The 47,071-nt window shown below is 45.7% G+C and carries 42 protein-coding genes and 3 tRNA genes; 25 read left to right on the forward strand and 20 right to left on the reverse strand.

The genetic code is table 11. The features are described from left to right. From JW968_06580 to JW968_06590, 3 genes are all read right to left on the reverse strand, one after another. The coding region (locus JW968_06580) for a hypothetical protein (protein MBN1386607.1) at window positions 1-5,125 on the reverse strand (5,125 nt) is incomplete at its 3' end. A 4-nt stretch (window positions 5,126-5,129) separates the two neighbouring features. Continuing rightward, window positions 5,130-5,306 (reverse strand): hypothetical protein, encoded by a 177-nt coding sequence (locus JW968_06585; GenBank protein ID MBN1386608.1) that lies wholly within the window; start codon window positions 5,304-5,306, stop codon window positions 5,130-5,132. Window positions 5,307-5,461: 155 nt separating this feature from the next. Next, window positions 5,462-5,776 carry a ribonuclease P gene (locus JW968_06590; protein ID MBN1386609.1) on the reverse strand — a complete coding sequence of 105 codons (315 nt, stop codon included), beginning with the start codon at window positions 5,774-5,776 and terminating at the stop codon, window positions 5,462-5,464. 83 nt (window positions 5,777-5,859) lie between these two features. Here JW968_06590 and JW968_06595 point away from each other — a divergent pair, with 83 nt between their 5' ends. From JW968_06595 to JW968_06610, 4 genes are read left to right on the forward strand one after another with little or no spacing between them, the layout of a single operon-like run. After that, window positions 5,860-7,170: a hypothetical protein gene (locus JW968_06595; GenBank protein ID MBN1386610.1), complete on the forward strand. Its 1,311-nt coding sequence runs from the start codon at window positions 5,860-5,862 to the stop codon at window positions 7,168-7,170. Next, window positions 7,167-7,697 (forward strand): hypothetical protein, encoded by a 531-nt coding sequence (locus tag JW968_06600; GenBank protein ID MBN1386611.1) that lies wholly within the window; start codon window positions 7,167-7,169, stop codon window positions 7,695-7,697. Before JW968_06595 ends, JW968_06600 begins: the two co-directional genes overlap by 4 nt. Continuing rightward, window positions 7,694-9,238, forward strand: a complete 1,545-nt coding sequence (locus tag JW968_06605) for a hypothetical protein (GenBank protein MBN1386612.1) — start codon at window positions 7,694-7,696, stop codon at window positions 9,236-9,238. The genes JW968_06600 and JW968_06605 overlap by 4 nt, the downstream gene beginning before the upstream one ends. Next, complete coding sequence (locus JW968_06610) at window positions 9,144-9,743, forward strand: hypothetical protein (protein ID MBN1386613.1); 600 nt, start codon at window positions 9,144-9,146, stop codon at window positions 9,741-9,743. The genes JW968_06605 and JW968_06610 overlap by 95 nt, the downstream gene beginning before the upstream one ends. Here JW968_06610 and JW968_06615 read toward each other — a convergent pair. The 4 genes from JW968_06615 to JW968_06630 are packed head-to-tail and all read right to left on the reverse strand — an operon-like array spanning window position 9,713 to window position 11,863. Next, complete coding sequence (locus JW968_06615; GenBank protein MBN1386614.1) at window positions 9,713-10,258, reverse strand: CDP-archaeol synthase; 546 nt, start codon at window positions 10,256-10,258, stop codon at window positions 9,713-9,715. The genes JW968_06610 and JW968_06615 overlap by 31 nt on opposite strands. Window position 10,259: 1 nt before the next feature. Next, window positions 10,260-10,775 (reverse strand): CDP-diacylglycerol--serine O-phosphatidyltransferase, encoded by a 516-nt coding sequence (gene pssA / locus JW968_06620; protein MBN1386615.1) that lies wholly within the window; start codon window positions 10,773-10,775, stop codon window positions 10,260-10,262. A 6-nt stretch (window positions 10,776-10,781) separates the two neighbouring features. Then, on the reverse strand, window positions 10,782-11,435 hold the full coding sequence (locus JW968_06625; protein ID MBN1386616.1) for a phosphatidylserine decarboxylase family protein: 654 nt from the start codon (window positions 11,433-11,435) through the stop codon (window positions 10,782-10,784). Further along, entirely contained in the window at window positions 11,432-11,863 is a 432-nt protein-coding gene (locus tag JW968_06630) for a divergent PAP2 family protein (GenBank protein ID MBN1386617.1), read from the reverse strand. The genes JW968_06625 and JW968_06630 overlap by 4 nt, the downstream gene beginning before the upstream one ends. A gap of 131 nt (window positions 11,864-11,994) precedes the next feature. Here JW968_06630 and JW968_06635 point away from each other — a divergent pair. Beyond that, window positions 11,995-12,082 (forward strand) — tRNA-Asn (locus JW968_06635). A gap of 37 nt (window positions 12,083-12,119) precedes the next feature. Next, window positions 12,120-12,240 (forward strand) — tRNA-Ile (locus JW968_06640). Between the two features lie 289 nt (window positions 12,241-12,529). Here the strand turns inward: JW968_06640 and JW968_06645 are convergent. Then, on the reverse strand, window positions 12,530-13,057 hold the full coding sequence (locus JW968_06645) for a hypothetical protein (protein MBN1386618.1): 528 nt from the start codon (window positions 13,055-13,057) through the stop codon (window positions 12,530-12,532). 305 nt (window positions 13,058-13,362) lie between these two features. Here JW968_06645 and JW968_06650 point away from each other — a divergent pair, with 305 nt between their 5' ends. The 13 genes from JW968_06650 (at window position 13,363) to JW968_06710 (ending at window position 25,520) form a co-directional block, all read left to right on the forward strand. After that, window positions 13,363-14,256 (forward strand): hypothetical protein, encoded by an 894-nt coding sequence (locus tag JW968_06650; GenBank protein ID MBN1386619.1) that lies wholly within the window; start codon window positions 13,363-13,365, stop codon window positions 14,254-14,256. Between the two features lie 75 nt (window positions 14,257-14,331). Next, window positions 14,332-14,703 (forward strand): hypothetical protein, encoded by a 372-nt coding sequence (locus JW968_06655; protein MBN1386620.1) that lies wholly within the window; start codon window positions 14,332-14,334, stop codon window positions 14,701-14,703. Beyond that, window positions 14,704-16,569 carry a V-type ATP synthase subunit I gene (locus JW968_06660; protein MBN1386621.1) on the forward strand — a complete coding sequence of 622 codons (1,866 nt, stop codon included), beginning with the start codon at window positions 14,704-14,706 and terminating at the stop codon, window positions 16,567-16,569. Window positions 16,570-16,610: 41 nt separating this feature from the next. Then, complete coding sequence (locus JW968_06665) at window positions 16,611-16,841, forward strand: V-type ATP synthase subunit K (protein MBN1386622.1); 231 nt, start codon at window positions 16,611-16,613, stop codon at window positions 16,839-16,841. Window positions 16,842-16,868: 27 nt separating this feature from the next. Beyond that, window positions 16,869-17,414, forward strand: coding sequence for a hypothetical protein (locus JW968_06670; protein ID MBN1386623.1), 546 nt, complete (start codon window positions 16,869-16,871; stop codon window positions 17,412-17,414). Window position 17,415: 1 nt separating this feature from the next. Beyond that, window positions 17,416-18,480 carry an ATP synthase A1 subunit C gene (gene ahaC / locus JW968_06675; protein MBN1386624.1) on the forward strand — a complete coding sequence of 355 codons (1,065 nt, stop codon included), beginning with the start codon at window positions 17,416-17,418 and terminating at the stop codon, window positions 18,478-18,480. An 85-nt stretch (window positions 18,481-18,565) separates the two neighbouring features. After that, window positions 18,566-18,871 (forward strand): V-type ATP synthase subunit F, encoded by a 306-nt coding sequence (locus tag JW968_06680; GenBank protein ID MBN1386625.1) that lies wholly within the window; start codon window positions 18,566-18,568, stop codon window positions 18,869-18,871. Further along, on the forward strand, window positions 18,859-20,631 hold the full coding sequence (locus JW968_06685) for a V-type ATP synthase subunit A (protein MBN1386626.1): 1,773 nt from the start codon (window positions 18,859-18,861) through the stop codon (window positions 20,629-20,631). Before JW968_06680 ends, JW968_06685 begins: the two co-directional genes overlap by 13 nt. Before the next feature lie 8 nt (window positions 20,632-20,639). Then, window positions 20,640-22,070: a V-type ATP synthase subunit B gene (locus JW968_06690; GenBank protein MBN1386627.1), complete on the forward strand. Its 1,431-nt coding sequence runs from the start codon at window positions 20,640-20,642 to the stop codon at window positions 22,068-22,070. Window positions 22,071-22,076: 6 nt separating this feature from the next. After that, window positions 22,077-22,727, forward strand: a complete 651-nt coding sequence (locus JW968_06695; protein MBN1386628.1) for a carbonic anhydrase — start codon at window positions 22,077-22,079, stop codon at window positions 22,725-22,727. Between the two features lie 4 nt (window positions 22,728-22,731). Beyond that, entirely contained in the window at window positions 22,732-23,343 is a 612-nt protein-coding gene (locus JW968_06700) for a V-type ATP synthase subunit D (GenBank protein ID MBN1386629.1), read from the forward strand. A 45-nt stretch (window positions 23,344-23,388) separates the two neighbouring features. Next, window positions 23,389-23,931, forward strand: a complete 543-nt coding sequence (locus JW968_06705; GenBank protein MBN1386630.1) for a methyltransferase domain-containing protein — start codon at window positions 23,389-23,391, stop codon at window positions 23,929-23,931. A gap of 53 nt (window positions 23,932-23,984) precedes the next feature. Further along, window positions 23,985-25,520, forward strand: coding sequence for a hypothetical protein (locus JW968_06710; GenBank protein ID MBN1386631.1), 1,536 nt, complete (start codon window positions 23,985-23,987; stop codon window positions 25,518-25,520). Here JW968_06710 and JW968_06715 read toward each other — a convergent pair. From JW968_06715 to JW968_06725, 3 genes are all read right to left on the reverse strand, one after another. After that, window positions 25,507-27,123 carry a hypothetical protein gene (locus JW968_06715; protein ID MBN1386632.1) on the reverse strand — a complete coding sequence of 539 codons (1,617 nt, stop codon included), beginning with the start codon at window positions 27,121-27,123 and terminating at the stop codon, window positions 25,507-25,509. The genes JW968_06710 and JW968_06715 overlap by 14 nt on opposite strands. Window positions 27,124-27,224: 101 nt before the next feature. After that, window positions 27,225-28,505 (reverse strand): TldD/PmbA family protein, encoded by a 1,281-nt coding sequence (locus JW968_06720; GenBank protein ID MBN1386633.1) that lies wholly within the window; start codon window positions 28,503-28,505, stop codon window positions 27,225-27,227. A gap of 78 nt (window positions 28,506-28,583) precedes the next feature. Next, a complete protein-coding gene (locus JW968_06725; protein ID MBN1386634.1) occupies window positions 28,584-29,960 on the reverse strand; it encodes a TldD/PmbA family protein in 1,377 nt (458 codons plus the stop codon). A 58-nt stretch (window positions 29,961-30,018) separates the two neighbouring features. On the opposite strand from JW968_06725, the gene JW968_06730 reads away from it, so the two are divergent. Further along, complete coding sequence (locus JW968_06730) at window positions 30,019-30,171, forward strand: hypothetical protein (protein MBN1386635.1); 153 nt, start codon at window positions 30,019-30,021, stop codon at window positions 30,169-30,171. A 28-nt stretch (window positions 30,172-30,199) separates the two neighbouring features. Here JW968_06730 and JW968_06735 read toward each other — a convergent pair whose 3' ends face one another. From JW968_06735 to JW968_06750, 4 genes are all read right to left on the reverse strand, one after another. Continuing rightward, window positions 30,200-32,209, reverse strand: coding sequence for a HAMP domain-containing histidine kinase (locus JW968_06735; GenBank protein ID MBN1386636.1), 2,010 nt, complete (start codon window positions 32,207-32,209; stop codon window positions 30,200-30,202). A gap of 38 nt (window positions 32,210-32,247) precedes the next feature. Further along, window positions 32,248-34,089: a response regulator gene (locus JW968_06740; GenBank protein ID MBN1386637.1), complete on the reverse strand. Its 1,842-nt coding sequence runs from the start codon at window positions 34,087-34,089 to the stop codon at window positions 32,248-32,250. Window positions 34,090-34,326: 237 nt separating this feature from the next. Continuing rightward, on the reverse strand, window positions 34,327-35,628 hold the full coding sequence (locus JW968_06745; GenBank protein ID MBN1386638.1) for an MFS transporter: 1,302 nt from the start codon (window positions 35,626-35,628) through the stop codon (window positions 34,327-34,329). Window positions 35,629-35,790: 162 nt separating this feature from the next. Beyond that, on the reverse strand, window positions 35,791-36,528 hold the full coding sequence (locus JW968_06750; GenBank protein MBN1386639.1) for an rRNA pseudouridine synthase: 738 nt from the start codon (window positions 36,526-36,528) through the stop codon (window positions 35,791-35,793). 55 nt (window positions 36,529-36,583) lie between these two features. Between JW968_06750 and JW968_06755 the strand changes: the two genes are divergently transcribed. After that, the gene (locus tag JW968_06755) at window positions 36,584-37,297 is read left to right on the forward strand and encodes a hypothetical protein (GenBank protein ID MBN1386640.1); all 714 of its coding nucleotides are present in this window, start codon (window positions 36,584-36,586) and stop codon (window positions 37,295-37,297) included. Window positions 37,298-37,360: 63 nt separating this feature from the next. Next, entirely contained in the window at window positions 37,361-38,272 is a 912-nt protein-coding gene (locus JW968_06760; protein MBN1386641.1) for a histidinol-phosphatase, read from the forward strand. A 20-nt stretch (window positions 38,273-38,292) separates the two neighbouring features. On the opposite strand, the gene JW968_06765 is transcribed toward JW968_06760, so the two are convergent. Next, window positions 38,293-40,221 (reverse strand): ATP-dependent DNA ligase, encoded by a 1,929-nt coding sequence (locus JW968_06765; GenBank protein MBN1386642.1) that lies wholly within the window; start codon window positions 40,219-40,221, stop codon window positions 38,293-38,295. Window positions 40,222-40,400: 179 nt separating this feature from the next. On the opposite strand from JW968_06765, the gene JW968_06770 reads away from it, so the two are divergent. Next, window positions 40,401-41,144, forward strand: a complete 744-nt coding sequence (locus JW968_06770; GenBank protein ID MBN1386643.1) for a nitroreductase family protein — start codon at window positions 40,401-40,403, stop codon at window positions 41,142-41,144. 46 nt (window positions 41,145-41,190) lie between these two features. Here the strand turns inward: JW968_06770 and JW968_06775 are convergent, their stop codons facing one another. Beyond that, a complete protein-coding gene (locus tag JW968_06775) occupies window positions 41,191-42,393 on the reverse strand; it encodes an aminotransferase class I/II-fold pyridoxal phosphate-dependent enzyme (protein MBN1386644.1) in 1,203 nt (400 codons plus the stop codon). Between the two features lie 329 nt (window positions 42,394-42,722). Beyond that, window positions 42,723-43,793, reverse strand: a complete 1,071-nt coding sequence (ftsZ, locus tag JW968_06780) for a cell division protein FtsZ (protein MBN1386645.1) — start codon at window positions 43,791-43,793, stop codon at window positions 42,723-42,725. Between the two features lie 506 nt (window positions 43,794-44,299). Here ftsZ and dph5 point away from each other — a divergent pair. Together dph5 and JW968_06790 are read left to right on the forward strand one after the other, a co-directional pair. After that, on the forward strand, window positions 44,300-45,058 hold the full coding sequence (gene dph5, locus JW968_06785) for a diphthine synthase (GenBank protein MBN1386646.1): 759 nt from the start codon (window positions 44,300-44,302) through the stop codon (window positions 45,056-45,058). A gap of 347 nt (window positions 45,059-45,405) precedes the next feature. Further along, window positions 45,406-45,479, forward strand: a tRNA-Gln gene (locus tag JW968_06790). Between the two features lie 146 nt (window positions 45,480-45,625). Here the strand turns inward: JW968_06790 and JW968_06795 are convergent. Then, window positions 45,626-46,840 (reverse strand): cation:proton antiporter, encoded by a 1,215-nt coding sequence (locus JW968_06795; GenBank protein ID MBN1386647.1) that lies wholly within the window; start codon window positions 46,838-46,840, stop codon window positions 45,626-45,628. A gap of 15 nt (window positions 46,841-46,855) precedes the next feature. Continuing rightward, window positions 46,856-47,071: hypothetical protein (locus tag JW968_06800; GenBank protein ID MBN1386648.1), on the reverse strand; the 216-nt coding region annotated here is incomplete at its 5' end.

Raw genomic sequence — 47,071 nt, forward strand, 5'->3', positions numbered from 1 at the left:
CAGATTCATATGTGCTGTCCCAACTGACATTGGCAGCAATCGTCGCATTCTCATCAACACAGACAACAAAAGTCACAGTATCAGACTTATTATAAGTGTCATCTGAGGGCTCTACCACACCAAACACAGGAGCATCAGTATCAATAATAGTATTAGCGAGTGTCTTATTGACATTGCTCACATCTGTATCATTGATATTTCCATCATGATCAACAGTATGGATTGTGATCTCATAATACGCATCAGGCATCAACCCGGTCAAGTTATAATAATTGACTGGAGCAGACAAGTTAGCCACCCAACTACCATTAATAAAGATTACAGTACCATTAAAGTCAGCATCAGCAGGATTACTCCAATTCCAATAGATGCTCGAATTAGTCTGACTTGGAGACATCAGATTACTGACAGAACTTGGTGGAACAATATCAGGATTCTCCAAAGTCTTATTGGTATCATTCACACCAGTTGTATTCACATTACCCACATGATCAATGGTATATATAGTAATGGTATGATTGGTATCAGGAGTCAAACCAGTTTTATTATAATAGTTTACAGGAACAGAAAGATTTATCTCCCAAACATTGTCGATATATATCATAGTACTATTAAAATCCAAATCAATTGGATTAACCCAATTCCAGAAAATACTCGTATTCGTCTGACTTGGAGACCCAAGATTCAAAACAGATCCTGGCGGAATCTCATCAGCAAGCTCCTGGACTGTAAAATTTGTAAAAGTGATATTCCAATTCCCATATTCATCAGTAGCATTGAAACTGATATTATAAACACCAATCCAAGTAGTATTAGTAAAGATATACTCATAGCACCACTCAGTACCATTGTACTCGAGGATTGCCTGTTCATGTGTGCTGTCCCAGGTGATGTTCGCTGTGACAGTGGAGTTCTCACTTACGCACACGATCACATGAACACTGTCAGACTGATTGAATACATCATCATTCGGTTCAACAAGGCTGAATAGTGGAGGAAACATATCCCCGACAGTGAAGACAGCGGTCTCTGAATCATTCACATTGCTTGCATTGTCTGTGGCTATGATTCTTATTGTGTATATATCTATGCTTGTTGTGTTGGTGAATACTCCTCCCCATAGTCCAGATGTTGCATTGTAGGAAAGATTGATCATTTCATAGGTTGGACCCCAACTCACATTGGCAACCACTATGCCCATATTATCATAATAGGCATCAGTCACATTTGCTGATATGTACACAGAATCATTTATATCATAATTTGCTCCATCAGGGTTTACATCAGGCACGCTTGGTGCTGTCACATCATTTACTGTGAAATTTGCATGAGTCACATTCCAGTTTCCGTTGCCGTCAGTCGCATTGTAGGTAATGTTATACTGTCCGAGTGCGTATGTCTGGCTGAATATTGCAGCATAATACCAATCTGTTCCATTATGGCTCAGGCTTATCTTCTGCTGGCTCCCATTTGGATAATCTAATGTTGCTGAGACTGTGGCGCTTTCATCTATTGATACCAGGAAGAGCACATCATCGCTCTGATTGTACTCTCCGCTTGGTCTTGTCTCTGATTCATTGAATACAGGTGCATCATGGTCTGGCGAAGTGCCGGTCCTGACTGTATCGATCACCCAGGTTGTGTTTATGTTGCCTGAATGGTCAGCAGTGAGTATTGAAATAGTATAATCAGTATTGTTTATCAGCCCGCTGAAATTCACTGAATTGACAGGTGTATTTAGGTTTGCCTGCCATATCCAATTAAGGTATATTATTGTATGGTTGAAGTCGACATCCGGTGGGTTTGTCCATGTCCAATATATCCAGCTGGTTCCGATAGAGGGAGCATTGAGATTTGTGACAGTTCCTGGTGGATAAGGGTCATAGAGGCTGTTGACATAGAACCAGCTTCCCTCGCTGTCGTTCATGTTTCCATTCATGTCTTGTGAATATATTTTATACGTGTAATTGCCAGGGATATATGAGGGAGTTGTATTGAACACATAATACCATATATTGCTGTTGTTGCTCATTGTATAATTCTTGACAGTCCCATTGGCAAATATTACTTCAACCAATGTGAAATTTATCCGATGATCATCAGTTATGTTTGCTGTCAGGTTTGTGTATTGCGTCTGGTTGATGAGATATGGCACTGACCAAACTGAAACCACACTTGGTGGGGTATAGTCAGCTATTGTCCCTGTCCTTGCTGTATTGATCACCCAGGTTGTGTTGACATTCCCATCATGGTCAACTGTGAGTATTGCTATGGTGTAGTCTGTGTTGTTGAGCAGTCCTGTTATGTTGACTGAATGTACTGGTGTGTATAAGTTTGCTTGCCACATCCAGTTAACATATATCATGGTATGGTTGAAGTCAGCGTCAGAAGGATTGGTCCAGTTCCATCGTATCCAGCTTGTGCCTATGCTTGTTGCATGGAGATTGGTGATAGTTCCGGGTGGGCTGTTATTTGAGATGTCATTCACATAAAACCAGCCCCATTCGCTGTCATTGACATTCCCCACCCGATCATATGCATATATCCTGTAGGTATAATTTCCAGGCAGATGATCCTCAGTTGTATTGAACACATAATACCATATGTTTGAGTTGTTGCTCAGGGTATAATTCTTTACAGTCCCATTGGCAAAGCTTACTTCAACAAGAGTGAAATTGATCCCTGATTCGTCTGTTATGTTTGCTGTCAGGTTTGTGTATTGCGTCTGGTTGATGATATATGGATTTGACCAGACAGAAAGCACAGATGGGGCCTCATGGTCGCCCATTGTATTGTTGACTGTGAAATAAGCATCTGATGCATCACAGCTGGAATCATAGGGATCATATGCACAGACCCTGATGAGCGATTGCATATTGTCATTCGCTGTTGTGGTGTCCCACAATAAGCTTCGAGTTGAGTTGCTGAGCCCGCCCTGTATGAGATAGAAGTTTGATCCGCCGTCAGGTGATTGGTAGACATTGAATGTCAGGCTGTCTTCATTTATGTCTGATGCATTCCAGTGTATTGTCTGCAATCCACCCCAGTCTTCGCCTCCGTTCGGCACAGTGACTGTGACATTCGGGGGTGCATTTACATGGAAATATGACCTGGTTATCTCTGCACTTCCAGGAGAGGAATAGATGACAAGTGTCCATTGCCCGAATATTGCTGTTAAATTGAGCAGATAATCGTCTTGCGCCTGACCGCCTGCATCTACATTTATTGTCGGGCTTGTCCTCTGGACTGTGGCATTCGGGTCTATCCATTGGAAGAATACCTTTCCTGTGCCCTGCAGGCCATACGCTTCTGCATAGACCCTCTCGTTCCTTTTATAGTACTGGTCAACGTTTGTCCTTCCTGAATCATTGAATACGAGCATGTAGTATGCTGTTGTGTTGTCCATCACGAGGTCGGAATGGTCTGGATCAAGTGAGGATGTCGCCTGTATATAAGTAAGTTCAGATGTGCCGTCTGTTGCATCAGATGGCACTGAGAGCTTAACATAGATGTTCTTGGATTCCCCATATGGACCGATTGGTCCTGTGTCTATCATGGAGTCAGAATTTGTGTCTGTGAGCTCTGTTATCTTATCCTCTTCATAGAATGTCGCTGTCCAGCCGAGTGTCCCTGTCCAGTTCAGGTTTAAGATATCAGACTCATTGTAAGAGTTTGTCACATTGTGCCTGTAGTAGATATATGAGCCCACGCCTGCTTTTCCGCTCTCATTCTTCTGTATCTGGATCCTTTCATCTATTGTGGCCTTGTCTTGGACATTTGCATGTATCGACAGGTTGCTGGAGAAGTTTGCATAGATTGTGAATGTGTTGGATGTGGATAGATCAGCACCTGAAGGCACTTCAACAACTAACAGGAAGTCCTTGCTCTCTCCTGAGCTTAGGTTGCCGAAATCTGCGATCCCGTCGCTGTCTGTATCATCTATCTCTGTTCCGTTAGGATATCTCAGGGCATAGTTCCAGTCTGATGTCTGCTTGACTGCAACTTCAACCACATCTGGGTCATTCAGGTTCATGACTGTATGGGTATAGGTTATGCTTGCTCCGCTCGAGATCAAATAATCATGCTGGTTAAGGAGTATGAGTGTGCCTATTGTTGTTATGTCTTCTACTGTGTCATAGAGAGATGGGGTGATGCTGGATGTTGCTTTGATTGTTGTGTCATCGCTTATGCCATTGTCCTCATCGGCTGGGATTGTGAAATTTACATATATTGTCTTGGTCTCTCCTGCATTCATTATCAGATCCGCTTTGCCGTCAAGGTCTGAATCAGTGAGTTCATTCCATGAATCATCATATATTGTCACATTCCATCCTGCTCTTGTTCCTATCGCTTCTATGTCGATTGTATCGATATCATTCCCGAAGTTTGTCACATTATGGATATAAGTTATTGTTGTATTGGCCTTTGCTCCCTTGTTCTGGCTTGCTTCTATGTCTACTCCAGCATACCGGCTTGATATGTTTCCGGCATTGTCTTCCACTGCTGACGGAAGGTTTGTTCCTTTTCTTCCTGATGATATGTGGAATCTCAATGGGGTTCCGCTTGTGGCGCCTAAATCCTCCCACTTGTAGCTCACCTCAACCTGAAGCCCGTCTGCACTGCATGGATCAAATGTCGCATCATTGACTTCATTTGTCACTCCGCCTGGCATTGAATATCCATCTCCCATTATCATATCCGGTGTGCCTCCTGTTGGCGCATAATCATGCAGGCTATCGACGCATTTCTTGTTCTGTCCGTCGAATTCTATCCTTGCAACTTTGTCTGTTGAGTTCATGTATCCATCATTGTCAAGGTCCATATAGACCAGGAACTGGGCTACATTGTTGCTTCCGGCATTTCTCTTGAAATAGTAGAATACATGAGTTGAGTTCCATGTGTATGCCCATTTTATCATATCCTTGTCTGCTGACTGTATTGTTGGGTAGTCAAGATCACCCATTGCTTCTATGAGGTCTATGACATAATTTTCAGGATACCCGAGTATCCCGGACCAGTCTGACAAGTCTCCATCAATCACAATGGTTTTCTGTGCAGGAGGTTGTGAGCAGACAACAGTGGCCAGAGCTGTTGCTAAGATGATCATGGTCAGTATGATGCTCATTCCTCTAGCTCTTCTTCTCTTCATTTTCCTTCAACAGGTCTCCGACTAATTCCTTATCATCTGCAGAACCCTTCTCCAGGTACTCCTGAACAAGCTCTTTGAGAGAAATTCCTCTAATTGCAGCTATGATCCTGAGCTTTTTATGAAGCTCATCCGGCAATTTGATGTTGATATTTGTCATTCAATTTCCTTTTAAATAATCAATAATTAAGATTAAATTAGTTAATAATAATTTATAAATATTGTCAAACAATAATTTATTTCAGTATTGAAATTATATCAGAATCCAAAAATCGATAAAAAATTTGGGATGAGCCAAGAATTAAGAAAAATCACTCATTTATACACAAATCTTGAGAATTTCTTGCACCGCAGGCAATAATATATCAGCTTTCCCTTTTTTGTCCTGACTCTGCAGTTTGCTCCTGGCATCATGAATCCATAGCAGTGCTTGCAGAATTTCCGTTTATGTACAGAGGGAATCTTGACCTTGTATCTCATTGATATCCTGCGTGCAAGCCCCACATACCTGTCTGAAAGCTTTGGATCATATGAGAAGATCTTGGCAGCCTCTCTAAACAGCGCATTTATCCTTTCTGATGCGATTTTCTTCAGTTTTTCTGTATGTCCCTTGGCCCTGAGCTTCTTCATATCTATGACACCTTATTTATGCTTATAAATAATTATCGTTCAACAGGTAAATATTTAAAAAGAGGTTTGGATGTTGCACAATTATGGGGATATTTGATTTCATAAGGGCTCTTTTTTCGAGGAAGAAAAAGGCTGATGTCACAATAGCTGGACTGCCATCCTGGTTCAATGAGCGCTCATCTGGGATTATTGATGCATCGATTGATTTGCAGAAAGACATTATCTCTGATATTAAGGATAAGAGGCAGGAACTGAAGGAACTGACCAAGGAGATTGAATCAGCTGATATTGACCAGCTGAACATCCCGCAGAATGCCAAGGCGATGCTTTCCGATAACAAGAAGAATTATCTTATTGGTCTCAGGAATTTCCAGACAAAGCTTGATTTCCTTGATGATCTTGATTTCTCTGCCGGCAATTTCATGAGCCTGAAAGATTCTGCAGAGAAGCTTGCTGCTCTCCTGGAGCAGTTCGGCGAGGCGACAGGAAAGCCTCATTATGTCCTGACCCAGTTTTTTGGGGATATCATGAAGAGGACTGCCACGCTCATTGCAGGGATAAGCTCTGCTCAGGATAAGTGGATCAGGGAATTCACAGATAACGAGAAAGTCATTCTTGCGCTGAGGATTTCATCCCAGATAAGGACCCTGCAGAAGAACAGGAAGCTTCTGGCAAAGGCACAGGCAGATATCGGGGACAAGAGGCAGCAGATTGCCCAGATGGCAGTCAGCAGGGAGAAGGTTAAGGGAGATATCGAGAGGTTTTTCTCAAATCCTAATTATGTGTCATTGAAGAGATCTAAGGACAGGATTCAGGAAATAGATTCGCAAATCAAGCAGCTTGATCAGAGGCTTTTCGAGAAGATGGATCCATTGGAGAAGGCTCTGAAGAAATATTCCAGGATGCATCCTGATCCTCAGAAGGTCAGGCTTGCAGAATGCTACCTGGAGAACAGGCTCGAAGCCCTCGGCAATGATTTCAGGCTCCATATACTTTCTATTGCAGAGGATATAAGGGAGATGTGCAGCCAGGATAAGCTTGACATTGATGATAAGAAGAAAGAGAGGATTCTCCTGGCGATCAGCCAGCTTGATTCCGGGTTCCTGACAGGGATCCTGAAATCCTTCAATTCGCTGTCAAAGGAGAAGCTTGATCTCCAGGAGAGCATCAGCAGGAATCAGGCAATGAAGGACCTAAAGGAGTTGGAATACAGGCTTGAGCATGTGGAACAGCGTTCAGGGCTTTTTGAGCAGGATATCGGGAAGCTGGAGAAATCCGTGGAGAGCCTTGATCAGGATAACCTGGTCGGTTTGATAAGGGAGAATGTGAGGAAGCTCCTGAAGACTGACCTCGTGATCGGATCAGACAGCAGCAGTTCATCAGGGCAGGGATGAAGATGGCGCAGGAGAAAGATGCAGGCAAGGCATTTGCTGATTTTGTGAGATCATTTGATGCGCAGGTCCCGGAGCATGTTGTCATAGACGATGAGTTCTACAGGAAGGATGAAAGGCTCATGCAGATATCAGATTCGGTCTCTGGGAGGATTAACAGGAATCCGAGCTCTGTTTCTCTTTATTATGGAAGGTATGATAAGCGCCGAGGGCTGTTCACTCCTGGTTTCCCCTTGCTTGAGATGCTTGCAGGGAACCAGGGAGGGATGAGCCGGAAACAGAGGATCATGGTGAATGAGAAAGGTGAGTGGCTGTTCTTATGCAAGAGGAACATCCTTGAATCATCTATATTGAATGCTGATCATGTGAGGGATCTCCTGTCAGACAAGGGCGTCTGCGGCAAGGATTTCTTTGTTGTCAACCGCCATGACGAGTTGCTGGGCATGGGGGTTATCACGCTCAACAGGGGCAGTATTGTGGTGAAGAACAGGATTGACAGGGGCAATTTCCTGAGGAGGGAGAGGAGATGAATCTGCTTTTCAGCGACATCAGGTCAGCTTCTCCTGGTTCATATGCTGCTGTCTGCAGGGTCATCTCTGTCAGGAAGGCGAAGATAGGCCAGTTTCTGACCCTTAATGACGGGACCGCTGACCAGGTTTTCCTTATTTTCCAGAATTCCGGACTTCCTTTGGCTGATCTTGCGCCTGATGAGGTTGTCTCTATAGATTTCAGGATTGAGAGGCAGGCAAGCCGTGATAATTTCCCGATCCTTAAGTCAGTCAAGAGGTTTGAGGGCATTGACAGGCAGAATGCTCTTGATATCATATTGTCAAATTCCTCTGCGATGTTCACTCCCCTCAGCCCGGATTTCTTGGTCAGTTCGCCTGTCCTTGACAGGCTAAGGGATAAGTTCTCTTCTGCAGCTTCTCTCATCCTGAAGTCCGTCAGCGAGAACAGGAAGATCATCATACGTCATCATGGTGATAATGACGGCTATTGTGCTGCTTTTGCTCTCGAGAAAGTGATTATCCCGATGATAAAAAAGGCCCATCCCTCTCATGCTTTCAGGTATTATAAGCGGAGTGCTTGCAGGACACCTTTTCTTGACTATTCTGATGCGACAAGGGAGCTGTCTTATGCCACCGACGACATGGCATTCGGGGCAAAGGAGCCGCTGCTGATTGTTGTCGATAATGGTAGCTCTTCTGAGGATGTGCTTTCTCTCAGGAAGCTGAGGATATCTGGTTTCAGGCTGATTGTTGTCGACCATCATTTCCCTGCAGACCTCCAGAGGAAGAACAGGGTCATCATAGATGACCTTGTTGATGTCCACATCAATCCGCATCTGGCAGGAGGCAGCAACGACCTGACTGCTGGCATGCTCTGTGCAGAGTTGTCAAGGTTCATCGATCCGGAAGCCAGGGAGCAGGAGGTCCTGGCAGCGATGTCAGGCATAACTGACAAGTCTTCAGGCCAGGAACAGCAGTCTTATCTTGATCTTTGCAGACGGATCGGATATGATTATGATTTTCTTGCTGATCTCTCGATGTGCGTTGATTTTGAGGCCTTTTTCTCCAGATCTTTTGATGCAAGGGGGTTCATAGATGTCCTGCTTGGCCTTGATAGGGAGAAGAAGGGGGAGATCATCAGGATGCTGATCCCTGAGATACTCAGTGCCCATGTGATGAGAGTGAAGGTCCTGTCAGAGAACATGGAGAAAAAGATTTGGGGTGGGAATGCGCTCTGCACTATCGATCTTGACAGGACACTCCCGAACAATTCTTATCCTGCTTCAGGAAAATCAGTGGGCCTTTTGTTTGATTCCCTGAAGGGGTCTCATGATATTCTTGTAGTGCTTGGCCTGAGGTCTGATGGCATCACTTTCAGGATGACAAGGATGGAAAGGTTCAACCTGAACATCTTCATCGAGGAGCTCACTGAGAGGTTCCCTTACAGCAATATCGAAGGTGGCGGGCATGAGAATGCAGGCTCCATCAGGTTCATCCCTGCTGATAGGGATAGGATTGCCGATTTTGTTCTGGAGAGGATGGAGGCTTTGCTCAATGCTTGACCCGGATTTTGCCTTGATATCATTTGTTGTATTCCTGGGCGCTTGGGCAGGCGCCCTGATACCTTTCGCGAGCCCTGATGAGCTGAGGATTGGGAGGGATTATTTTATCTTCGCGAGAAATATTCTTTTTGCTGCAGTGATCCCTTTTGGGGTTTATCATTTCCTTTTGCATTTTTTCATGCCCGGTGCTCTCTGGATCGCCCTGCCTTTGTTAGGTCTTGTCATTTTTTCTGTTTCTCATTTCATCCGGTTCAATGGTTATTTCTCCTCTTTCCTGTTAGGCGCTGTCGTCTATCTTTCATATGGCTCATGGACCTTTATCATGGCAGCTTCAGTGGTCACGCTTGCATTAATGCTTCAGTCTACCTGCTCGATGCTGGATATTGTGAAGAAAGACAGGATAGATGCCTCACCTCTGAGGGTTGTCATCCACGTATCTTTGGAAGGGCTCCCTTTTTTTGTGTGCCTTCTATTCTACCATTGCTCATTCCTCAGTTTTATATAGAACCCCATCTTGGTTGACAGGACGCTGAGTATTGGTGAAGACAGCAGTATTATGGTTGCCACACCTGCAGATGGGACATAGGATATCGCAAAAAGCAGTCCGCTGATTGAGAAATCTATCTGGTCAAATGGCATCCATGGCTTGCCTGGCTGGACATCTATCCTTCTCTTGATGAAGCTCTTCAGCGCATCTCCGAACAAGGCGCCGCATCCGAGGAGGTAGCCGAGGCTCAGAGCAGTTGTGAGGTCATAATTTATCAGGCTGAATGCCCTGAATGCATCATATTTGGTGTAGAGCAGGTACTGTATCAGGCAGATCAGGACACTTGCAGCTATGCCAAAGACCAGCCCTCTTATGGTCTTGTGGTCGCCGAGCATTCTTTTGCTTTCTATTTTTAAATAAAAATCAAGCGGATAATCCCATTTCGGGAACAGCTTTGCTGCAAATACCGGTGTCATGTTCGCAAAATATGCCGGAAGGAAGAAATAAAGTGATTTCAGTATCAGCATTATCATTTTACAACCTCATTTTCTTGATCTTTATCGGCAGGAGCATTGTTATAGAAAATATCATGAAAATATATAACATCAGATATACAGGAAACTGTGGTATCAATGTCAGCAAGGCTATTACAACTGCTCCTAGAGGTATTGGTGTACCGATGAAATAATCCTTTATCCCCATCACATTGAATCTTGCCAGTCTTATCAGGCCTGATAGCACATATAGCATGTAGATGACGCATGCAGCGAGGCTGCTGTTCATCATGTATCCTATCATGGCTGGTGCAATGCCGAATGAGATGAGGTCTGCGAGTGAATCAAGCTCTTTGCCTGATGGATTGCTTATCTTCAGCATTCGTGCAGCTGTTCCGTCTAGATAGTCGAAGCATGCTGCGATGAGTATGCATATTGCTGCATATGCCAGCATGCTGTTGATTGCAAAATATATTGATATTAGCCCTGATGATGCATTGGCTATAGTTAGGATGTTAGGGAGGTTCACCATCTCTTTCAGTTTGATGATTTTCATTTCTGATCATCCTATTGTTGCAATGATGTCAAGGCCTGCTTTTACTTTTTGCCCTTTCCTTACTTTGATATTCAGTTTTTTGCCGTTTATCATGTCTGGGAACACAAGCACTGCCTGGCTTCCAAGATTTATCCTGCCGAATATCTCACCCTGCATTGCATTCTTCCCGGGCTGTGCATTGCAGACTATATTCCGTGCCAGGAATCCGGCTATCTGCACGACTTTTATCTTGGATCTCCCTGTTTTTATGATGATTTCGTTCTTCTCATTCTCTAGTGAGTTCTTCAGGTTGTTGACTACCAGGAATTTCCCTGTCTTGTATTTGATAGATTCCACTCTCCCGCTGATGGGGTATCTGTTGATATGCACATCAAGGGGACTCATGAATATGCTGACCATGTATCCTTTTCCTCTGCCGATTATGTCTGATACCATGAGTTCTATCTTGCCTAGGTATTTCTTCTTGAGCCTGAGCCTCTCCTGCCCGTCAAGCCTGAGGATGCTTATCACTTTCCCGTCTGCAGGGGCGAGAAGATGCTCTCCTCTGTTGATTCTTCTTTTTGGGTTCCTGTTGAAGAAAGCGAGGAAAATCCTCCAGAGCATGAAGACTGAAGCGGTGATCAGCGCCATTGCTACAAGTATAAGGATTGCTGTTTTCATAATGCCAACCCGATCATTATTGTTGAGACAGCTCCCACGATGAATCCGGCGAATGCCTCGACTCCCCTGTGTCCTATTGTCTCCCTGAACTGCTTGAATCCCTTGTTGAGGATGTTCAGGAATGTGGAGTGCTTCCCTATCTCATATTTTGCCACTATGCTTTCATGCACAATGTATATCACCATCACCATTGTGGCAATGAAAAGTGGCGAAAAGCCCTGGTCAAGATATACTGACAGCACCAATGCTGTGCCTATCGCAACATGCTGGCTTGGCATCCCGCCTGATCTGATGAGGCTCAGGATGCTGAGTCTTTTTGTTTTCATGAAATCTGTGAAGATCTTTATGAGGCCTGCAAAAATATATGCAGTTATGCATGAAAGGAATATCTTGCTTGATAGAAGCGCATTGATGCCATATTCTGCCATGTTTGTAAGCTCCCATATATTATATAAATTTGTTTCCTTTGGCATTGAAATACAACAAATTTTATAAATTACTTACTTTAATACCCAGATAGGATTTATAAAGGCTGAAATCAGGATATTTGCTGTTTCAGGCCCGATTAGCTCAGCGGTTAGAGCGCGTGGCTGTTATCCGTAAGGAAAGATACCACGAGGTCGCAGGTTCAAATCCCGCATCGGGCGTTGGCTTTAAAGATAAGCTTTAAAGCCGATCAATCATGGGCCCGTAGCTTAGTCTGGCTGGAGCGTACGACTGATATCGCAATTGGCAGATATCGTAAGGTCCCGAGTTCAAATGCCTGGCTGCGAGAGTAGTCATGCTGGATGTCTCGGCGGGCCCATTCATTCTTCTACCACTCTTGACTCTGGTCGACAACACAAAACACAAGAATTCAATGATTACAGAGCTTCTAATAGCAATATTCAAAATAGTAAATCAGCTCAATCCAGTGTACTTAATGAGCTTCTACAGCAAAAACATGCGCATGATTCTGCAATCAGGTTCAATTTTGTTGAGGAGTTCTTGATGTCGACTAAGCTTATATATCTCTCAATAAAATGAAAAGAATCTTAAAAATTATTAAAAGTCTCTCTTGTTAAAACTTGGGTGTTGATTGATAACTCTGATAATCAATAGCAACCCCAACCCTCATACCAGTTACACTCACACCAGCCTTCATAACCATAAGGATTATCAGAATATTGTGAAGCCGTACTGTCACAGATCATTTCCTCCATTTCACAGCCAAAACGAGTTTCACAACTCCAAGAAAAACTCGATGTCCAAAATCCAGGCATCCAATATTGGTGCTTCCTCTCATTCGGTTCGGGGTCACCTTCCATCCAATAATGATGGCTTTCACACTCGCACAGGCCCTCTTCTGTAGCACCCTCGTCTTCATCGGGATCCCATCCATCCCAATGCCAGCAAGCTTCAGGATCATTCCTTCCCTCTTCAGTATCACAATAATCTGTTTCAGCTAAAAACTGCTCCTCTACTTCAGTTAATTTACCGATGAGATCATCCCTAACTACTGATTCAGAAGTTGATAAAAAATAACTTTGTGCAGGCCCCTTTCCTATCATAAGTACAACCAATGAGACAATCGCCACAATAGATACAATTGCTAAATAAGCGAAATTTCCTTTATCTTCCATTTTACACCTCTTTAAGGTTTTTAAAAATTGATTTATAATAGACATTATTTATTTGTATATATATATATAATTTTGTATGAAAAACAAGAAATCAATCAATTCAAGTCTGGAAGTTCACTTAGTTTACAAGTATATAACCTTAACGCAAAACACAATGTCCTTGAAAAGTCAAAGTCTCGGCGGGCCCATTTCATACTCAAATCTTAGTAAAAGTATGACATTATCATATGAAAATAAATCCTTCTCAAGACTATATTTTTAAATATCTATATATTTATAAATAGACCATTTACTTCTATTTGTTTATGGATATAAGGAACGTGCAGAAGACAGGCAATATGTTCTATATTTACCTACCGACTGCCTGGTGCAAGCAGCATGATATCTCGTCAGAATCAAAGCTCACATTGAATGTCAATAATGATGGCACTATCCTTTTGTCTCCGACAATGGGGAAGAAGAAGGAGCGCCATATTGAGCTCAAGGTTGATGAGGACAATCAGTCTGTCATCCATAAGCTGCTGGTCGCCTGCTATATAAACCCGGCAGATTCTTTCCAGATAACTTTGAGCAAGGAGCTTGATTACAAGACCCTCCTTGACCAGAAGCGTCTGGTCGCGGTCGAGATGGTGGAGCTCGACGGCAGGAAGATTATCTGCGAATCGAGCATAAGCATTGACGAGCCCTCTTCTCTTCTCAAGACCATGGTCAACAAGGTAAGGAATCTCATCAATGTCATTCTGAAGAACTACAACGAGGCCCTGATCGAACGGTATGAGGAGGAGATCGACAGGAGCAGGCTTCTCATCGACAAGTCAGTCATAAACATCTTCACCTTCAACAAGACCTCTAAGCTGAAACCTGTCGACATCCATTTCATCTCCAACATGTCAAGGTCGCTGGAGAGGTTTGTGGATCATCTGATTGTCGTCGATAAGTCAGAGAAGAAGCTCTTCATGGAGCTCAAGGAGATCATCGAGACCCTGAAGGTGCTGCTTGACAATTTTGAGAAGCTTAACTACACTGAAGCGATAGGCTTCCTGAAAAAAGTCGATAAGACCTCAGTGGCCCAGGTCAAGAGCATCCAGGATTATCATAAGAGGAGGATCAGGGGCCATCTTGTGAATGTGGCTGAGATCCTGATGGACTGGGCCATCACCAAGGAGATTGAATCCCAGGAAGATAATATTAATCACTGATGAGTGCAAAATAATCATTTCAGCCGATATACGATGAAGTCCCAAAAATTTAAAAAGGATTTGCCTACCCTGTAGATGGTAATTTGGGGGTATAGCACACAAGGAGCGTGTTTCGCAATGGACCATATACTTAATGACATTCGGAAATCAGAGGATAATGCAAAGAAGATTATTGAAGATGCATTGAAAGAGAAGGAGAAGATCATCTCTAAGGCAAGGGCAGATGCGATTGATATCATCAAGGAGAATGACAGGCGCATGTCCAGGGAGAGGGATGATGAGATAAAGGAATACAGGAAATCAATCCTTGCCAAGCAGAAAGAGGTCACAGAGAAAGGCAGGAAGAAGACCCGTGATATTGAGAAGTCTTCCGGGAAGAATGTCGATAGGACGAAGAAGCTCCTGCTCCAGGAATTTCATGGTTTTATAGAACAAGAGATGATGTAGATGTTCAAGGCTTTACGCATGTCAAAGGTGACGATAATCGGTCACAAGGACCACCTCCCTTCTGTGCTGAATGTGCTTCACCGGATGAAGGTCTTCCATATTGTCGAGCAGAGGAAGGAAGGCATCGATATCGGCAAGCCTTTGGAGTATGGTGAGAGGCTTTCTGAGATACTTATCAAGCTGAGGTCTGTGGCCTCTTATCTGGGCATCGATCTCAGTGAGAACGGGATTGAGGATCTCAAGGATGAGAAGCTGGATTATTACAAGCTTGGCAATCTCAGCAAGAAGCTGTATCTCATTGTCACAGACAAGGTCAATGAGAAGAAGGCCGCAGAAGACAAGATAAAGTCCCAGAGGATAAGGCTCCATCAGCTCAAGATCCTGAACTGCCTCGGCCTTGATCCTATCGATGTCAGGGAGAGCTTAAATTATGATTATTTCATCGGCTACCCCCAGGAGTTCAAGAAGTTCGAGGAGCTCTTGACAGAGAGGTTCAAGGATATCTATATGAAGAAAGGTATCCTCAATAGGGGATCCTATTTTGGGATATTTGCGCCTAAGCATCTCTCTCAGGACATCCAGAATTTCCTGAATGAGTTCTCTTTTGTTTATCAGGAGTTCAGGGAGATATCGGATATCCGGGATGAGACCCATAAAGCTCTGAAGGACATCAACAGCGATCTTTCAGAGATTGAGAAGCAGAGGGATTCAATTGAGTTTGAGCTCCATGATCTAGGCAGGAAGTGGAAGAAGTTCATCTTGTTCAATGAGACTCTTGTCTCACAGGAGGCAGAGAAGGCAGAGGCCCCTCTCAGGTTGGGGACCACAGATGAGACTTTTATTGCCACAGGATGGATTCCGGCATGGAAACTCACCAAGACAGTCAGGGCTCTTGAGGATTGCGCAGATAATCGGCTTTTCATAGAGACCCACAAGGTGGACAAGCATGATGATGTGCCTATAGAGCTGCAGAATCCCAAGGTGGTGAAGCCATTCGAGTTCTTCATGGACCTGTACACCCTGCCGCAGTATTATGAGCTTGATCCGTCTTTCCTTTTCTTCCTTACATTCCCTTTCTTCTTCGGCTTCATGCTAGGTGATATCGGCTACGGGATCACGACTCTTGTGCTCTTCATCGCCCTGAGGGCCATGATGAAGGATGGCAGGCGCCTGATAGACGCCCTGATCTTCTCATCCCTGTCCACGATCTTCTTCGGTGCGCTGTTCGGCGAGTTCTTCGGTGCAGAGGTTGTCATGGGCTATGAGCTTCCTCATGTGCTCAGCAGGATGCATCAGATAAATGAGCTCCTGTATGTCTCTGTCATGCTTGGATTCCTGCATCTGAACCTTGGCCTCTTGATCGGTTTCATAAATGAGTGCAAGCATCATGGATTGAAGACAGCGGTTCTTGAGAAAGGGAGCTGGTGGATTCTTCAGCTTTCAGTCATCGTCCTTGCACTGTCATACTTGAAGCTTATCCCCCTGATGCCCTTGGTGGGTTATGTCATGCTTGCTCTCTCTGCCGTGATGCTTTATGCTGGCGAAGGTGCTAGGGGCTTGATTGAGATGCCGGCCATATTTTCCAACATGTTCTCCTATGCCAGGCTTATGGCTATCGGCGTTGCTTCAGCTTCATTGGCTATTGTTGTCAATGATTTCTCTTTCAGGATGTTCCATGGCGGCATCATCTCCATCATCGGTGGTATATTGATACTTTTGCTTGGGCATTCCATCAATATTGGGTTGGGCATACTTGGCCCTTTCCTTCATTCGCTCAGGCTGCATTATGTTGAGTTTTTTTCGAAGTTTTATCACGGCGGAGGCCTCAGGTTCATGCCTTTCGGTGGCAAGAAGGAGGAGGCTTGAGCCTCAAGCAGGATAGAAAAACAGAATACGGAGGTAAAAAAATGGTAGTTGATATGGGAACTGGTGTTATTGCATTGAGCGCAGCAGTGGCGATCGGTTTGAGTGCTTTTGCAGCAGCTTATGCAGAGAAGACAATCGGCGCCGCAGCAGTGGGTGCAATGGCTGAGAAGGAATCTCTTTTCGGTAAGGGCCTTATCCTGACAGTCATTCCAGAGACGATCGTCATCTTCGGTCTGGTGGTTGCCATACTGATAATTGGGATGGCAGGTTAATAACCATTCCTTGGTTCGGTGGATACTATGGGATTGGAGAAGGTGAAGAAGGATATCTTGGAGAAGGCCAAGAAGAGGGCGCAGGATATCCTTAAGGATGCAGAGAAGGAGGCGGAAGCCATCAGGCAGAAGGCCAGGTCTGACGTCATGGATTCCAGGAGGAGGTCGAAGCAGGAGGTGCTCAAGGTCTGTGAAATCATGGAGAAGAAGGAGCTCTCTTCTGCGGAGTTTGACTCCAAGAAGGATTACCTTGACAAGAAGAAGGAGATGATCGACCTGGTCTTTGCAGAGGCCATGGCAGAGCTGGCTGCATTGAAGGGGAAGGAACGCAAAGATATCCTGCAGAAGCTGATAGACAGGGCGAAGAAGAAGGTGGATATCGGAAGGATATACGCGAACAAGGACGACCTGAAGCTGATCAGCGGTTTTGACACAGAGGAGAGGAAGATCGACGGCGGCATCATTGTCGAGGACAGGGAAGGCAATGTCACGATAGACCTCACTTTTGAAACACTGCTCGCTGATGTTCAGGAGAGGAACATCCAGAAGATGGCTCAGAGCCTGTTCAGCTAAGATGGCAAAGATAAAGCTCAGCACTTATCCGTACACTTATGTGAGGGTTGTCGCTATGCGCAGCAAGCTCCTTTCTAAGGATGATTATCATAAGCTGGTGAGGATGAAGCTGGGTGAGATTGCCAGGTACCTGCAGGAATCCGAATACAAGCGGGAGATTGATGAGCTTGGTATAAAATTCTCCGGTGCTTTTCTGCTTGAGCTTGCGATACATAGGAATCTTATCAGGAATTTCCAGAAGCTGAGGCGGATCTCGAATGTGTCCAGCAACGAGCTTCTGCTCTTGATAGACAACTATCTGGTCAGGAGCGACATCTGGAATATCAAGACTGTCCTCAGGGCAAAGTTCACAGGCATCTCTGAAGCAGAGCTCCTGAATATCATCCTGCCGATAGGAAAGTTATCAGAGGAACACCTGATATCCCTTTTCAGGAAGGACTCTGTTGAGGAGATAATTAAGTCTGTTGATTTCATCAAGTTCAAGGCCATTAAGCCTGCACTGGATTATTTCAGGGAGAAGAAGAGCTTCTTGGAGATAGAGAATTTTTTGGATAAGTATTATTACTCCCAGATCATCGCTTTTGCTCAGAAGATCCCTAAGGAGGGGGAGCTTTTCAGGGAATTCCTCATGAATGAGATATTTATCCAGAACACCATCACTGTACTGAGGATGAAGAGGTCTAATATAAAGCCTGAAGATATAAGGAATTTCATCATCATGACTGGAGAGAGGTCATTTGACCGTCCGATAGAGAAGTTGTTGAGGTCTGAGAATTTTGAGGAGATGATATCTGGCCTTGAGAAGTCCAAGTTCGGCAATTATATCAAGGAAGGGTTGAGGATGTATAAGGAGAAGATGACGCTTGTCTATCTTGAGGCTGATTTCATGAAGTATCTGCTCAAGAGATCCGCTCTCTTACTGCACCAGAACCCGCTCAGTGCATCGGTGATCTTGGGCTACATGATGGCTAAGGAAATAGAGGTCAAGAATATTGGCACAATCATCAAGGGGAAGGAGCTCGGATTGAGCGATGAGTTTGTGGAGAATTCATTGGTGATTGCATAAGCAGCAGGGATGTATATGGCGATATATAGAACAGGGATGTGCATGGTATACGGCGGGATATATATTATGATCCTAGGGTGATTATGTGGAGCTGAATGTTGTCGGAGGTTCGGATTTTGTATTGGGTTTCCAGCTCTCTGGTATCCAGAAGACCTTTGAGGTCGATGATAGGCAGAAGTGCCTGGATACCATCAACAGTGTGATGGCTGACCCGAATGCAGGCATACTGATACTTGACGACAAGATATTCCAGTCATTGGCTCCGCATGAGAAAGAGAGGGTTGAGAGGTCTGTCAAGCCGGTTGTGTTGACTCTGTCCACGTCGACAGGCCAGGATGCGATGAGGAAGATGATATTGAAATCAATAGGTGTTGATCTATGGAAAGAATGAAAAAATCTAAATCAGAAGAAGGCAAAGATATGGGGATTCTTTATAGGATTGCTGGTCCTGTTGTTGTGGCCAAAGGCCTCAATGCGAGGATGTATGATGTGGTCCGTGTCGGTGACGAGGCCCTTATGGGTGAAGTCATCCAGATTGACAAGGAGCACACCACTATCCAGGTCTATGAGGATACCTCAGGGATCAAGCCAGGTGAGCCTGTCAGGAACACAGGCAGGCCCCTTTCCATTGAGCTCGGTCCCGGTCTTCTCACCATGATATACGATGGTATTCAGCGTCCTCTTAAGTTTCTGAGGGACAAGATGGGGGATTACATCCTGAGAGGCGTGGACGCTCCTGGCCTTGATGAGGCCAAGAAGTGGAAGTTCAAGGCTCTTGTGAAGAAAGGAGACAAGGTAGAGCAGGGTGATGTCATAGGTGAAGTGCAGGAGACAGAGACTATTGTCCATAGCATCATGGTGCCATACGGCAAGAGCGGCAAGATTGACTCCATCAAGTCCGGGGATTTCAATGTTAACGAGGCTGTTGGGACACTTGACGACGGCACTGAGCTTTTCCTTAAGCAGTACTGGCCTGTGAGGGTTCCGAGGTACAGTAGGCAGAAGCTTTCCCCAGGCATGCCCCTGATTACTGGCCAGAGGATCTTTGATGGTCTTTTTCCTCTTGCAAAAGGCGGCGCAGCTGCCATCCCCGGCCCTTTTGGTGCAGGGAAGACAGTATCCCAGCAGCAGCTTGCAAAGTGGTGCGACGCTGATATCATTGTATATGTAGGATGCGGCGAGAGAGGCAATGAGATGACTGAGGTATTGACAGAATTCCCCGAGCTCATCGATCCTAAGACAGGCAAGCCCCTTATGAACAGGACTGTCCTTATCGCTAACACATCAAATATGCCTGTCGCTGCAAGAGAGGCTTCCATCTATACAGGCATCACGATTGCAGAGTATTATAGGGACATGGGGTATGATGTGGCTTTGATGGCTGATTCCACCTCGAGATGGGCTGAAGCCATGAGGGAGATCTCATCGAGGCTTGAGGAGATGCCTGGTGAGGAGGGTTATCCGGCTTATCTGTCGACAAAGCTCTCTGAGTTCTATGAGAGGGCTGGAGTCGTTTCCCCGTTAGGCAAAGGCCTGGACAATGGCTCTGTGACTGTCATCGGCGCTGTCAGTCCTCCTGGAGGGGATTTTTCAGAGCCTGTCACGCAGAACACGCTCAGGGTCACCAAGACTTTCTGGGCTCTTGATGCCAAGCTCGCACAGAGGCGTCATTTCCCGTCCATAAACTGGCTCAATTCGTATTCGCTGTATATGGATACACTGGCGCCGTGGTTCGCTGAGAACGTTGCCTCTGACTGGAAGCATAATGTGGATAAGATAAGGGCCATACTTCAGGAAGAGGAAAAGCTCATGGAGATTGTCCAGCTTGTCGGTTCTGATGCTCTGCCTGCCAGGCAGCAGCTGACCCTTGAGGTCGCGAGGCTGATAAGGGAATTCCTGCTCCAGCAGAACGCTTACCACGAGGTCGATACTTATTCAGAGCTCAAGAAGACATACACCCTGATGAGGATCATCCTGCATTATTCAAAGATGGCTAATGTAGCCCTTGATAATGGCGCGAGGGTCCAGCAGCTTCTGGAGATAAAGTCAAAGGACATGATAGCGAATGCTAAGTTCGACAAGGATTATAAGAAGGTCCTTGACGATGTCCAGAAGGAGATGGACAAGGAATTCGACAAGATTTACAGGTGATTATGATGATGAAGGAATATAAGACGATTTCGAGGATTGCGGGGCCGCTGGTCTTTGTGAAGAAGACTGACCCTGTCGGTTACAATGATCTTGTGAGGATTGCTCTGCCGGGCGGTGTCATGAAGAGCGGTCAGGTGCTGGATACCAGCGAGGATACTGTTGTTGTCCAGGTGTTCGAAGGAACTTCAGGTATCGACAGGAGCTCATCGATAAAGTTCCTCGGCGAGAACATAAAGCTGAATGTCTCTGATGACATGCTGGGAAGGATCCTTTCCGGATCCGGCAAGCCCATAGATGGAGGGCCGGCAATAATCCCGGAGAAGAAGCTGGATATCATCGGGGCTGCCATCAACCCTGAAGCCAGGAAGAGTCCGGCTGATTTCTTCCAGACAGGCATCTCCACCATTGATGCCATGAACACGCTGGTCAGGGGCCAGAAGCTCCCAATTTTCTCAGGCTCTGGTCTGCCTCACAACAAGATTGCCTTGCAGATTGCGAGGCAGGCGAAGGTCATCGGCCAGGGTGAGGAGTTTGTCGTCATCTTCGCCGCAATGGGCATCACGAATGAAGAGGCTCAGTTTTTCATCAAGGATTTTGAGGAGACCGGGGCTCTTGAGAGGTCTGTTGTCTTCCTGAATCTCGCGAATGATCCTGCTGTCGAGAGGATTATCACCCCGAGGATGGCCTTGACTGCTGCAGAGTATTTTGCTTTTGAGAAGGACAAGCATGTCCTTGTCGTATTGACAGATCTCACAAATTATTGTGAATCACTGAGGGAGATTGGCGCTGCCAGGGAAGAGATCCCAGGAAGGAGGGGTTATCCTGGATATATGTATACTGATCTCGCCATGCTTTACGAGAGGGCGGGTATGATCAAGGGCAAGAAAGGCTCCATCACTCAGATCCCTATCCTGACCATGATTGGTGATGACATAACTCATCCCATCCCTGACCTTACAGGATATATAACCGAAGGCCAGATTGTGCTTAACAGGGAGCTCCACAGGAAAGGCATCTATCCGCCGATTGATGTTCTCCCGTCATTGTCAAGGCTGATGAACAGCGGCATAGGCAAGAGCAAGACAAGGGAGGATCATAAGCAGGTGTCTGACCAGCTGTATGCCAACTACGCAGAGGGGAGGGATCTGAGAGGCCTTGTAGCGATTGTCGGCGAGGAAGCCTTGTCTGCGAGGGATAAGCGGCTGCTTAATTTTGCGAAGATCTTTGAAGAGAGGTTCGTGACACAGGGCAACAGGGAAGACAGGCAGATCACTGAAACCCTTTCGCTTGGCTGGGAGCTTCTTGGCACTATCCCTGAGAACGAGCTCACAAGGATAAGCCCTGAGATGAAGAAGAAGTTCTATAAGCCTATCGCTGCTGATGTCGAAGAGGTCAAGGAGAAGCAGGGGAAGGACGCGGGGGATAAGGGGGAGGAGTGATGATCCATGAAGGACGCTAAGAGTTTATTGAATGATTTGATTGAAGGCAACATTGGTTTTTCAGCCAGGGAAGGTGATAAGCTTTCTGACCTGCAGTCTGGCCAGTCTCCTTTCATGACTTTGGTGATGTGCAGCGATTCGCGTGTCAGCTCAGCTTTCTGTGGCATGGACACCACCAATAATTTTTTCATAATAAGGAATATTGGGAATCAGGTCAGCACTTCTCCTGGCTCTGTTGATTATGGTGTGCTTCATCTCCATACGCCGATCCTTATGATCCTTGGCCACTCAGGCTGTGGTGCTGTCAAGGCATCCCTTTCAGATTACTCTGAGGAGACAGCTGAGATAAAAGCAGAGCTTGACACTTTGCAGGGCCCTGTGAAGGATACAAAGGATGTATCTGACAGCGGGAAGAGGAATTGCCTCTGCATCCAGAAGAATGTCGACAATCAGATAGCCTTCTGCCTAGATAGATACAGGAAGCTTGTCGATGAGGGGAAGCTTGTCATTATAGGTGCATTCTATGATTTCCATAATAAGATGTCTGATGAGCTGGGCAGGTTTTATGTGATGAATGTCAATGGGAAGACTGATGCAGACAGTATAAATGCCTTGGATATTTTTGAGATTGGGCACTTCAAGAGGTTTGAGGTCTGATTATATGGATGTCAAGCCGACAAGATCAGAGCTGATGAAGGTCAAGAACCAGATTAAGCTGGCAAAATCAGGCTATAATCTGCTCAAGAAGAAGAGGGATGGCCTCATCCTGGATTTCTTTGAGATCCTGAAGAAGGCTAAGGACATCAGGAAGTCCCTTGTCGACAGCTATGTGACTGCCCTCGACATGATTAACCGGGCCAGGGTTCTTGAATCTGACCTCAAGATCCGCTCCATCGCTCTTGCTATCAGGGACAAGCCGTCCATAGAGCTGGAGACCAAGAATATAATGGGTGTCGTTGTACCGAAGATAAAATCAGATTCGCTCCAGAAATCTTTCTTCGAGAGAGGTTATGGTGTCTACACCTCGTCTAGTGTTGATGAGGCCACAGCCGCTTATGAGATCGTTGTTGAGAAGATCATCACTGCTGCTGAGGTGGAGACTGCAATGAAAAAGCTCCTTCAGGAGATCGAGAAGACCAAGAGGAGAGTCAATGCCCTGGAATTCAATGTCATACCAAAGCTTGTGGCCCAGAAGGCCTTCATCACACTGCGCCTTGAGGAGATGGAAAGGGAGAACACTTTCAGGATGAAGCGCATCAAGGCCAAATCTTGACAATAGTTTTTATATATTTCTTGATAAACCCCCCCCGGAATAAGGGTGCTTGATCTGGGTTGTGGGGATAATAAGGTATCCGGGGCCATAGGTCTTGATAGGAACGACTGTCTGAAGGATGTCGATGTATTGGTTGAGTTTAAGAATAGGGATTATATTCCTTTAAGAGATGATTCTTTTGATGAAATCCATTTGAGGCACTTTGTTGAACATGTGCCTGACATTGCATGGCTCATGAGTGAAATCCACCATGTCAGGAAGAATGGTGCTAAAGTTTATCTCTCTTTTCCACATTATAGTTCCAGGGGGTCTTATAGTGATGTGACACATATTCATCATCTTTCTTCCCGTGCATTTGAGCACTTTGATCCAGAAACAGGATTTGGTCAGTCATACGGGTATTATACACATTTTGGGAGGTATTTTCCTTTCAGGACAGAGATTATAAGCTTAAGTTCTAACAGGTATGCTGCTTTGGTTGCAGAACCGCTGTTGAAGGTTCTTGGTAGGAACAATTTTGAGAGGATTACTTCAAGATTTGTTCCTATCAACCAGGTCGACCTTGAGCTTAGGATCCTCAAGCAATAAGCACTGGACATTCTCACAAAACCTATATAAATCCTTCATCCCGATTCATTCTCATGGCATCGAATCAGTCAAACCCTGTCATTGATCTCGCACTGGAGACCATCAGGATGGGCAAGCAGGCTCTCGTCTTCGTAAACACCCGACCGAGTGCTGAGAAGACTGCGGAAGATATATCCAAGAAGCTTAAGGATGATGAAAAGGCTATCCTGCTGGCCGAAAAGGCATTGAAGGCGCTGCAGAAGCCTACAAGGCAATGTGAACGCCTCTCAAACATAATGAGGAAGGCCATCGCATTCCATCATGCAGGCCTCCATCCGAAACAGAGAGAGCTGATTGAAGACAGTTTCAAGGCAGGTGATGTCAGGATCATCTGCTGTACCCCGACACTTGCGCAGGGCGTTGATCTTCCTGCATTCCGCTCGATAATAAGAGACCTTAAGCGTTATGGAGGCCCTTGGGGTTTGAGTTATATCCCTGTCCTTGAGTATGAGCAGATGGCCGGCCGTGCCGGACGTCCTAAATTTGATGAGTATGGTGAAGCTATCATCATTGCTGGTTCTGAGGGTGAAAAAGAGGAGATCTATGATAGGTATATCTGTGGTGAGCCTGAAGACATCTACTCAAAGCTCGCTGTCGAGCCAGTGCTTCGCACTTATCTGTTGAGCCTGATATCATCTAATTTTGTCAATAGCAAGAAGCAGATCATGGATTTTTTTGAGAAGACTTACTGGGCCTATCAGTACAGGGATATGGATCGTATGGATGTCATCATCAGCAAGATGCTTGATCTTCTGGAGGATTGGGAGTTCATCATATCAGAGGGCGATGATTTTGTGAGCGCTGACAAGGTCGATGACAGGGGATATCGCGCAACTCTGGTCGGCAATAGGGTTGCGGAGCTTTATCTGGATCCGCTGACAGCCCATATGCTGATTGAATCACTGAGGACAGCTGCTTCAAAGCGTTTTTCTGATTTCTCTTTCCTTCATATGATATCAAGCACCTTGGAGATACGCCCGCCCCTGAGGGTTAAGTCAAAGGAGTTTGATATGGTCCAGTCCCGGTTCCTCAAGTATGAGGATCAGCTTATAGCAGAGGAGCCTTCTTCTTTTGATCCTGATTATGGTCAGTTCATCAGTACTGTCAAGACAGCCCTGTTCTTTGTTGGTTGGATTGATGAGCTTGATGAAGAGGCTCTTCTTGAGCAGTTTGATATCCGGCCTGGCGAGATCAGGTCAAAGCTTGATATCGCTGACTGGCTGCTGTATTCTTCAGAGGAGCTGGCCAAGCTTATGCAGTTCAGGGAGCTGTTTGGCCACCTCATGAAACTCCGGCTGAGGGTAAAGCACGGCATCAGGGAGGAGCTTCTTAATCTAGTCAGGTTCAGGGGCATTGGCAGGGTCAGGGCCAGGATCCTGTTCAGGAATGGTATCAGGGATGTTGCTGAGATAAGGAGGGCTGATTTGTCTACCTTATCATCTTTGGTTGGGCGCAGGACCGCTGAATCATTGAAAGAGCAGGTCGGCCAGAAGCTTGAACCTGTCAGATCTGGAAAGCGCAGGGGCCAGAAGAGTGTCAGGGATTACTGAGAAGGTCTTTATGTGCACATGACTTGATCTCATTGGCCACTGTATATGCTGAACTGCTCACTTCGAGATATGCTCTCTCTTCTTTGAGGTCCTCTCTCCTGTGGATTACTGTGTCGAGGACAAATGCTCTTGGCATGAGTCTTCTCCCGTCCGGGGTCTTCCTGTTATGTGCTTTTGTCAGATTGTGTACTCCTGGGCCGCTGAGTACAGGGTGCACTATCAATGGGATGAGCTGGCAGCCCACTATCCCGCTTATTGAGTCAACAGCCGCACCATATGTGCTTGCCGTGTCGATTATGTCATCAGTGACTATCCCTGTCCTCCCGATGAGGAGCCTGTCAATCATTGTCTTTTCTTCTGGTGTGTATTGGGTCTTGTCGAATTGGCCATCGCCCTTATACTGGAGAAGGTAGGATATCCTTGCTCCCTCCACCACATTGAACTCCTTTCTTGTCTTGTCCATCATGACAATGAGGCCGTCATAGCCATATCCCTTGTTGTACATCGCTATTGCCAGCTCTGTTGCAGCTGCCTCGCTGTTCAGGTCAGGCCCGATGACAAGCATCCTGTTGAACAATGATTTGTATCTGTGGGATAGTCCGTCCACAAGCGATTCTATTCCTGAAAGGCTCCTGAATTCTATCCCTCTACTGGTGAAGTGCCGCCCTACCAAGGGTGAATGCGCAGCAACTGTTATTATCCGTTTCACTCCGTACATGGCCATTATTTCGGCATCTGCCTCTGTAAGACATACTTCGTGCCTGAGCCTTTCATTTTTTTGTTTCTCTTTTTCATCTCCCTGGAAATCATGCGGCCTGTCGCTCCTTCCGAATGCATAATACAGCGGCACAACTGTGATTGATGCTGCACGAAGCTTTCTGAGGTATTTTACAGTGAAGATCTGCTGGAATATCTCGCTCATTGGTGATTCCCGGTCCAAGCCGTTCATCAGTATTGTTTCCATAGAATGCTTGGCACCCCTCCAGGATACATTGCCGATCCTCTCCCTGATATCTGAGCTGATGCTGTTCCATGCCTGGGAGTCTAGGCTCTGCTTCAGCCTGGAGCTTATTGCATAGATGTCCCAGTCCTCAAGGAGCTTGCCAACTATCCAGCCCATGTTTCTCCTTGCATTCTTGTTCCATTGGCGGGTTATCCCTTCAAGATACCTTACGAACTCGTCATGCACCTTTGGATCAGATAGCCTGTATTCCCCATTTTCCAGGATGGGATACACCCCCTGTCTTAGTTTGTCTTTGAGGAATCCCAGGATTCTTGGGGCAACAAATTGCTCTGGCCTGTGGGTGACTGCATTGTTTGGGGTATATAATGAGAATACTGTGCTTTGAGGGAGGACATTCATTATATCATCTAGTGCAATCCTCCCTTCGATATCCGGATAGGGGTCCGGGATTCTTGCAGATTCGAACGATGACTTGTCAAAGGCTCTTATGCCTTTTATGTTTTCTGAGAAATGCAGGGTTTCCATTTCCAGGAACCTTACTCTTGGGGCGAGGTCTGTGTTCAGGAGATGTGAATAGACCTCTTTCCCTACATGGGAAGCTGATTGGTTCCATGTAAGCACCACATTATCGATTGCCATTTTCCCCTTTGTTGCACAGGAAGATGCCTGAAGTTAAAATAATTTCTGTATTCCAGGATATAGGACAGATATGCAGTGGCGCAGATTCAGATTTTATGGTATCAGCTTTTCTTCACTGATACATTGTTAAATCTTATCGGCCCGCTGTAGAACCCGGCTATTGATTCAGGCTGCCCCATGCGATCTATATTGTTCATGAGATTTATCATTGACGAGGATATGGACATGTTTGATATGGGGTGTTTGATATGGCCGTTCTCTATGTAGAATCCCTTGTCTGCCTCTACTGAGAAGTCTGTGGTTATCGGGTCTGAGTTATGGGCCCCGAGTATGGACGTGACATAGACACCCTTGTCGACTCCTGAGAATATGTCCTTCTTCTTGGGGATATCCAGCACTATGTTGTTGAATATCACTCCTGATTTTGCTGCGCTCCCTGTTGATTCCTTGCCAAGAAATTTTCCTATATTGTGGTCGAATAGGAAGTTCTTGACAACACCCTTCTCGACAAGCTGGATTTTGCGGGTGGGTGTTCCTTCATAGTCGAATCTTTCTGACCTGAATCCCCAGTCTAGCGTACCGTCATTTGAGAGGTTTAGCTTTCTGGAAAAGACCTGCTCCCCGAGCTTCCTGGTGAGTGTTGAATGTTTGCTCTCCACATTAGTGCCGAGGAAGCTTGGCAGCATCGCATACTCGCAGAGGTAATACAGCACCTTGGGTGACAATATCAGTGTGTCCGCATCTGTGCCAAGTTTTCTGCTCTTTGCTGACATCTCAGCTGTTTCCTTTAGTCTTTTGCACATCGGTTGTGCATCGAATATCCTTCTTGCTGAATTGAAGTCCCAGTGGCTGAACATCTTGCCTTTCGATTTGTATGACACTGACACATTGATTGAGAATTTGGTGTCTTTCTGGGTTTTTTCGACCCCGTTTGAGTTTGCTGCTGAGAATTCTGTGTCTGTGCTCACTATATCAGCATTCTCGACTTTTATCATCGGTGATTTCAGGTCTTTGAGTATGCCTTCTCCTGTCTCCAGGAAGAAGTCCTCAGACTGTTCTGCTGTATTGGAGTCATATATCTTGACGTCTGTTTCTTTTGGGTCTTCTGGAAGCCCATAGAAATAATCCAGGCTGTTCGTCACCTTGGCCATCTTGAGGGCTCTGTCCAGCAGGCCGGAATCAGGGTAGTTAGAATAGGAAACACCCATCTTTTTTCCCAGGAAGACCTTCAGTATGTAGGCTTTCTGCTCCATGCTGCTCATGGTGTGGATGCTGTTGTCCATGAGCTTCAGGTTGTTTGATCTGATTATGTATGAGTTCAGCTGTGCATGGTCAGCTTTCCGTGTCGCCTTGTTTATGATTTTTCTGAAGTAATTATCCATTATGCCTGCCTTGTATTATAATCATCATTAATTATCATCATCATTAATTATCATCGCGGATATTCTTATTTATCCTGACTATGCCTCATTCTTCCCTATTATCCTTGCGTTCTTTATCAGCATCTTGGGATTGGCCCCGTCAACAGGGATTATCTGGCCGAGCTTCTGGCAGTAGCCGGGATCTGATTCCTCATAGCTGTTGCCTATGGCCTTGATGCTCTTGAGTATCTTCATGAGGTTGCCTGAGAATGACAATTCTCTGAGCGGTCCAGTTATCTCGCCGTTCTTTACAAGATACCCTTGTTTCGCTCCGAATTCGAATGTTCCTTCTGCGGAATTCACCTGTCCTCCTTTCTGGCCAAGCACGAATATTCCGTTCTTCAGGTCTTCTATGAGCTCCTCATCTGTATAGTCTTTCTTGCCAATGTACATATTGCTCATCCTCGGGATGGGGAAGAAGCCGGCTTCCTCTGCCCTCCCGTTTCCAGTCGGTGATTCGCAGAGGATGGCTGCTGTCTCCCTGGAATGCAGGAAATTGCGGAGCACCCCGTTGCTTATCACCTTTGTCTTCTGGCTCGGCACTCCCTCGTCGTCATAGAAATAGCTGCCGAATCCTCCTTCTATGCTTGGATCATCGTATACATTGAGGATCTCTGTTCCTAATTTCTTGTTTATCTTGTTGGCGAGGATGGAATCCTTTTTGATGACATGGTCTGCTTCGATGCTGTGCCCGAGGGCTTCATGTATGAAAAGCCCTGCCAGCGCCCCGTCGATGACCACATTTGCATTCTGTGTCTTGGGGCTCTTTGCGGTCAGGAGCTCCAATGCGCGGTCACAGCATTTCTGTATGGCCTCGGGGTATCCCCTTAGAACCTCAAAACCGCCCAGCCGGGCTATCCCATCATGGGAATCCACTGTCCTCATGCCGTCAGATGCGACAATGAATATGCCTGCATCTATATAGTTCAGCCTCTGCTGTATGAAGCTCCCTTCAGAATTGGCGAATTCGCTGTAAAGATTTTTTTCTGTGTAGTAAAGGTCAGATGACTTTATTTTGCGGTCAAAATCAAGAGCCTTTATCGAGCCCTCCAATATGAGGTTCTTCTTTTCAGATAGTGATATGTTTACAGGATCGACTCTCATTCTGGTCTTCTTGAAGTCCTTTATGGGCTTTATCTGGGCCATGATTATCTCCCTTTCGGTCTTCTTGCTCATGGCTTTTGCTATCTTGAGCGCTTTTATCACATTCTCCTCCATTTTATCAAGATTGTCGAAGCTTGTGAAGCCCCATGCATTTCCATAGAGGACCCTTATTGAATACTGCTTGACGCTCCCATTGTCTATGTCTTTTACAGTCTCGCCGCTCAGGTTTATTGAGGTGCTGTCAAGCGTAGTGTGCCTGAAATCCCAGTACTTGACTTTATCCTCTTTTTCAAGAAATTTGAACAGGGCCATCTAAAGCCTATTTTGGGTTTCACATTTATAAAGTTGATGCCGTGTTTCCATTTTATTGATGATCATCCAAATGGAAATCAATAAAAAGGATGAGGGGATAGTAGTGTCAAAAAAATCCAAAAAAGGTGATTCCATGAAACAGAAGAAGAAATCAACGACCCAGAAGGGCAAGAAGAAGAAGTTCGGGAGCATGATTGCTAATAAGAGTTAGATTATTGATAAGTGTTTATCAGGCATATTCAAGGATTTATTAATATATTTTTTTTGTCTATGACAGGCATTATCAGTTTGAAAGTAGTGCCCTCCCTGAGTTCTGAGATTAGGCTTACCTCTCCGCAGGACGCATCCACAAATTTCTTGAGGTCATAGAGCCCCAATCCTCTCATCCTGTCTCCGGTTTCTGGCTTCCTGGAATAGAACCTGTTGAATGCCCTTGATGCCGCTTCAGGGGTCATCCCGGGCCCATTATCACTCACTTCGATTACCAGGCATTTCTCTATGTCATAATTGGCTCCGGCTTCGGCAAGCTTTTCAGATTGTGCTCTTAATAGATCCCCTTCTCTTGCTGTCAGGGTCATCCTTGCTTTGTTATCCATCTCATACTGGGAATTCCTGGCAAGCTCCATGAGGACAATGTCCACAAATTTTTTTGGATCGATGTATAGTATAGGATCATGTCTTAGATCGCATTCAAGTGATCCGCCCGGCCAGTGGATCTTATATTTTTGCTCGAATTCCCTGACAATGTCGCTGAGAGTGCATTCACTTGGGACATAGCCTCTATGGAGAGTTTCTGTCAGCTGACTGAGGATCCCGGAGATTGTCTGCAGCTGCCTTATCACGACCTCAGGGGACTCTGCAAGCTTTGTGATATGCTCAGCCAGTGTAGCATCTTGTGCAAGCAGTTCCCTGAGGGAGGGATTTACCAGTATGAACCTCTCAAGCCTCTTCTTGGAATTGAGTGTGGAATGCCTGATGATATCGAGATATGTCCTGAGGTTATGGCCCAGCCCGCTGGCAACATCATCGGTCCTCATCCTGCTGTTGATCTCTGATTCTGCAAGGGACCTGTAGACTGCTTCAGTCACATCATCGAATCTTATGAGGAATTTTGTGGCTGGTCCGAAAAGCGCGCCGACAGGGGATACAGATATGTCATATATGACATCCCTGCTGCCGATGGTCATGGCTTGGTTCGGCAGGAAGTATCTCTCCTCCTGGCCGGTCACTACTGAGGTTATTCCGCCGATCGCAGATGAGAAGATCTTCAGGCCGCGTATGTCCATTCTCCGGGGACATTCATCTGCCCCGATTGCCCTTGACAGTACAGGGTTTACACGCTCAAGCCTGTAGTCGGCGTCGATGACAGCTATCCCTGCTGCCTCGCTGTCGACAATTGCCTCATTGAGGGATTTCCAGTAATGGATCTCTTCCATCTGTTCGGCCCATAGCAATGGCAGTGTTAGGAGATTGGCGAGCCTCTCTCCGTCAGCAAGCTTCTGTTCAGTGATCCCTTTGGTGCCGGCTCTCGGGTCCCTGTCCATCGGTGCATCGACAGTGATGACTGCTATAGCTTTACCATGCATGAGTACAGGGATGCATACTGCTGGCACATAAGACTCTGGGGTCGGATAAAGCTGCTTGAATTCTTCAGGTGTTACATAGACCTCATTCTCAGGTGTGAGGAAACCGTGAGATGCCGCTTTATTGTATTGGAGTTCCTGTTGCTCATAGTAGTCCGGACTGAAGATGCCTGCCTCCACCATCTGGTCAAGGAAACCGCCTGGCGAAGGGTCATAATATGACTGGAATGCCCTTCCTGTCGATATTGCGATAAAGAGCTCATTCTTGTCTTCTGGATCTATATTGCAGAACTCAGTCTTCTGGTATCTTACTATATTCTGCACTATGGCATCTGTCTCAGGGGTCAGCCCGACTGCGCTGCATGTTACTATCTGGTCTGAATCCAGGTCAAAGAATTTTCCGGGCGTGTATGTCTTGCCCTCCTGTCGTCTTATCATGAGGTTTGCAATGTTCATCCTCATGAGCTTCCCGACGCTTTTGAGCACAGTTGTGATGAAGTTCTCCATGAATCTCTCATCAATCTTCATGCCCGCGAAATCTTGGTGTATGCCTGAATAGGTCTCGAGTATGTCCTGTGAATCAATCAGCCTCTGCTCTGTTTCAGCCAATATTGCTTCAAGCTCTTTTATTCTGTTGTCTGGGCTGGGGTTTATTGTATTTTCCATTTTGATTGGATTCAAGGGCCTATCCTGGATGTTTGTCCTTATATTGCAGTGTGTTCTTGTATTATCTTGTCTATCAGGGGATAATCCTCCAGTATGTGGTCATCATCCCCGTAATTTGGATCCTGTTCTTTGAGTCTCATTTTTTCCTGGTATAAGGATTCATAGTCTAGTTTCAGCCATTTCCCAAGCCTGTGTCTGATGAAGGGTCTTATGATTTCCGGATCGAATTGATGGCCGGCATTTTTTGCCAGTTCATTGACTACCCATCTTATCGGCATTGGTTTTTTGTAGACTCTCCTGCTCACCATTGCATCATAGGAATCGGCTATGAATGCTATCCTTGATGGGAGTGGGATGTCAGTGCCTCTCTTTTCTCCGGGATAGGAAGGGAAATCCACATCTTCAGTCCTTCCATCCCATCTCTCATGATGATGCCTGACTCCCTCAGCTATGTGGAAATACAGGTGGCCATTAGGGAGCATCTTTTTGTTGCTTTCATTCCAGATGATTTCATAGCCCTCTATCGGATGTCCCTTCATTTTGCTGTACTCTTCGTCTGTGAGCTTGTCATTTTTGTTGAGGATCTCGTGGTGTATTTTGGCTTTGCCGCAGTCGCTCATTCCTGATGTCCATTCAATGATGTAACCCTCCTCGAGGGTTATATCGAACTCGTCCCTCAGTTCTTCGCGTGCCATGCCGTATCTGTCCGGATCCTCGTACATAGCCCTCAATAGGTCTGCTATTTCTTTTGCCCTTTCCTTTTGCCTGAACACATGTTTCTTTGTATCTCCGCCTGCTGTCTGCAGGCCTGCGAAATCGAGCGTGTCGATCAGGTTGGCGAGTATTGATTGTGATGCGAACAGTGTTACATAGAAATTGTACAGTTGGCTCAGTCCTGTCATCAGTGCATCTCTCATCCCATTCATCAGAACAAGATTGGCTTCGTCAAAACCATATTCCCTGCCGGGCTCATCAGATTCTTTCCTGATTACATAGAAAGCCCCTCTTGCCACGCCTCCGAATATTAACGGCACACCGATGATGGATTTTGCGCCCATCTGGATGAACATGTCCTCTATCTCACCTGTATATGCGGACACATCCTCGATAATTATGGAGGTCGCATTAGGTAATATCCTCCTTAATGTCCCTGAATCTGAATCAAGCATCTCATTTGGGTTTATCCTGTGCTCGGGATATAGCTGTCTGATGCTCATATTGCCGTTTGCCATCTCTTGGAAAGGTTCTCGCGGCATTGTCACACGGGCATCTTGCGCATCCATTGCAGAGATGCAGGCAGTTGCCACAGTCTCCAGAAGCAGCTCAAGCTTTGGACCCTTGAATGCGATGCCTTTGGTCATGTCCTGTATGTGTTTGTACATGTCGATTAGCGTGTTTATTTGCTTCCACATTATTCTGTCTTCCAGTAGGGTGGCTATGCGGTTGAAGATATCTTCTTCGCTATCCTCATTTTTTGAGAAATAATCATCTGCCCCCCGCCTTTCGAGCTTGATCCCTCTCTTGTAGTTCTCATAGGCCGTGTATAGCACAAGCTTGACTCTTTCCTTTTTTAGACCGAGCTGGATTGCTGCATCGAGCACTCTTTCCCCTGCTGTTGCGCTGTCTGTTTCAGAAGGGAGGTTTATATCGCTGAAGATCAGATCGAGGCTTGTGTTTTGTTCGGATATCACCTCTTTTGCCTGTGTTTCTGTTGATGCCTCCAGTATGTTCCTTCTTTGGTAGCCCTCAAGCACAAATGACTCTATGAGCTCTCTCCTTTCATCCGGATTGTCCTCTACAATGAGTATCCTGGAATATTGTTTTACCATCCTTTCCAGGTTGACGCCTTCATATCTTTTCATTCCTTGTTCAAAATCCAAAATACCACCTGAAATTCCAACAGATATTGGGTCTTTCTTATTTTATTTATATTTTCCCACACTGGATTCCTGACTGATATGGGACAAAATGTTGGGCAAAATGTGGAAAATACCGCAGGATGGAGCTTTTATGCTTCAGATTAAGTGGGTCATTTTAATTGTTTTTGGTATCCCCGGATAGGATTACAATAGTTATGGTAGAGCCATAACTTTGGTTGGTAATCCGGATTGGTGATCTCAATTGATGGCCTTGTCTTCAAGGATGAAGAAGAAGGGTATCACTATCAGTTCTGCGATTATTGAGAGCACTATTATGAAGGATATGCTGAATATTGATGCCAGTATCCCTCCGATTACCGGCCCCAGGAGCGAGCCGATCCCTGTGAATGTGTCGAAATATGCGAGGTATTCTGCCCTGTTATGCTCAGGCACATAATCGAACATGAGGAGATATCCCATCATGTCAAATCCTCCTATTCCTGATCCCATGACTATGTTGGCTACAACAATTAGTATCGGATCCTTGGCTATTGCATATCCGACAAGCCCCAGTGTCGTCAGGACTGCCCCGTAGATGAAGCATGTTTTCCTGCCCAGCCTGGCCTGCGCCTTCTCCCATATCCTCTCTGTGAAGAGCTTTGACAGCACCATGACAGCGACAGTCAGTGCCAGGAAGCTGTTTGACGCTCCCAGGTCCTTGACTATGTAGATGCTCAGGAACCCGAGGGTTATTGTGCTTGCGAGCGACCAGAAGAAAACGAGCAGAGTGAACTGCCTGAGAGCTTTCTGTTTGGAGAAATAATGCCTGAGCAGCACAAAGGTGTTGCTTTCGACCAGTCTTTTCTTGGTTGATTCGTAGGCGTCCTTCACTCTTCCCAGCGATGCTATTATCATTATCATACAGAGGAAGCCGAGTAGGAAGAGGAATTGGATGCCCATGAATCTGAGGAGCAGGCTTGCAGAGACCGATGCGATGAATGAGAAGGTGTAATGTATCAGATGCAGGTTTCCCACTATGTTGGCTCTGTTTTTTTTCTTTGTCATCTCATAGAACCATGCATCCCAGGTCGGCGCGCTCATTGAGAAAACGAGACCCTGCCCTACGACGAGGATGAAGAACAGGTGTATTGATCTCGTGTTTATCATCGGCAGGAATAGGAGCCCCCAGAAGAAGATGCCTAGCAGTACGAATATCTTCCTTCTTTTCATTTTGTCTGAGAGGTGCGCAAACACGATGCTGAAGAGCATTGTGCTGAACTCTCTCAGGCCTGTCATTATCCCTATCAGGCTCTTCATGAATCCGAGCTCATAGGCAAAAAGTGTTATGAAAGGGTCGATGAGAGAGACTGCGAATGAAAGGAATGCCTGGCCTGAGTAGATGTACCTGAAATTCTTGGTTGGTTCCCGTCTGTTTTTTTCTGCATCCGCAGGGTACTCAGCTGGACCTGCTGGGCTGTTTCGTCTGGTGAGATGGTCATATTTATGGTACTTGTAATAGCTATGATATCCTCTTTTCAGAAAATGTGGCTTTTTTAACATATATATTAAATAAGCATAGTCACTTTTTAAATATTGCTGTTTCGGGTGTTATTGGTATTATTCCAGTTATCCCTGTTATTACAATTATTAGGGTATTAGGATTTAAGGTATTAGGATTAAAGGTATCAGGATTTAATGTATTAGGATTAAAGGCCCTTATGGTTATTTATTTTGTTGTTTCTTATTTATAGCTTCGTTTCTTGACAGCTTCATCAGGTCTTGTACCTCTTTTGTTGTGAGATATCTTGTCTGTCCTGGCTTGATATCGAGTGCCAATGGACCTATCTTCACTCTCTTCAGGCCGAGGACCTCATAATCTAGCTGCTTGAATATCCTCCTGACGATCCTGTTCATGCCCTCGTGGAGCTCTATGCTGATCTCACTTTGGGTGTCAAGATAAGATAGCTTGTCAGGCTTCACCTTTTTTTCCATTATTACTATGCCCCGGTTGATTCTCTGGAAATCCTGTCCTGTGAGGTCCCTGTCGAGCTTAGCATGATATTCCTTCTTCAGCTCATATCTCGGATGCATTATCCTGTTCGCGAAATCCCCGTCATTTGTCAATAGGAGCAGCCCCTCGGTGTTGTAGTCCAGCCTGCCGATCGGGAATATCCTCTCTTTTGTCCTGATGAGGTCTGTTATCGTCTTCTTGTCTCTCTCAGCTTTGCCTTTTGCGAGTGTCACAAGATATCCTTTTGGTTTATTGAGCATCATGTATGTCTTTCTCGGAGCAGATAGGTCCTTTCCCTCGACGGTTATCCTGTCATGATCCTTGTCTGCCTTGTCTCCGAGCTTGATGGGCTTCCCATTGACAAGAACCTTCCCTCTCCCTATTAGCTCCTCAGCCTTTCTCCTTGAGCAATAGCCGAAATTCGAGATTATTTTCTGTATCCTCTCCATGATTTGATGATTGACCATCAAATATTTAAATATATTCAAAACAAGACACCTTCTGATGAAAGGCGGCAGGTCAGGGAAAGGCACAGCAGAAGCTCGGACAGAGAGCGCGGGATATGCCGCAGTCCTGACCGGCGACGGCTCTGTCACATTCAGGAACCCGTTCTTCAATGAGACTTATCACTCTGCTTCTGGTGCAGTTGAGGAGAGCATGAAGAAGTTCGTGGAGCCTTCGAACATCCCGGACATCATAAAGACCGCTGACAGGATATCCATTCTTGATGTATGCTTCGGTCTGGGTTATAATTCCTGCGCTGCTATTGATTTCATCCGGAACCATAATGAGGACATATCAATAGATATTGTCGGGCTTGAGAATGATCCCTTCCTGAAGAATATTGTTGGGTTGATCTATCCGCATCTGAAGCATTATCATCTCATCAGGGAGCTCTTTGCATCAAAGGACTGCATGATCAGGAAGGATAATATCTCTATCAGGATTGTATGGGGCGATGCTTTGAAGACCATCAAGAGCGTGAGGGGCATTTTTGACACTTGCTTCCTTGACCCTTTCTCTCCGAAAGTGTGCCCTCATCTCTGGAGCAAAGAGTTCCTCTCGGACATATCAGGGATGATGAAGAAGGGCGGAGTCCTTACAACTTATTCTTGCGCGGGTTCAGTCAGGAAGAATCTTGTCTCAGCCGGCTTCAAGGTCAGGGATGGCCCTTGCATCGGCAGGAGAGCTCCCAGCACCATCGCTGTTAAGCTTTGAGATTCAGCGCAAATATAAATCCAGGCAGATATATTTTTATATGGCGTCCCCTTATGGTGTTCCATGGAGCCAAAAAGGGTTGTCTATGGGAAACCCCCGATTAAGGATCTTCTTAAGCAGGGATACTCCCTTGTTGACATGCATACGCATACAAGATATTCTGACGGCCTGACCCCGTTGCATATATCTCTGAAGACAGCTGCGAAGAAAGGCATAGGGATCTCAATAACTGATCATCAGAACATAAGGGCATATAGGATGCTTAAGAATTATAGGTTCCAGAATCTTATCATTCCAGGTATAGAGATAAATACTGTTGAAGGCCCGCATATATTGCTGTATTTCTATGATGCAAAAGAGCTGGCTGAATATTTTGATAGGCATATCAGGAAAAATATCGGCAAGAATCCTAATGGGAGGACAAATATCAGTCTGATGCAGGTATTGCAGACTTCAGCCCCATATAATTGTCTCAGTTTTATTGCCCATCCTGCATCGCCGATATCCACTGATTTCCGGATATATCTGAAGAATAATCCAAATGTTCCTGATCTGATTGATGGCTACGAGGCGATTGGCGGTGCTCTGCCAAAACACTATATCAAATGCTCCATGAAGATGGCAGATAACTCCGGAAAATGCTTTGTCGGAGGCAGTGATGCCCACAATAAATCTGAGATCAGTAATGTGATTACTTATTCGTACGCTGATGATGTTGAATCTTTCTTGAACAATATCAGGAAGAGGCAGAACTATGTTATGGGCAGGACCTGCAGGATAACACACAGGGTCAAGACCACGTTCAGCTATATCCGACATGTACGCTATATGGGTACGACTCTTGGCAGCTTCAAGATCTTATATGACAATCAGATGAATTATCATGTCAAGCCCATGCTTGGTAGGGGCATCAGTTATGCTTACACCCATATCAGGGACGCTCCTCAGAAGATAAGGGAGAAGATTAATCTGTAGACGGATCTGTAATATCCGCATCATTTATTCTGCGATCTGTAGAATTCTTTTATCATATCAATGGTGCTTGCTTCATCTGGCGCCCTGTCGTCTCGCAGCCTGACAATGCGTGGGAACCTGAGGGCATATCCTGAGCTGTATGTCGGGCTCTTCTGTATCTCTTCATAATTGATCTCGATGACGATCTGCGGCTGTACCTGTACGCTCCTTCCTTTTTCAGATATCACCAGCGGCCTCAGCAGTTCTGTCATCTGGTTGAATGTCACTCCCTCTTCATCCTCTTTCTCCTTGAATCCTGTGCCCACTTTTCCGATCTCGAGGAAATTCCCGTTCTCATCGGTCACAGCGATTGAGAAGCTGGTGAACCATCCGCTCCGCTTCCCTTCTCCCCATTCAGCCCCTACCACGACCACATCGAGTGATTCCATGACAGGTTTCAGCTTCAGCCATCCTTCGACCCTGGAACCCGGCTGGTATATCGCATCTATCTTCTTGATCATGATGCCTTCATTGCCTGCATCAAGCGATGAATGGTAGAACCTCTCGGCTTCCTTGATGTCTGATGTGACAAGCTGTTCTGCGAGCTTGATCCTTCTCTCGGCAGGGTTCTTGAATATCTTCTCCAGCCTCTTGCGCCTCTCGAGGAATGGGTATTTTATGAAGCTTTTCCCGTCGGCAAATATCAGGTCGAATATGTTCAGTTCCACTGGGAACTTCTTTGCCATCTCTTCTATGTTGTGCTTCCTCTTGATCCTCTGCGATATGCTCTGGAAGGGCAGGTATTTCTTTGTCTTCGGGTCATAGCCCACTGCTTCGCAGTCAAGGATGTATGATTCTGAATCGATGTGCTTTTCGACGAGCTCAGCGACTTCCTTGAACTGCTTTGTGACATTCTCAAGCCGTCTCGTGAATATCTCGACCCCGCCTTCGGATTTGTGTATCTGCATCCTGAATCCGTCATACTTGTATTCGAGGACTGCTGGGCTTCCTGCTCTGCTGAATCCTGTCTCCACATCGCTGGTCTTCTGTGCAAGCATCACCTTTATCGGCGTCCCTGCCTGGAGGACTATGTTCTTCAGGCTCTGGATCCCCTCTGACATCGCTACTTTTGCCACAAGCGCATAGTCATTTGAGACGCTGTGTGCCTCTTCGACAAAACATACCAGGGCATTGTATACATCTCGTGCCGTCTGTTCGTCTGGCGTGATTATGAATTCCTTCTCGTCTAGATCCGCATCCTCAAGCTCATCCTTGCTCTTGATCTTTATGATCTTCTTTTCTGTCTCTCCTTTCTCCTTTGATATATCAAATTTTGTGTCGAGTTCGTTGCCGCATTCCAGGCATCTTGGCGTGTTGGGCATCCATTTGTCGCATTTTTCGCATCTGTGGAATATCCCGACAGCTTTTGGCATATATGCCCACACTATCGCATCCCTTATCGAGCCGTCCCCGACCCCGACCCTGAGCTCCTGGAGCACTGTCCTCACTATATACCTGGCCTCCAGGGGCGTTGCGCTTGTGAGCAGCTCTGCTATCAGCTTTACCTTGATGTCGACTGATCCGCTCCCCTCAACTGAGCTCAGTTTCCTTAAGTTGCTGAAAACCTTGAGCACAGTCAGTTCCTTCTGGAACAATGTTGCCTGTCTCTTCTTCTTGACTAGCTCTTCTGCCACAAGCCCGAGATCTCCCCTTATCTTCCACCTGTCCTCGACCTGCTCAATCTGGATTCCGGTGCTTATGCTTATTGCCTTGAGTATGAGCTTTGATGCGACCCCTATCTTTGTGGAGTCCCATGATGGGAAGACTTTTCCCTGCAGAAGCAGTATGGTCTGTTTTATGTCCTGCATGCCTGATTTCTTGAGAACTTGGCTCACATGGTATGTCTTGTCAAGCCTTTTTGGCGTCGATTCAAGCTTTGCATATACCTGCGCGAGGTCTTTGTATAGCATGTTCTGTTGAATCTCTTATCTTCTTAAAAATGTTGCTGAAATCCCAGCTAAAATCCCAGCTAAAATCCCTGCTGAAATCCCTGCTGAAATCTTCGCCATATGATTTATGCAGGCCTTATAGGCTCTCCTCTGGAAAAACACGCAAAAGATTTAAATATCGCCCCATATTTAAAGTGGGTATGCAGGAGATGGAAAAAGCATATCCTCTGATTGAACTCATCAAGACCAGGCGTTCTATTAGGAAGTACCAGGATAGGATGGTTGAATGGGACAAGATTGTTGAGGTCCTTGATGCTGGAAGGTATGCCCCTTCTGCCGGTAATCTTCAGAACTGGAAATTCATTGTCGTGACTGATGAAGGCAGCAGGAAAGCTCTTGCTGAAGCTTCTATGCAGCAGTATTGGATGGAGCAGGCACCTGTCCATATTGTGGTCTGTGGTCTTTCCCATCACGCTGTGAGATTCTATGGAATCAGGGGTGACAAGCTCTATACTATCCAGAACAATGCGGCTGCAGCCATGAATATGCTGCTTATGGCCCATGCTCTTGGCTTAGGCGCTTGCTGGGTGGGCGCTTTTGATGAGGATAGAGTCAAATCAATTCTCAATATCTATGAATATGCCAGGCCTCATATCATCATAACATTGGGTTATCCTGATGAGGAAGTGCCTGTCCCTGAAAGGGAGCCCATTTATAAGAATTTCTTCATGAACAGGTATGATGCAAGGATTAAGGATATCGACGCTGTCATGAGGGATGTATCGAAGGTCATCTGGGGCCGTGCATCCAGGGCAAAAAAGGCAACGATCAAGAGTTCGAAGAAGCTCGGCACCAAGATAAAGGAATCGATTTTCGGCAGGAAGAAGTCTGATTTTGAGAGATATACCGACGAGCAGCAGGATCCTAAGAACAGATGGATATAGATTAGAAGGGATAAGTTAGATTATTTTTGGATAATGTCATTATTTCTTATTGTCTGATTTTCTTCATATAATCAGCCAATCGATTATATGCATCCTCAAGCACATGCGGTTCTGGCAGGAATACGACTCTGAAGTGCTTTGTGCCTTCTTTCTGCCCGAATCCTGATCCATATACCATCATGACATGCTTATCCATCAGGAATCCCTCGACAAACTCCCTGTCAGGCACTGGGACATCTATCTTCGGGAATGCATAGAATGCTCCTTTTGGTTTTACGCAGCTTATCCCGTCTATCTCATTCAGCATCTTGTATGTTATCTGCGCCCGTTCTTTCAGTTTCTTGTTGACCAGAGGCAGATGATCCTGCGGGCCTTCAAGCGCAGGTTTTATCGCCAGCTGTGTCGGATGCACCGGGCATAGCCTTGCTCTCAGGACCCTGAACACTGCATTCTTGTATTCCTGCATCTGCTGCTGCGGGTCGTGGAAGACCAGCCAGCCGGCTCTCCAGCCTGGGCACAGGTATGATTTGGATAGCCCATTCATGGCCACCACCGGGGCATCCTTGGTCAGTGATGCCATAGGATAGAAAGGCATGTCATCATACACCATCTTGCTGTATATCTCGTCTGCAAAGACAACAAGTTTGTTCTCGGCAGCTATGTCAAGAACTGCTTTGAGGTTCTTCTTTGAATAGACCCCGCCTGTAGGATTGTTAGGATTTATGACAACTATTGCCTGTGTCTTGTCATTCACATTTTTCCTTATGTCCCCAACGTCAGGCATCCAGCTGTTCTCTTCATCCAGGTCATAGAAATTGCATTCTGCATCATTGTAGCTGGCTGCTGCTGTGTACATCGGGTACACTGGCCTCGGCAGCAGTATGTTCTCTCCTGGATTGAGCAGGCATCCGAGTGCAAATGTGATCCCCTCACTGAGTCCGTTGGTCACAGCTATATCATCAGTGGAGACATCACACCTATGGTCTCTTGAAGCCTCTTTCTTGATGGCGTCAAGTGCCTCAGGTATTCCCGTTGCATATGAATAGCTGCCTGTATCTGCTAGGCCTTTCTTGACTGCTTCCTGCATGTGCATCGGTATTGAGAAATCGAATTTCATCGGATCCCCTATATTGAGAGGCAGTACTTTTATGCCTTTCTTCTCTAGCTGTCGTGATTTCTCGACTATCTCTCTTATTGCGTAATGTATCTTCTCTGTCCTTTTTGAGGGTATTATCATTTTGCATATCATGCCTTGTGCTGGTTTATAATATTTTTGTTCTTGAGCGCCTGCCCAATTGCCTTGTTTAGTCGCAGCTTAAATATCTGGCAGTTCACGCCCAATTCGCTCTGCGAATTGGATATTATCTCTCTTGCCTGTCAGATTTTTCCTCAAGTTAGAAAGCAGGGCAAAGAATCATCAGGACAGGTACAGGTTCTCAGTTGACATTTTGGTTAGAATTGATTAAAAAAAGAAAAAAACTCCATTGCCGAGGCAATGGAGGTGATTATTTGCCTTCATTAGTTAAAGGGTTGGGGGTGGTTAAAAAATGAAGGCAAAGAATTCAGCATGAATTCGCCTCACCTTAGGATGTCGATCCCGAGCATGTTGCTCATTTCTGCGCTCATTGCCTTGCCGTATCCTTTCGAGTCCTTGCCGAGGATCCATGGGCTGTTGACTCCTGTGATGATTGTCATCACTGTCAGTTTCCCTTTCATGTTCTCGGATACCCTTGCTCCCCAGATGACGTTTGCGTCTGGGTCCATTGACTCGGTCACTAGCTCTCCTACCCTTGCTATCTCGTCGAGGGTCAGGTCTGGTCCTCCAGCGACGTGGATGATCGCTCCTGTTGCACCCTCATAGTTGATGTCAAGCAATGGGTTCTGCAATGCGCCCTTTACTGCTTCTTCGACCTTGTTGTTAGTGTCAGATGCACCGACTCCGATGGCTGCTACTCCGCCGTCTGTCATGATTGCCTTAACATCTGCATAGTCAAGGTTGACAAGGCTTGGTATTGCGATTGTCTCGACAATCCCCTTGATCATTGTTGCGATCAGCTCGTTTGCGACTGCGAATGCCTGCTGTACCGGCAGGTTTCCTGCGATTGCCACGAGTCTGTTGTTGTCGATGACGATGACTGTGTCGCACACATTCCTCAGCTGCTGCAGACCGAACTCTGCCTTGTCCACTCTTGCTCTCTCTATCTTGAATGGCATTGTGACTGTTCCGATCACGATGGCGCCGATGGATTTTGCGATTGAGCCTATGACTGGCGCTGCTCCTGTGCCTGTTCCTCCGCCCATTCCTGCGCAGACAAATACCATGTCTGACAGCTGTAGTGATTCCTTCAGGCTCTGGATGCTCTCTTTTGCAGCCTCTGCTCCCTTTTCAGGGAATCCGCCGCAGCCTAATCCTCTTGTAAGGTCCCTTCCGAGAAGGAATTTCTTGTCAGCTTCTGTTATATTGAGATGCTGCTGGTCAGTATTGCAGGCGATTATCTCTGCACCCTTGATTCCTTTCTTATAGAGCCAGTTGACCATGTTGTTTCCTGCACCGCCTACTCCGATAACTTTGATGTTTGCCTGTCCAGGCTCCATCTGTACTTCATTTCTTTTCTGTGCTTCCAATGCATCTTTTACGATGAAATCCATCTGTCCATCCCCCTTTTGTTTTTTTGCCTGCCATCAAAGGCAGCGTTGATATACCTCTCATATCTCTGCTTTGGCCCGGATCAAACCCGAACACGATTCGGACCGAAAACTATAAATACAGGTATACTAATTACACTACCAAGAAACAGCAGTTGCATACGCCAATATGTGACTGCATTCAGGGGACTATCTTTTATCGCCAAATTACCCCAAAAACACCAAAACATTGAGTTTTCCGCCAAAAAAACTCAAAATTTCTTTCTTTTAATAAAAAACAATAGTTATTATTCTATTTAAACCTTATATAAATACTTTTTGCTGTTAAAATATATAGTTTCCAGTATTATATTAGTATACGAATCTGGATATTAGGGGAAGTTATACCACATTAAGTAACTACTAAAAAGTAGTGTTATCACAGGTTTGGGACGAAATCTTACATATGAAAGAAATTTAGGCAAGATTCAGGACAAAGTTATATATAGGAAATCTGGATTGGGACTATCATGACACTCTATATTATAGGTCTTGGACTTTATGATGAACAGGATATCACAGTCAGGGGCTTTGGCCTTGCTAAGCAATGCGATGAGGTCTTTCTTGAGAATTACACCTCAAAGATGATCTGTTCAATTGATAGGCTTTCTGAAGTCTATGGCAGGAGGGTAAGGCCTGCTTTCAGGCAGAAGCTTGAGAACACAGATGAATTGATTGATCTTGCCAGGACAAAGAAGGTTGCCCTGCTGATAATGGGTGACCCTTTCTCTGCAACAACCCATATTGATCTTATCATGCGCGCAAGGAAGAAAGGTGTTGAGGTCAAGGTCATCCATAATGCCTCAGTCTTGAATGCTGTCGGTGCAACAGGTCTTCAGCTCTACAAGTTCGGCAGGACAACGAGCATCCCTTTCCCCGACGACAACCCGGATGCAGAGGCATATTATGATATCGTGAAGGCAAACCAGTCTATCGACGCCCATACCCTGATACTGCTCGATCTCAATCCTGATGACGACAGGTTCATGACTGTGAATGATGCGATAAGGAATCTTCAGAAGATAGAATTGAAGCGCAATGAGAAGGTCTTCAGGGGCGATACCCTGTGCATCGGTTGCGCCAGATTGGGTTGGACAGAGCAGAAGATAGTGTTTGGCAAGGCAAGTGATCTGTTGAAGGAGGATTTCGGCGCTCCCCCACATTGCCTCATTATCCCCAGCAAGCTTCATTTTGCAGAAGAGGAGTTCTTGCAGCAGTTTAGGCGATGATTATATAAAAACACATATAGGTGAGAGGATATTCTTCACTAAGACTCTGCATCTACGCCAAGCTGTATCTGTTGACAGAAAATCCAAGAGGTCCGGACCAGATTTGCTTCGCAAATCTGGATAAGAAATGTTCTTTCCGTTGGATTTTCCCGCAATTGGGAGGAAAAGGGCAAAGGATCAAAAAGGACAGGTAGAAAAACAGGACAAGTCTGGTTCTGATTTTATATGAAGGCCTGGCAACAGTCTCTATGCATAATTAGCAGAGATTATAAGCAGAAATAATATTGGGACCCTGGATATAACCTACAAGAAAGATTTATAAAAGCTCAATATTCATTCTGACCCGCAGCCCCGTGGTGTAGCTGGCCAATCATAGCGCACTTTGGATGCGTTGACCGCGGTTCGAATCCGCGCGGGGCTATCGAATAAAGTGAGATAGACCTGTGCGGTCCGCAAATCAAAGATTTGCACTACCGAGCGGGGCTATCAAAAGGATTGAACATAAGTGAAATCCTTTAAAGCCACGCGAGGTCCGGAAACCGTTTAGGTTTCCACTACCGGCGTGGGCTATTTATCATATCTCTTATGGATTTTTCTGAGGATCAGCTCGCTTGGTGATGTGAATTTTCCATTTTCGATCAGGGGTATCAGGATTGATGTTGCAAGCACGCTGAAGAATATCCCGCCGATCACTATGTTTGCGAACCTGACATCTGCCTGCACAACAGCAAGCAGGACAATTGGTGTAAGGCCTTTTGCTGCCATGGCTTCTATTAGATAAAGCTGTTTTTTTGTCAATTCTTCATTTGAGACTATCCTGTAGATGAATGATCTTATGGTATAGGCGATCAGGAAGAAGCCTAATCCGATAAGGAGATAGACCCATTGGGTGAAATCCACAAGGATTCCCAGATAGACGAAAAGGAATGTCCTTATCAGGAAGCTTATGTCCCTGAAGAAGCTTTTTGTCGAGATGTCAAGCATTGCTGTCTGGCCTTTCTGTTCCTTGTACATCAGCCTGCTCCATAATGCCACATTCCCCATGATGATTGAGAATGAGAATACAGTTATGACTCCGTTTGCTTTTATGTATTCAGCGAATGCATACAGCAGTACAAGTATTGCCATTGTTGCTATTGGTGCGCTGCTGTAATCCCCCACATATTTCAGTGTGAAGGCCCAGATGATTGCCGCAGCAAGTCCGACTCCGAAGCTGAGGAACAGGTAGCTGCTCAGGCTTGAGATTATCTGGTTCGTGGTCATGTTGGCGAAATTAATGATCGTCATGACCCCCACGATGACTAATGTGTCTACAACAGCACCTTCTATCTGGATCTGCGCCTCTGCTTTCTCGCTTACTTTAAGTATGTCCAGGAGGCTGTTGACTATCGTCCCGTCAATCACACAGAACAGTGCGCCGAGTGATAGGGCGAATGCCCAGCTGAACCCGACAAAATATGCTATGGCGCCGAGTGCTGCTGTTATGAATATGAAATTGAGGAGGGATGACAGGAAGGCGTATTTCATTGTTGAGAATATCGCCCTGATCTTTATTGGCAGTGCTCCGTAGAACACAACATATATCAGGCTGAATGTTATGAGGAAGTTGAGTATCGGATTCTCCTTGTCGATGCTTGAGGTCAGGCCGAAGAAGGTGAGCACTGCACCGAATATTATGAGGATGAGTGCATCAGGAATCTTTGTCTTCTTGAAGCTGTACTGGGAGACAAGACCCAGTATTATTGTGATGCCGACAATGAAAAGACCGGATATCAGACTCATGCTTCACCTCTTGATTCATTTTGAGGAAAGTGTTTTATAAATGTTTTTATGGAAAAACTTCTGCATTGATAGTATTGGTGTAGATTGACGATGATCCTTTGTGAACCAGAAAATGTTATTGAAAATGACGCTTGTCATTTTCAGGGGTTTAATACCCCCGTCATTCGGGGAGTCATTTCCAATTCCAAACCATGAGATTTCGCCACTCATCAGAGTTGGCTGTTTACTGCG

This window comes from Candidatus Woesearchaeota archaeon (assembly GCA_016928155.1).
Taxonomy (GTDB): Archaea; Nanobdellota; Nanobdellia; order Woesearchaeales; family JAFGLG01; genus JAFGLG01.

What these genes read in the sequence shown, in the direction of transcription:
- JW968_06585 (MBN1386608.1), bottom strand. Translation starts at nt 5,306, where the DNA reads ATGACAAATATCAACATCAAATTGCCGGATGAGCTTCATAAAAAGCTC.
- JW968_06590 (MBN1386609.1), bottom strand. Translation starts at nt 5,776, where the DNA reads ATGAAGAAGCTCAGGGCCAAGGGACATACAGAAAAACTGAAGAAAATC.
- JW968_06595 (MBN1386610.1), top strand. Translation starts at nt 5,860, where the DNA reads ATGGGGATATTTGATTTCATAAGGGCTCTTTTTTCGAGGAAGAAAAAG.
- JW968_06600 (MBN1386611.1), top strand. Translation starts at nt 7,167, where the DNA reads ATGAAGATGGCGCAGGAGAAAGATGCAGGCAAGGCATTTGCTGATTTT.
- JW968_06605 (MBN1386612.1), top strand. Translation starts at nt 7,694, where the DNA reads ATGAATCTGCTTTTCAGCGACATCAGGTCAGCTTCTCCTGGTTCATAT.
- JW968_06610 (MBN1386613.1), top strand. Translation starts at nt 9,144, where the DNA reads ATGAGAATGCAGGCTCCATCAGGTTCATCCCTGCTGATAGGGATAGGA.
- JW968_06615 (MBN1386614.1), bottom strand. Translation starts at nt 10,258, where the DNA reads ATGATAATGCTGATACTGAAATCACTTTATTTCTTCCTTCCGGCATAT.
- pssA (MBN1386615.1), bottom strand. Translation starts at nt 10,775, where the DNA reads ATGAAAATCATCAAACTGAAAGAGATGGTGAACCTCCCTAACATCCTA.
- JW968_06625 (MBN1386616.1), bottom strand. Translation starts at nt 11,435, where the DNA reads ATGAAAACAGCAATCCTTATACTTGTAGCAATGGCGCTGATCACCGCT.
- JW968_06630 (MBN1386617.1), bottom strand. Translation starts at nt 11,863, where the DNA reads ATGGCAGAATATGGCATCAATGCGCTTCTATCAAGCAAGATATTCCTT.
- JW968_06645 (MBN1386618.1), bottom strand. Translation starts at nt 13,057, where the DNA reads ATGGAAGATAAAGGAAATTTCGCTTATTTAGCAATTGTATCTATTGTG.
- JW968_06650 (MBN1386619.1), top strand. Translation starts at nt 13,363, where the DNA reads ATGGATATAAGGAACGTGCAGAAGACAGGCAATATGTTCTATATTTAC.
- JW968_06655 (MBN1386620.1), top strand. Translation starts at nt 14,332, where the DNA reads ATGGTAATTTGGGGGTATAGCACACAAGGAGCGTGTTTCGCAATGGAC.
- JW968_06660 (MBN1386621.1), top strand. Translation starts at nt 14,704, where the DNA reads ATGTTCAAGGCTTTACGCATGTCAAAGGTGACGATAATCGGTCACAAG.
- JW968_06665 (MBN1386622.1), top strand. Translation starts at nt 16,611, where the DNA reads ATGGTAGTTGATATGGGAACTGGTGTTATTGCATTGAGCGCAGCAGTG.
- JW968_06670 (MBN1386623.1), top strand. Translation starts at nt 16,869, where the DNA reads ATGGGATTGGAGAAGGTGAAGAAGGATATCTTGGAGAAGGCCAAGAAG.
- ahaC (MBN1386624.1), top strand. Translation starts at nt 17,416, where the DNA reads ATGGCAAAGATAAAGCTCAGCACTTATCCGTACACTTATGTGAGGGTT.
- JW968_06685 (MBN1386626.1), top strand. Translation starts at nt 18,859, where the DNA reads ATGGAAAGAATGAAAAAATCTAAATCAGAAGAAGGCAAAGATATGGGG.
- JW968_06690 (MBN1386627.1), top strand. Translation starts at nt 20,640, where the DNA reads ATGAAGGAATATAAGACGATTTCGAGGATTGCGGGGCCGCTGGTCTTT.
- JW968_06695 (MBN1386628.1), top strand. Translation starts at nt 22,077, where the DNA reads ATGAAGGACGCTAAGAGTTTATTGAATGATTTGATTGAAGGCAACATT.
- JW968_06700 (MBN1386629.1), top strand. Translation starts at nt 22,732, where the DNA reads ATGGATGTCAAGCCGACAAGATCAGAGCTGATGAAGGTCAAGAACCAG.
- JW968_06710 (MBN1386631.1), top strand. Translation starts at nt 23,985, where the DNA reads ATGGCATCGAATCAGTCAAACCCTGTCATTGATCTCGCACTGGAGACC.
- JW968_06715 (MBN1386632.1), bottom strand. Translation starts at nt 27,123, where the DNA reads ATGGCAATCGATAATGTGGTGCTTACATGGAACCAATCAGCTTCCCAT.
- JW968_06720 (MBN1386633.1), bottom strand. Translation starts at nt 28,505, where the DNA reads ATGGATAATTACTTCAGAAAAATCATAAACAAGGCGACACGGAAAGCT.
- JW968_06725 (MBN1386634.1), bottom strand. Translation starts at nt 29,960, where the DNA reads ATGGCCCTGTTCAAATTTCTTGAAAAAGAGGATAAAGTCAAGTACTGG.
- JW968_06730 (MBN1386635.1), top strand. Translation starts at nt 30,019, where the DNA reads ATGATCATCCAAATGGAAATCAATAAAAAGGATGAGGGGATAGTAGTG.
- JW968_06735 (MBN1386636.1), bottom strand. Translation starts at nt 32,209, where the DNA reads ATGGAAAATACAATAAACCCCAGCCCAGACAACAGAATAAAAGAGCTT.
- JW968_06745 (MBN1386638.1), bottom strand. Translation starts at nt 35,628, where the DNA reads ATGTTAAAAAAGCCACATTTTCTGAAAAGAGGATATCATAGCTATTAC.
- JW968_06750 (MBN1386639.1), bottom strand. Translation starts at nt 36,528, where the DNA reads ATGGAGAGGATACAGAAAATAATCTCGAATTTCGGCTATTGCTCAAGG.
- JW968_06755 (MBN1386640.1), top strand. Translation starts at nt 36,584, where the DNA reads ATGAAAGGCGGCAGGTCAGGGAAAGGCACAGCAGAAGCTCGGACAGAG.
- JW968_06760 (MBN1386641.1), top strand. Translation starts at nt 37,361, where the DNA reads ATGGAGCCAAAAAGGGTTGTCTATGGGAAACCCCCGATTAAGGATCTT.
- JW968_06765 (MBN1386642.1), bottom strand. Translation starts at nt 40,221, where the DNA reads ATGCTATACAAAGACCTCGCGCAGGTATATGCAAAGCTTGAATCGACG.
- JW968_06770 (MBN1386643.1), top strand. Translation starts at nt 40,401, where the DNA reads ATGCAGGAGATGGAAAAAGCATATCCTCTGATTGAACTCATCAAGACC.
- JW968_06775 (MBN1386644.1), bottom strand. Translation starts at nt 42,393, where the DNA reads ATGATATGCAAAATGATAATACCCTCAAAAAGGACAGAGAAGATACAT.
- ftsZ (MBN1386645.1), bottom strand. Translation starts at nt 43,793, where the DNA reads ATGGATTTCATCGTAAAAGATGCATTGGAAGCACAGAAAAGAAATGAA.
- dph5 (MBN1386646.1), top strand. Translation starts at nt 44,300, where the DNA reads ATGACACTCTATATTATAGGTCTTGGACTTTATGATGAACAGGATATC.
- JW968_06795 (MBN1386647.1), bottom strand. Translation starts at nt 46,840, where the DNA reads ATGAGTCTGATATCCGGTCTTTTCATTGTCGGCATCACAATAATACTG.